56 protein-coding genes and 3 tRNA genes (1 of these 59 cut by a window edge) are annotated in these 56445 nt (G+C 59.0%); 14 read left to right on the top strand and 45 right to left on the bottom strand.

What is annotated here, in order from left to right; all coding sequences use genetic code 11:
* From GM655_RS11855 to GM655_RS11830, 6 genes are all read left to right on the top strand, one after another.
* On the top strand, positions 1 to 537 hold the final stretch of the coding sequence (locus GM655_RS11855) for an FAD-dependent oxidoreductase (protein WP_196308757.1). Its footprint begins 633 nt before the window's first position; 537 of the gene's 1170 nt are visible here — the last part of the coding sequence; the start codon falls outside the window, past its left edge; the stop codon is at positions 535 to 537.
* 144 nt (positions 538 to 681) lie between these two features.
* Positions 682 to 1326, top strand: coding sequence for a hypothetical protein (locus GM655_RS11850; RefSeq protein ID WP_155434905.1), 645 nt, complete (start codon positions 682 to 684; stop codon positions 1324 to 1326).
* Positions 1323 to 2021 carry an ABC transporter ATP-binding protein gene (locus tag GM655_RS11845; protein WP_371866790.1) on the top strand — a complete coding sequence of 233 codons (699 nt, stop codon included), beginning with the start codon at positions 1323 to 1325 and terminating at the stop codon, positions 2019 to 2021. Before GM655_RS11850 ends, GM655_RS11845 begins: the two co-directional genes overlap by 4 nt.
* A complete protein-coding gene (locus GM655_RS11840; protein ID WP_155434904.1) occupies positions 2011 to 3243 on the top strand; it encodes an ABC transporter permease in 1233 nt (410 codons plus the stop codon). Before GM655_RS11845 ends, GM655_RS11840 begins: the two co-directional genes overlap by 11 nt.
* On the top strand, positions 3236 to 3970 hold the full coding sequence (locus GM655_RS11835; RefSeq protein ID WP_155434903.1) for an outer membrane lipoprotein-sorting protein: 735 nt from the start codon (positions 3236 to 3238) through the stop codon (positions 3968 to 3970). Before GM655_RS11840 ends, GM655_RS11835 begins: the two co-directional genes overlap by 8 nt.
* A complete protein-coding gene (locus GM655_RS11830) occupies positions 3967 to 4992 on the top strand; it encodes a hypothetical protein (protein WP_155434902.1) in 1026 nt (341 codons plus the stop codon). The genes GM655_RS11835 and GM655_RS11830 overlap by 4 nt, the downstream gene beginning before the upstream one ends.
* Positions 4993 to 5007: 15 nt before the next feature.
* On the opposite strand, the gene GM655_RS11825 is transcribed toward GM655_RS11830, so the two are convergent.
* The 4 genes from GM655_RS11825 to GM655_RS11810 form a co-directional block, all read right to left on the bottom strand.
* Entirely contained in the window at positions 5008 to 5799 is a 792-nt protein-coding gene (locus GM655_RS11825) for a LytR/AlgR family response regulator transcription factor (RefSeq protein WP_155434901.1), read from the bottom strand.
* A gap of 3 nt (positions 5800 to 5802) precedes the next feature.
* Positions 5803 to 6873: a sensor histidine kinase gene (locus GM655_RS11820; RefSeq protein ID WP_155434900.1), complete on the bottom strand. Its 1071-nt coding sequence runs from the start codon at positions 6871 to 6873 to the stop codon at positions 5803 to 5805.
* A 175-nt stretch (positions 6874 to 7048) separates the two neighbouring features.
* On the bottom strand, positions 7049 to 7450 hold the full coding sequence (gene yiaA / locus GM655_RS11815; RefSeq protein WP_155434899.1) for an inner membrane protein YiaA: 402 nt from the start codon (positions 7448 to 7450) through the stop codon (positions 7049 to 7051).
* Between the two features lie 48 nt (positions 7451 to 7498).
* On the bottom strand, positions 7499 to 8806 hold the full coding sequence (locus GM655_RS11810) for a hypothetical protein (RefSeq protein ID WP_155434898.1): 1308 nt from the start codon (positions 8804 to 8806) through the stop codon (positions 7499 to 7501).
* A gap of 135 nt (positions 8807 to 8941) precedes the next feature.
* On the opposite strand from GM655_RS11810, the gene GM655_RS11805 reads away from it, so the two are divergent.
* From GM655_RS11805 to GM655_RS11795, 3 genes are all read left to right on the top strand, one after another.
* On the top strand, positions 8942 to 9766 hold the full coding sequence (locus GM655_RS11805) for a delta-class carbonic anhydrase (protein ID WP_155434897.1): 825 nt from the start codon (positions 8942 to 8944) through the stop codon (positions 9764 to 9766).
* Between the two features lie 90 nt (positions 9767 to 9856).
* Positions 9857 to 10699, top strand: coding sequence for a substrate-binding periplasmic protein (locus GM655_RS11800; RefSeq protein WP_155434896.1), 843 nt, complete (start codon positions 9857 to 9859; stop codon positions 10697 to 10699).
* 108 nt (positions 10700 to 10807) lie between these two features.
* Entirely contained in the window at positions 10808 to 11323 is a 516-nt protein-coding gene (locus GM655_RS11795) for a hypothetical protein (RefSeq protein ID WP_155434895.1), read from the top strand.
* A gap of 44 nt (positions 11324 to 11367) precedes the next feature.
* On the opposite strand, the gene GM655_RS11790 is transcribed toward GM655_RS11795, so the two are convergent.
* From GM655_RS11790 to GM655_RS11780, 3 genes are all read right to left on the bottom strand, one after another.
* Positions 11368 to 11443 (bottom strand) — tRNA-Asn (locus GM655_RS11790).
* Positions 11444 to 11508: 65 nt separating this feature from the next.
* Entirely contained in the window at positions 11509 to 13695 is a 2187-nt protein-coding gene (locus GM655_RS11785; RefSeq protein ID WP_155434894.1) for a TonB-dependent receptor, read from the bottom strand.
* A 371-nt stretch (positions 13696 to 14066) separates the two neighbouring features.
* Positions 14067 to 14759, bottom strand: a complete 693-nt coding sequence (locus GM655_RS11780; RefSeq protein ID WP_155434893.1) for a DUF3334 family protein — start codon at positions 14757 to 14759, stop codon at positions 14067 to 14069.
* Between the two features lie 249 nt (positions 14760 to 15008).
* On the opposite strand from GM655_RS11780, the gene GM655_RS11775 reads away from it, so the two are divergent.
* Positions 15009 to 15881 (top strand): TIGR02285 family protein, encoded by an 873-nt coding sequence (locus tag GM655_RS11775; protein ID WP_155434892.1) that lies wholly within the window; start codon positions 15009 to 15011, stop codon positions 15879 to 15881.
* A 12-nt stretch (positions 15882 to 15893) separates the two neighbouring features.
* Positions 15894 to 16814, top strand: coding sequence for a substrate-binding periplasmic protein (locus GM655_RS11770; RefSeq protein ID WP_155434891.1), 921 nt, complete (start codon positions 15894 to 15896; stop codon positions 16812 to 16814).
* On the opposite strand, the gene GM655_RS22970 is transcribed toward GM655_RS11770, so the two are convergent.
* The 4 genes from GM655_RS22970 to GM655_RS11750 form a co-directional block, all read right to left on the bottom strand.
* A complete protein-coding gene (locus tag GM655_RS22970) occupies positions 16797 to 17939 on the bottom strand; it encodes a DUF6447 family protein (RefSeq protein WP_229632536.1) in 1143 nt (380 codons plus the stop codon). The genes GM655_RS11770 and GM655_RS22970 overlap by 18 nt on opposite strands.
* A gap of 100 nt (positions 17940 to 18039) precedes the next feature.
* Positions 18040 to 18115 (bottom strand) — tRNA-Asn (locus GM655_RS11760).
* 138 nt (positions 18116 to 18253) lie between these two features.
* Positions 18254 to 18329 (bottom strand) — tRNA-Asn (locus tag GM655_RS11755).
* A 121-nt stretch (positions 18330 to 18450) separates the two neighbouring features.
* Positions 18451 to 19653, bottom strand: coding sequence for an amino acid aminotransferase (locus GM655_RS11750; protein WP_196308756.1), 1203 nt, complete (start codon positions 19651 to 19653; stop codon positions 18451 to 18453).
* Positions 19654 to 19766: 113 nt separating this feature from the next.
* Between GM655_RS11750 and uvrB the strand changes: the two genes are divergently transcribed.
* Complete coding sequence (gene uvrB / locus GM655_RS11745) at positions 19767 to 21851, top strand: excinuclease ABC subunit UvrB (protein ID WP_155434890.1); 2085 nt, start codon at positions 19767 to 19769, stop codon at positions 21849 to 21851.
* Positions 21852 to 21871: 20 nt separating this feature from the next.
* Here the strand turns inward: uvrB and GM655_RS11740 are convergent, their stop codons facing one another.
* From GM655_RS11740 to ndk, 24 genes are all read right to left on the bottom strand, one after another.
* Positions 21872 to 22813 carry an alpha/beta hydrolase gene (locus GM655_RS11740; RefSeq protein ID WP_229632535.1) on the bottom strand — a complete coding sequence of 314 codons (942 nt, stop codon included), beginning with the start codon at positions 22811 to 22813 and terminating at the stop codon, positions 21872 to 21874.
* A gap of 13 nt (positions 22814 to 22826) precedes the next feature.
* On the bottom strand, positions 22827 to 23462 hold the full coding sequence (locus tag GM655_RS11735; RefSeq protein ID WP_155434888.1) for an SdpI family protein: 636 nt from the start codon (positions 23460 to 23462) through the stop codon (positions 22827 to 22829).
* Positions 23459 to 23746: an autorepressor SdpR family transcription factor gene (locus GM655_RS11730; protein ID WP_155434887.1), complete on the bottom strand. Its 288-nt coding sequence runs from the start codon at positions 23744 to 23746 to the stop codon at positions 23459 to 23461. The genes GM655_RS11735 and GM655_RS11730 overlap by 4 nt, the downstream gene beginning before the upstream one ends.
* 76 nt (positions 23747 to 23822) lie before the next feature.
* Positions 23823 to 24419, bottom strand: a complete 597-nt coding sequence (locus tag GM655_RS11725) for a MarC family protein (RefSeq protein WP_155434886.1) — start codon at positions 24417 to 24419, stop codon at positions 23823 to 23825.
* A gap of 67 nt (positions 24420 to 24486) precedes the next feature.
* Complete coding sequence (locus GM655_RS11720) at positions 24487 to 25113, bottom strand: FxDxF family PEP-CTERM protein (RefSeq protein WP_308807410.1); 627 nt, start codon at positions 25111 to 25113, stop codon at positions 24487 to 24489.
* Positions 25114 to 25155: 42 nt separating this feature from the next.
* Entirely contained in the window at positions 25156 to 25818 is a 663-nt protein-coding gene (locus tag GM655_RS11715; RefSeq protein ID WP_155434885.1) for a choice-of-anchor E domain-containing protein, read from the bottom strand.
* Between the two features lie 287 nt (positions 25819 to 26105).
* Positions 26106 to 26765 carry a choice-of-anchor E domain-containing protein gene (locus tag GM655_RS22965; protein WP_229632534.1) on the bottom strand — a complete coding sequence of 220 codons (660 nt, stop codon included), beginning with the start codon at positions 26763 to 26765 and terminating at the stop codon, positions 26106 to 26108.
* A 33-nt stretch (positions 26766 to 26798) separates the two neighbouring features.
* Positions 26799 to 27464 (bottom strand): choice-of-anchor E domain-containing protein, encoded by a 666-nt coding sequence (locus tag GM655_RS22745; protein ID WP_196308755.1) that lies wholly within the window; start codon positions 27462 to 27464, stop codon positions 26799 to 26801.
* A gap of 231 nt (positions 27465 to 27695) precedes the next feature.
* Entirely contained in the window at positions 27696 to 28241 is a 546-nt protein-coding gene (locus GM655_RS11700) for a phosphoribosyltransferase (protein ID WP_155434884.1), read from the bottom strand.
* A 14-nt stretch (positions 28242 to 28255) separates the two neighbouring features.
* Entirely contained in the window at positions 28256 to 29566 is a 1311-nt protein-coding gene (locus GM655_RS11695; RefSeq protein ID WP_155434883.1) for an adenylosuccinate synthase, read from the bottom strand.
* A gap of 4 nt (positions 29567 to 29570) precedes the next feature.
* Complete coding sequence (locus GM655_RS11690; RefSeq protein WP_155434882.1) at positions 29571 to 30731, bottom strand: ATP phosphoribosyltransferase regulatory subunit; 1161 nt, start codon at positions 30729 to 30731, stop codon at positions 29571 to 29573.
* Between the two features lie 195 nt (positions 30732 to 30926).
* Positions 30927 to 31841 carry a protease modulator HflC gene (gene hflC, locus GM655_RS11685; RefSeq protein WP_155434881.1) on the bottom strand — a complete coding sequence of 305 codons (915 nt, stop codon included), beginning with the start codon at positions 31839 to 31841 and terminating at the stop codon, positions 30927 to 30929.
* Positions 31841 to 33136 carry an FtsH protease activity modulator HflK gene (gene hflK, locus GM655_RS11680; protein ID WP_155434880.1) on the bottom strand — a complete coding sequence of 432 codons (1296 nt, stop codon included), beginning with the start codon at positions 33134 to 33136 and terminating at the stop codon, positions 31841 to 31843. Before hflK ends, hflC begins: the two co-directional genes overlap by 1 nt.
* Positions 33136 to 34329 (bottom strand): GTPase HflX, encoded by a 1194-nt coding sequence (gene hflX / locus GM655_RS11675; protein WP_155434879.1) that lies wholly within the window; start codon positions 34327 to 34329, stop codon positions 33136 to 33138. The genes hflK and hflX overlap by 1 nt, the downstream gene beginning before the upstream one ends.
* A gap of 37 nt (positions 34330 to 34366) precedes the next feature.
* Positions 34367 to 34603, bottom strand: coding sequence for an RNA chaperone Hfq (gene hfq, locus GM655_RS11670; RefSeq protein ID WP_155434878.1), 237 nt, complete (start codon positions 34601 to 34603; stop codon positions 34367 to 34369).
* Positions 34604 to 34798: 195 nt separating this feature from the next.
* Positions 34799 to 36145, bottom strand: a complete 1347-nt coding sequence (gene der, locus GM655_RS11665; protein WP_155434877.1) for a ribosome biogenesis GTPase Der — start codon at positions 36143 to 36145, stop codon at positions 34799 to 34801.
* A gap of 3 nt (positions 36146 to 36148) precedes the next feature.
* On the bottom strand, positions 36149 to 37285 hold the full coding sequence (gene bamB, locus GM655_RS11660) for an outer membrane protein assembly factor BamB (RefSeq protein ID WP_155434876.1): 1137 nt from the start codon (positions 37283 to 37285) through the stop codon (positions 36149 to 36151).
* Between the two features lie 46 nt (positions 37286 to 37331).
* Positions 37332 to 37985, bottom strand: coding sequence for a YfgM family protein (locus GM655_RS11655; protein ID WP_155434875.1), 654 nt, complete (start codon positions 37983 to 37985; stop codon positions 37332 to 37334).
* A 55-nt stretch (positions 37986 to 38040) separates the two neighbouring features.
* Positions 38041 to 39393 (bottom strand): histidine--tRNA ligase, encoded by a 1353-nt coding sequence (hisS, locus tag GM655_RS11650; protein WP_155434874.1) that lies wholly within the window; start codon positions 39391 to 39393, stop codon positions 38041 to 38043.
* Between the two features lie 17 nt (positions 39394 to 39410).
* Positions 39411 to 40679, bottom strand: coding sequence for a flavodoxin-dependent (E)-4-hydroxy-3-methylbut-2-enyl-diphosphate synthase (gene ispG, locus GM655_RS11645; protein ID WP_155434873.1), 1269 nt, complete (start codon positions 40677 to 40679; stop codon positions 39411 to 39413).
* A 30-nt stretch (positions 40680 to 40709) separates the two neighbouring features.
* A complete protein-coding gene (locus GM655_RS11640) occupies positions 40710 to 41774 on the bottom strand; it encodes a helix-turn-helix domain-containing protein (RefSeq protein WP_155434872.1) in 1065 nt (354 codons plus the stop codon).
* Between the two features lie 13 nt (positions 41775 to 41787).
* Complete coding sequence (gene pilW / locus GM655_RS11635; RefSeq protein ID WP_155434871.1) at positions 41788 to 42609, bottom strand: type IV pilus biogenesis/stability protein PilW; 822 nt, start codon at positions 42607 to 42609, stop codon at positions 41788 to 41790.
* Positions 42609 to 43781 (bottom strand): dual-specificity RNA methyltransferase RlmN, encoded by a 1173-nt coding sequence (gene rlmN, locus GM655_RS11630; protein ID WP_503826589.1) that lies wholly within the window; start codon positions 43779 to 43781, stop codon positions 42609 to 42611. Before rlmN ends, pilW begins: the two co-directional genes overlap by 1 nt.
* 102 nt (positions 43782 to 43883) lie before the next feature.
* Positions 43884 to 44291 (bottom strand): nucleoside-diphosphate kinase, encoded by a 408-nt coding sequence (ndk, locus tag GM655_RS11625; protein ID WP_155434869.1) that lies wholly within the window; start codon positions 44289 to 44291, stop codon positions 43884 to 43886.
* A 251-nt stretch (positions 44292 to 44542) separates the two neighbouring features.
* On the opposite strand from ndk, the gene GM655_RS11620 reads away from it, so the two are divergent.
* Complete coding sequence (locus tag GM655_RS11620) at positions 44543 to 45223, top strand: Bax inhibitor-1/YccA family protein (RefSeq protein WP_155434868.1); 681 nt, start codon at positions 44543 to 44545, stop codon at positions 45221 to 45223.
* Between the two features lie 156 nt (positions 45224 to 45379).
* The gene (locus GM655_RS11615; protein ID WP_155434867.1) at positions 45380 to 45871 is read left to right on the top strand and encodes a hypothetical protein; all 492 of its coding nucleotides are present in this window, start codon (positions 45380 to 45382) and stop codon (positions 45869 to 45871) included.
* Between the two features lie 2085 nt (positions 45872 to 47956).
* Here GM655_RS11615 and GM655_RS11610 read toward each other — a convergent pair.
* From GM655_RS11610 to GM655_RS11565, 10 genes are all read right to left on the bottom strand, one after another.
* Positions 47957 to 50875: a DUF927 domain-containing protein gene (locus GM655_RS11610; RefSeq protein WP_196308754.1), complete on the bottom strand. Its 2919-nt coding sequence runs from the start codon at positions 50873 to 50875 to the stop codon at positions 47957 to 47959.
* Between the two features lie 195 nt (positions 50876 to 51070).
* A complete protein-coding gene (locus tag GM655_RS11605; RefSeq protein WP_155434865.1) occupies positions 51071 to 51397 on the bottom strand; it encodes a hypothetical protein in 327 nt (108 codons plus the stop codon).
* Entirely contained in the window at positions 51394 to 51633 is a 240-nt protein-coding gene (locus GM655_RS11600; protein ID WP_155434864.1) for a hypothetical protein, read from the bottom strand. Before GM655_RS11600 ends, GM655_RS11605 begins: the two co-directional genes overlap by 4 nt.
* A gap of 8 nt (positions 51634 to 51641) precedes the next feature.
* Complete coding sequence (locus GM655_RS11595; RefSeq protein WP_155434863.1) at positions 51642 to 52007, bottom strand: hypothetical protein; 366 nt, start codon at positions 52005 to 52007, stop codon at positions 51642 to 51644.
* Positions 52004 to 52729 carry a hypothetical protein gene (locus GM655_RS11590; RefSeq protein ID WP_155434862.1) on the bottom strand — a complete coding sequence of 242 codons (726 nt, stop codon included), beginning with the start codon at positions 52727 to 52729 and terminating at the stop codon, positions 52004 to 52006. Before GM655_RS11590 ends, GM655_RS11595 begins: the two co-directional genes overlap by 4 nt.
* A 464-nt stretch (positions 52730 to 53193) precedes the next feature.
* Positions 53194 to 53601: a hypothetical protein gene (locus tag GM655_RS11585; RefSeq protein ID WP_155434861.1), complete on the bottom strand. Its 408-nt coding sequence runs from the start codon at positions 53599 to 53601 to the stop codon at positions 53194 to 53196.
* Complete coding sequence (locus tag GM655_RS11580) at positions 53602 to 53802, bottom strand: helix-turn-helix transcriptional regulator (protein WP_155434860.1); 201 nt, start codon at positions 53800 to 53802, stop codon at positions 53602 to 53604.
* 114 nt (positions 53803 to 53916) lie between these two features.
* A complete protein-coding gene (locus GM655_RS11575) occupies positions 53917 to 54468 on the bottom strand; it encodes a hypothetical protein (RefSeq protein ID WP_155434859.1) in 552 nt (183 codons plus the stop codon).
* Between the two features lie 772 nt (positions 54469 to 55240).
* Positions 55241 to 55384, bottom strand: a complete 144-nt coding sequence (locus GM655_RS11570; RefSeq protein WP_155434858.1) for a hypothetical protein — start codon at positions 55382 to 55384, stop codon at positions 55241 to 55243.
* Positions 55385 to 55749: 365 nt separating this feature from the next.
* Positions 55750 to 56070, bottom strand: coding sequence for a hypothetical protein (locus GM655_RS11565; RefSeq protein WP_155434857.1), 321 nt, complete (start codon positions 56068 to 56070; stop codon positions 55750 to 55752).
* Positions 56071 to 56445 lie beyond the last annotated feature (375 nt).

Below are 56445 nucleotides of genomic sequence, written 5' to 3'. Positions count from 1 at the left end.
CACGCCATCTTCGAGCGCCAGCTCGCGCTGATCATCGATCCCATGCAGTTCGACGCCCCCGGGCTTATGCCGTCGCCGGAGAATTATCTGTACTGGGCGCTGATAGGCCAGCGCCACCGCTTCGGCCTAACCCCGGGCGCCGCGCTGCCGCAGGACGGCGCAACACTCAGCCTATGCTGCAGCGCCATCGCGGCAGACTGGGCGCCCGAGCTGCGCGCACTGTTTGCGGCCACACCAGTGCAATCGCAAGCCCTGATGACGGTGCGCCAGACGGCGCGCATCGCCAGCTGGCCGACAGGACGCATCACGGCACTGGGCGACGCCGTGCACGCCATGAGTCCTGCCAGCGGCCTCGGTTGCAATACGGCGCTGCGCGATGCCCAGCTGCTGTGCCAGCAGCTGCAACAGGTGCTGGCCGGGCAGTGCTCGCTGGAGACAGCCATACAGCACTATGAAAGCGCGATGCGGGTCCACGCGGGCGCCGCGCTGCAGTCCTCGCTGGAAGGCAGCGTGGCGCTCTACGCCACGCCCGCCTAGTTCTAGCCGCCCCGCCCGTGCGCACTTTTGGCGCCATGGCGGGGCGGTTTCGGCGCCGCAAAAGCCGTTTTCATCGCATGGGCCTAGAGCCTTGCCGTTGCCATCGATAGTCTGCAGCCTATCGATCACCCAACGGAGAAGCCCATGAAACACACTGCCATCGCCCTGTTTATCAGCCTGTTGTGCGCCAGCGCCGGTGCCGCGCCACAGGAACTCGCTACTGCCAGCTTCGTGCAGGCACGCCAGCATTTCCTCGCCGCCGTCGAAGGCAAGAGCAATGCCAGCGACAGCGCCATCGAAGCCTTCCACGTACTCGCCACCCGCCAGCCCGACCATCCCCTGCTGATGGCCTACGAAGGCGCGGCCTACACGCTCAAGGGGCGCGATGCCAGCATGCCCTGGGACAAAATGAAATACACGGAAAAAGGCGCCGACCTGCTGGAGAAAGCTCTGGCCCTGCTCACTCCCGCCCATGACGAAGCGCTCTTCAACGGCACGCCGGAAAGTCTGGAAGCACGGCTGGTCGCTGCCAATACCCTGACGGCGCTGCCCGAATTCATGAACCGCCGCAATCAGGGCAAGCGTGCGCTGGAAGCAGCGCTGGCCTCGCCCGCACTGGCTCAGGCCAGCGACCAGTTCCGCGCCAATCTGTATGCTGCGGCAGCCCGTCTGGCCAACAAGGAACAGCGCAGCAAGGATGAAATCAGCTGGTTGCAGAAAGTGACGGCCCTGCCAGAAACCAGCCAGCACGCGCGCGCTGCGGCACGCCTGAAGGAGCTGGGCCTGTGAACCACACCACCGCATTGCTTACGCTGCGCGGCGTGCGCAAAAGCTATACGCTGGGCAGCGACACCATCCACGCCTTGCGCGGCATCGATCTGGACATCGCCCGTGGCGAAATCGCCGCCATCACCGGCCCTTCCGGCAGTGGCAAGAGCACGCTGCTCAATCTGTGCGGCCTGCTCGACAGCGCCGATGCAGGCGAAGTGCGCTACGACGGCGCCACCGTCGCTGCCGGCAACGAGCAGGAACGCACGGCACTGCGCCGCCAGACCATAGGCTTTGTGTTCCAGAGCTTTAATCTGGTGCCCGTGATGAGCGCGCACGACAACGTCGACTTCCCGCTCTACCTGCTCGGCATAGCGGCCAGCGAACGACAGCGCCGCGTGGCTGCGGCGCTGGAAGCTGTCGGCCTGGCCGCGTTCGGCCAGCACCGCCCCGACCAGCTGTCCGGCGGCCAGCGCCAGCGCGTGGCCATCGCCCGTGCCATCGTCAAGCATCCGCGCCTGGTCATCGCCGATGAGCCGAGCGCCAATCTGGATGCCGTCACGGCAGCCCAGATCGTCGCCCTGATGCAGCGGCTGGCGCACGAACATGGCACCACCTTTCTCATCGCCACCCACGACGAGAGGCTGCTGCCCCACTGCGACCGCGCTCTGAATCTCGATGACGGCGTACTGGCAGGAGGCTCTTATGCGCATTGAATTTCCCTGGCTGGCGATGGCGCTGAAAAACGCCCTGCGCAACCGCCGCCGCTCGCTCGTCACGCTGGCCATCGCCGCCACCGGCACGGCAGCCGCCCTGCTCGGTGGCGGCTTTGCCCTGTACACCTACCAGTCGCTGGCCGAAGCTTCGGCGCGCGATACTGGCCATGTGGTGGTCGCAGCACCGCACTACTTCGACGGCGCCGAAAACACGCCGCTGGAATTCGGTCTGGAACACAGCGCTGCGCTGGCGCAGCGCCTGCTGGCGCGCCCGGAAGTCAAGCGGGTACTGCCACGCCTGCAATTCTCCGGCCTGATCGGCAATGGCGAACGCAGCGAGATCTTCATCGGCACCGGCGTCGATCCGCAGCAGGAGTTCCTCGTCAAAGGCCCGTTCATGCATACCGTAGCGGGCGACATGCTGGATGCCCAGCCGGCCGATAAAGGCCCCGGCATCGTGCTGGGCAAGACGCTGGCCCGCACGCTGAACGCCCGTCCCGGCAGCGGCCTCACGCTGATGTCGTCCACGGTGACGGGCAGCCTGAGCGCGGTCGATGTCACCGTTACCGGCATCGTCTCCACCGGCATCGCCGACATCGACAAGCGGCTGGCCATGGTGGACATAGGCACCGCCCAGACCCTGCTAGCTACCGACAAGGTCAGTTCGCTGCACGTCTATCTGAACGAAATGGACGATACCGGCACCGTTGCGGCGCAACTGCGGCAGGACGCCAGCGGCAAGCTGGAAGTGCGCGACTGGCTGCAGATGGCGCAGTTCTACCAGAGCGTGAAAGACCTGTACAACCGCATCTTCGGCTTCCTCGGCCTCATCGTGCTGGTGATCGTGCTGTTCGCCGTCGGGAACACGCTGGCCATGGCCGTGATGGAGCGCACGCGCGAAATCGGCACCCTGCGTGCCATGGGCGCGACGCCCGCCGAAGTCACCCGCGTCTTTACGCTGGAAGGCATGGCGCTGGGTGCCGGTGGCGCCATCAGCGGCATGCTGCTGGCCGCACTGATCGCCTATCTGCTGCTGGCTCTCAAAGTACAGATGCCGCCACCACCGGGCCGCAGCCAGGGGTATCCGCTGGTGATCGAACTGTCGTCGCAGCTATTCATCGTCGCTGGTGTCGCCGTCACGCTGCTGTCGGCACTGGCATCCCTGCTGGTCAGCCGCAAAGCGGCACAGCAACCCGTTGTGGAGGCTTTAGCCCATGTTTAAATCAACTGCTTTGGCAGCCGCGCTGCTGTCCCTGTCCGCACTGGCGCAGGCCAGCGATGTGGCCACGATCCTGAAAAAGGCCGACGCCTTCCGCCAGACCGACAGCTCGGCCCAGATCGAAACGCTGGTACAGACTTACAAGAACGGGGAACCGGACAAGGAGAAGCGCTATGAAGTGCTGATCCGTCCCGGTGGTAAAAGTCTGATTCTGTTCCGCTCCCCCGGCGAGGTGGGACAGAAGGTGCTGATGTCGGGCGACGATTTCTGGATGCTGCTGCCGGGTAGCGCCCGTCCCATGCGCATTACGCCCCTGCAGAAACTGCTGGGCGATGCGTCCACCGGCGATATCGCCACCATGACGTGGTCAGGCGATTACGACGGCAACATCAAAAGCGAAAGCAGTTGCGATGGCCAGGCCTGTCTGGAACTGGAACTGACGGCTACGCGCAAGACCTTGAGCTACCAGCGCGTAGTGCTGCACGTGGCCAAGCAGGATTACCGTCCGCTGCATGCCGACCTGTATGCCGCCTCAGGGCGCAAGCTTAAACAGGCGCGCTACTTCATCGAACAGCGTGACGGCCGCCCTACCGTTACCCGCATCAGCCTGCGCGACGAAGTGCAGACAGCGCGTGAAACCGTGGTGACTACCCTGAGCAGCAAGCCGCGCCAGTTTGGCGATGAGCTGTTCAATGCCATGTACCTGAGCCGCAACGACGTCAAATTATGAAGCGCCCCTTACTCGCACTGGCCTGCCTGTCCCTGAGCGCCACACAGGCGCTGGCCAGCAACGAATTCTCGGCCAGCGTGCTGGCCCAGAGCGAAGCCCGTCAGGCCAGCCATGGCAATCCGCTCGGTCTGGGTGACAGCCAGCACCACTTCCAGCAGGCCGATCTGCGCTGGCAGGTCGATGGGCCGTGGCAGCAGGCGCTGCGCGGCAATGTCAGTGCGCGCCATGATCATGATGACAGTACGCTGCTGCAGGTAAATGAGCTGACGCTGGAAAGCCCGCTGGCAGGCGGCTTTCTGACGGCCGGCAAAAAGATCATGAGCTGGGATGTGGGCTATGCCTTCCGCCCGCTCGACGTGGTGCAGCAGGAAGACCGGCGCGCGCTCAATCCCGCCACGCTGCAAGGCATCCCCATGCTGGCGCAGGAAGCGTTTGATGAGGACCACGCGCTGACCATGGTACTGAGTAATCCGGGCCGGGGCAAAGCCGCCCAGCCGCGTGACGATGAAGCACTGGCAATGCGGCTATACCGCCATCGTGGTGAACGCGACGAGTATGCCGTGCTGCGCGTATCGCAGCGTAACGGGCTGGAAGCAGGCGCTTCGTTTTCGCATGTGCTCAATGAAGGCACGGAGCTGCATGCTTCGCTGCTGTGGCAGCAAAAGCATGAAGAATGGCGCCAGCAGCGCTGGCTGGCGGCCGGACGGGGCGGCAAAGCGCTGGCCGGTTTCACATGGACTACTGAAAACCAGTTCTCGCTGATCGGCGAAGCATGGCTGGATCGCAGCGTGGCGTCGCCACAGCAGCGCAATGTGTTCCTGCGCGCGGCGCAGAACTGGGATAACTTCGACCTCGCAGCCGATGTGCTATGGCAGCCTGCCAGCCAGAGCAAGGTGGGTACCATCGCCGCCTCATGGAAGCAGGGGCCATGGCTATTTTCCGCCAGCCTGCGCCAGTACTATGGCATGGCCGGCATACTCACCCGCCGGCTCGCCATCGCCAGTATCCAGCGCAGTTTCTAGTTCAAGCGTGCGCGCTTACATCTGGCGGAACAGGTGCGCATACAGAGGACTGACGCGCACTTTTTCGTTACGGTGCTTGAGGTTGAGCGAGATTTTTCCGGCCTCGTCACGCACGGCACTGAGCACGCAGGAGGCATTGACGATGGTGCCGCGATGAACCTGCCAGAACTGCTTGTCGTCCAGTTGCGGCAGCAGTTCGCGCAAGCTGGTGCGGATCAGTGCTTCGCTATCGGCCGTCACCACATTGACGTATTTATCCATCGCTTCCATGTACACCACCTCGGCCACCGGTATCATGCGCACAGTATTGCCGACTGCCGCGCGGATGATGCTCAAGCGCTCTACCGGCGCTGCTGCCGCAGGTGCCAGCGCGCGCAACTGGGCGATCAGCGCATCCATGCCGCCCTGCCCGCCCTGCACCGTTTGCTGCTGCAGCCTATCCTTGAGCCGCTGCACGGTGCGCGCCAGCCGCTCGGCACTGACGGGCTTCAGCACATAATCGGCTGCCGAGCGGTCAAAGGCCTGCACCGCATATTCGTCATATGCCGTGACGAATACAATCTGCGGAAACGGCTGCGGACCAGTCCACAGCTCGGCCAGTTCCTCTGCCGCTTCCAGTCCCGTTTTGCCCGGCATTTTGATGTCCAGGAAAAGCACCTCGGGGCGTAGCGCCAGGCTCTGTTCCAGCGCGCTCACCCCGTTGGGGCAAGTGGCAACTATCTGTAGCTCGGGCCACAGCGATTGCAGCGTGTGGGCCAGCGTAGCAGCCAGTATCGGTTCGTCTTCGGCGATCAGTGCAGTAGTCATGGTTCAGAGAGGTAGAGTGAGACGGGCAATGGCACCGCCATGGCTGGCGGCGTCCAGCGTGACGCTGGCAGCTTCGCCATACAGGGCTTTGATGCGTTCGCGCGTGTTGTGCAAACCCAGCCCCGTGCCGGGCTTGCCAGCACCGGCATGGGGGCCACGGCCGGTATCGCTGACGCTCAGCGCCAGCATGCCATCCTGCCGTGCCGCGCTGATGGTGATGGTACCGCCCTCGATATTCGGTTCTATGCCGTGGGCGATAGCATTCTCCACCAGCGGCTGCAGCAACATGGGCGGCACGCGCACGCTGCGTAGATCGGCCGGCAGTTCGAAAGCATAGCGCAGCCGTTCACCCATGCGCACTGCCATCAGGCCCAGATAAGCCTCCAGCAGCGCGAATTCCTCGGCCAGCGTGGTGCTCTCCGTGCGTGAAGAACTGAGGGTGGCACGCAGAAACTGGATCAGCTGGTCCAGCATCTGCTGCGCCCGCGCCGGATCGATAGCGATCAGCCCTTGCAGATTGGCCAGCGTGTTGAACAGCATATGCGGTTCGATCTGGGCGCGCAGCAGCTGCAGTTCCGCCTGCAGCGCCTGACGCTGGATCGATTCGGCTCTGACCTTTTCCAGCGCGGCCGCCATTTCGGCACGGCGGGCGCGGTCGCGATTGTTGAACAGCGTGCTGGCGACCACGGTGGCCACCAGCGTAATCAGCAACATGCCATTCAGCCGGCCACTACCGAAAGCCGACAGCGAAACGGGATCCGTCCCCACCAGCCAGTTGGAAATGTGCGAACCGACCAGCGTGCCGAACGGTACGCCCGTTATCACGACAGGGAAAAACACCAGCCAGTTCATCTTCTCCGGCCGCTTGCGGCACAGCAGCAGACGCAGGCCATCAATGTAGAAGAACGAACATAGACCTATGCAGTTGGTGGCCACCAGCGTCAGCCAGAAGTAGCGCCCATGGCTGAAGAAAAAAGTCAGCACGATAGCAAGGATCAGATTGAAACCCAGCATGTACAGGGTATCGGCGCCAAAGCGGCGCCACGGGAACGGCGTTTGGATCTGAGATGGCATGCAACACTTTCCAGTTGGGCTTGCCATATTGTCACCGAGCGACTGCCCTGCTGGCAACCGTCAAGCGACCAAACCGCTTTTAAATGGCGTGAAACCGCCATCCCGTGCCGCCAAACGAGGTCAAGGACGCGGCCGCCCCACCAACAGGCGCGCCGCCTGGCTCAGCCACGGCGCATCAGGACGAACTCTGGGCCAGCGTATCGCGCACATTCTTCTGGACGGCGACCGCTGCAAACAGGCTCAATACAAAGGACATCGCATAAAAGCCTTTTTCGCTCGATGCAAGGCTGGCATGCCAGAGGCCTATGGTCAGCAGCAGAATGGCCGAGCCCAGCGAGAGCCAGCACAGACCAAAATAGATGCCCGTGACGGGTGTACCCTCGAGCCGGTCGCGCACGGTTTTCTGCAGTGAGACGGCGGCAAACAGGCCATACATCAGCAAGGTCAGGTAATAGCCTTTTTCGTTGAGGGCCATGGTGGCATTCCACAGCCCTATCAAATAGGTCAGCATGCCGGCGAACAAAGCTGCCCATGAAGCGCCTACAAATGCGGACGATGGACCATTTCTCTGACTCATATATCCTCCTTGATGTTGGTGGGCCTGACGAATTATTCGGAAGCCAGCTCAATCTCGCGCCGTTCCACAGTGCTGGCAATAGAATGCGAGCACCCGGCTTCTCAATCCGCAATGGCGGCAGATTCCAAGCTGTTCGCTACCACACACCTCACAACATGCTTGCTCGCTGGAGGCGAGTTTTTCACCGCAGCCCAGACACTGGACCTTGCGCAAGCGCAGCACGCGCTGCCGGGCCGGTTTAAAGTAAGTCCGTTGCGCTATGAAGATGAGCAATAAACCGCCACCTAGTCCGGCAAGGATCACGCCATAATTCAGCAGGAACATCAGATTCGTTTGTTCGAGTTGAATCAGGATGGTTTCCATCAGATAGTTCGGCAGCAGCTCGTAAACAAACTGCAGCACACGTACAAAGATGGGAATCATACAAACCAGCATGAAATGCGAGGAGACCAATATTTTGTTGTCGTCCTGACGCCGGATTGCCCGCACATTCCAGAATGCGGCCAGCAGCAGCAAGGGCAGCATAAATCCAATCTGGATCGCCACCACCCGGAACGGGTAGGTAAACACCTCGTGTTCAAACTTCCGCTGCGCCTGCTGTAGCTCACCCGCTGCCAGCAGAGCTTTAACTTTTTCGAGATAGGCAAGCAAAACAGGATGCGACTCCAGCGCTGCTTTCGTGCTGGCTTGCTGCGCCTGCAAGGCGCCCAGTTCATATTCAAACCGGGCTATATGGTTCTTGGTATCGCTGGCACTCGCGGGCAATATGGAATCCGTTCTACTCTGACGGGCGACCTTTTCCAGTAAAGCTGCCTGATAGCTTTTCTTCAGATCCGCAATTTTCTCTTCTGTTGCCCGGATTGCGGCTGACCTGCCCTGAAAATCCCCATACAGCGCTATGAGTTCCTCATTATTGATCGTCGCCAGAAAAAGGCTGTACAAAGTCTGACAGGTTTTCAGCGGTGAAGGATGCAGGCCAAAGTCACGCGCAAGCCGCGCTCTCTCCTCAGAATGCGGCACCAAGTATGTCCCTATACTTTTAAGGCGAGCACTGGCGTCTAGTTGCACAAACTCCAAGGATACCTCGGCGCATTCGCGCGTAATCTGGTTGCGGGGCCGCTCGATTAATCTGGCCGAATGAGTCAGGCCATCCATCATCTCCACCAGAACAAAAATATCCAGTGCGAATAACACAATGAGCGCGAAACGCGACAGCGGTTGCGCACTATTGCGGCGCGACAGACGGCTCCATAAGCGAGGGAAAAAACCACGGATAGCATTCATCACAATAGGCGCTCCTGTTGACGACAGAACAGCAGCGATTGTCATCAAAGTATGCCTGCGGCGTATTGCCATCAGTCAAACTCCGATTGCCAGCCTTGCTTTGCAAGTTCGGGCTGAGTTTCTGTCCCGCACTAAATCCACCAATCGACGAGGCTAAGCAAAGGGACTAGAATCAGAATCCCCATATCACCTACCGGAGAGCGCTCGATGAAAACGCCATACGCTTTGACCATATTAGCCCTTGCATTGAGCACGCAAGTTTATGCGCAGGATGCCCATCATGGCGGCAGCGACGCAGTGGCCGCCCAGAACGCGGCGCTGTCCAGGAACACGGAAGGCAAAGGCTACGGCCCGCAGGCACCACGCGACCTGAGCGCGCGAGCGGGCAGCAATCTGCGTGTGTTCACGACGGCACCGGCTGCATCAAAAATGAATCTCTGTAATATCCACTTCCACAAGAATGCCGAGCACAAAGGTGGCGAATTCACCACAGCAGCAGACAGCGGCTTTAAATATGCGGGCAAACTGACGCCTGCCGAGGCCGCGCCGCTTAGCGCCGAAGTCTGCCCCAATGAACACGGCGGCCTGCAGGCCGGTGACACTATCGAACTGCACTACGTTCACAGCACGGCACAAGTAACTCCCGGCCCTACGCTGAACTCCTGCCTCAGCGAAGCGGACAGCAATCCCCAGTTGCGCGTGGAAGCGCAGGTCATGGTACTGGTCAACGATGCCAAGGCGGCCGATTTTGCCGAACTGACCAAGCTCGGCGAAGTGGGCGGCTACCAGCAGGCGCTGCACATCCCTAAACACATGGGCAAGCCTATCCAGTACGCCGGCTCGACCACGGGCCCTAGCTACAATGAAAAAGGTTCGCCCCTGCAGGTTTCGTGGAGCGTGCGGCCCAAGGTGCTGAAAGTGAATGCCGAATCCGTGGGCGCATGGTGCAAGGCCAATGTATTCAAGGAAGACCACGGCCACGGTGTGCGCAACCTTGTCACCGACGCAAAACTGCTGGCACCGATGAACTAGGAGTATTGCGCGGGCACTTGCGGCTCCCCCTCAGCCTGAACTATCTGGTTATAATACAGGCAACATATCGGACAGATGGGGGGGATGCCTATGTGGTTTGCCGCCGTTACGCTTGCAGCCGCTGCCATCACGGCGACTGCTGCGGAGTCTGCGACGCCGGTCAAGATGGGACTGCAAAGTGTGGTCGCGCCATTCGTCCTGCCCGACAATACTTCCGGCCTGCTGGTCGATGTGGTGCGCGCCGCCTTCGCTACGCAACAGGTGAAGGTCGAATTCCGCTACCTGCCGAACGCCCGCTTTGACGACCAGATGCGCCAGGGTCTGCTGGACATTACTCCCACCACCGGTACCGACGCTGCACAGGTAGGCTATCTGAGTCACTGGCCCGTAACGCATTTTCATAACATGGCGATCACGCTACGTAGCAAGATCCCTACCCTGTCCCGCCTTGAAGATCTGAAGAGGTACCGCGTCACCGCCTTTCGCGGCGCCCGCAATGTGCTGGGAGCGGCCTATGCGGCCGTGGTCGGTGTCAATCCCGATTACCGCGAGGTGGTGACCATGCCTTCCGGCGCCCTGCTACTGGGCCGCACCGACATCATCATTTCCCAGCCCGATATTTTTCAGTACTACCTGCGCCAGCAACTGCCGCACCAGCGCACAGGAGATGATGTGCTGGCCTATCACGACGTGCTGGGGCCGGGACGCTTCTACTGGATGCGCTTTCGTACCGAGGCACAGCGCGACGCGTTCGAGCGTGGCATCGCGCAACTGTATGCAACCGGCGAAATCGACCGCATCCAGCAGCGCTATGCGCGCGACTACGGCCTGACGCGGGACTTTTTCGTGGCACTCGATTGCCAGTTCCGGCCCGAGCAAGCGCCGCAAAAATGCAAGAAGATCAGAGAGTGGACCAGACCAGCGCAGGAATGAGAAGTCCTTGCCTATCCCCGCCTCAGGTCGAGCATACGCTTTGTGCTCACTCAAGACGTCAGGCAACCGCCACGCAACAATCAATGGCTCATCCACCGGAGCCAGAACATGGAACCCACAGCAAACGAATTACCGCCCCAACCAGCGTATCATGATCCCGAGCTTCGTCTGACCAAGTTGGAGAAAGCAGTGACAGCTTTGCAATGCGACCATGACTTATTAGGGCTGAGAGTAAGCAGCGGTTTTGAGGCTGCACAGGCACAGCTTGCGCTGACGGAAGAAAAACTGCGGCGGGAATTTCACGATGGTCTGCACAATCTGGAGAAAGTGCTCAGCAAAAAGATCGAAGATGAGGCACAACGTCTGGAAAACCGTATCGTCAACGAAGTACAGATCTTGACCGCCAGACTGGATCATCAGGATACTAGGCTAGATCGACAAGATTCCAGGCTGGATCGAATGGAGGCAAGGCTGGATCGAATGGAGGCAAGGCTGGATCGAATGGAGGCGAGAATGGATCAACTGGATGCCAAGATTGACCAGCTTGCCAAATGGATGATCGCCACCCAGCTGACCACGATAGCGCTCATCGTCGGCATCGCCGCCCAGCTATTCCTGCGCTGAAAAGCAAAAAACCCAGCCGGTAAGGGCTGGGTTTTTCAGTATTCTGGCTCCCCGACCTGGACTCGAACCAGGGACCTGCGGATTAACAGTCCGTCGCTCTACCGACTGAGCTATCAGGGAAAAGAGGCCGCATTATATACGGCCAATTTCTAGCTGTCTAGGCTAGAGGAAAATTTTCTGAAAAATCAGAAGCTACCCTTGAACTGCACACCGAACTGACGTGGCTCGTTGACGAAGCCAGTCAGGTTGTTGAAGTCGATGGCGCCGATGATGCGCTCGGTGTTGGTGATGTTGCGGGCATAACCAGCCACTTCATACTTGCCGCCGGCCCAGTTGTAACCCACGCGCAGGCCACCTTCCACCATAGGCTTGCCGGTGAACTCCTTGGCTTCGTACAGGAAGAAGTTGATCTTGCTGCGGTACGACCAGTCGGTCAGCACGAACAGGTTGCCGTTTTCCAGCGCCCAGTTGTAGCGTGCGGTAGCGTTCAGGATGTACTTCGGTGCCTGTGGCAGCGGGTTGCCGTCGATAACCACGCGACCTGCTGCGTTCAGCGGATCGGTAACGGTGCACGAACCGCACTTGGCCACGGACAGCGATGCGTCCTTGATTTCGGTGAAGTTGTACGAACCGCCTGCCGTTACTTTGAAGTCCGGCGTCACGAAAGCTTCGAAGTCGGCTTCCAGACCGCGACCGGTGGTTTTGGCAGCATTGATCAGCTTGGTGACGTTGGAGTTACCACCCACTACGGTCAGCTGCTGGTTCTTCACATCGTAGTTGTACACGCTCAGCGAGGCACGGGCACGGCGGTTGAACAGGTCAGCTTTCACACCGGCTTCGTAGGAAGTGATGGTTTCCGCATCGGCCACGGTGATCGGCACGGAAGCGCTGGCAGCAGCGATACTTGGTGCACGGAAACCGGTGGCAACACGGGCGTAGGTGCTGATGTCTTTGCTCAGCTTGTAGGTGGCGCTCAGATCCCAGTTGGTCTTGTGCTTGCTTTCATCGACCGACTTAGGACCGATCTGGGTGACGTTGATGGCTTCCACAGTGCGGAAGTCCTTCTTGTCCTGGGTGTAACGCAGGCCACCGCGCAGCACCACGCTATCCGACAGATCGTAGGTCACCGAACCGAACAGCGCCGAAGCGGTGTTGTTCTGGTGGCTCTGCAAGTGTGAGGTTTGCGCCTGGGTGTTGCTGTCGTAGTTGTTGCTATAACCTTCGCCGCTTTCCTTGAAGAAGTACACGCCGCTCTGCCAGTTCAGCGGGCCAGCGTTCTTCGATTCGACGCGGAATTCCTGGCTGTACTGGTGCAGCCAGCTCAGGCCTCCACCGGTCTGTACCTGGAACGGGATGAAGCCCGGACCGGTCGGCGTGCCGCCGTCGATGTCGCCGCGGCTGTAGTACTCGTCCACGCCTTCGTAGCCGGTGATGGAGAACAGTTTGACCGAACCCAGATCCCAGGTCAGGCGGGCATTGGCGCCGTTGGTACGCAGGTTCTGGCCGTTCAGGCCATTGGTGTTGAGCTTGGTGAAATCGTAGCCATCAGCGAAGTCGTTGGTGCCCTTCTTGATGATGTTGGCACGGAACAGACGGGCCGAACCAGTGGTGCTGCGGGCGTGCACGTTGAACAGCGCGCTGAAGGTGGTGCTAGGCGTGTACAGGAACTGTACGCGCTCGGCGTGTTCGTTGTAGCCTTCCAGCACGTCGTCCTGCTTGGTATAGGTGTTGTCAACGAAGTTGTCGCGGTGCTGGCGCAGAGTCGACACGCGCATGGCCCACTCGTTCGACAGCGGCACGTTGGCAGCGCCTTCCAGATTCACCGTGTTGTGGGTGGCCCACGATACGTTGTAATAGCCTTCGACTTTCTTGGTGTTCGGCTTTTCCGATTCGAACTTGACCACACCGGCCGGGGTGTTACGGCCGAACAGCGTGCCTTGCGGGCCGCGCAGTACTTCCACGCCAGCCACGTCAAAGATAGGGTAGCCTTTCAGAATACCGTTTTCCTGCACCACGTCGTCATACACCAACGATACTGGCTGCGAAGCGAAGGTGGAGAAGTCGGTGTTGCCGTAGCCGCGAATGTAGAAACGCGGGAAGGTACGGCCGTTGGACGATTCCACGTTCAGCGATGGCACTTTACCGGCCAGCAGACGGATATCCTGACCACCGGATACCAGCACGTCGAGTTTTTCATCTTTCAGCAGGGTGACGGAAACCGGCACATCCTTGATGTTTTCGGCGCGGCGCTGCGCCGTCACGGTCACGGTTTCCAGTTGCGGTTCGCTGGCATTCTGGGCCAGGGCGGAACCGATAGGCATAACGGCGCTCAGCGCCAGCAGGCGCTTGTGCATCTTCGACAGTTTGATCATTCAATTTCCCGATGAGTGGTAATGCAAAGAGTTAAAAACAGTGTCTCCTGTTCTCTCTTTATTTGACTCTGTCCAGTCATCTGACGTGACCGTGGCAGCACAAGCGGAGGCTGAACCGTACAACGTTGGCTAGAATGCACCGGCTTGCGGAAGGGCAGTATTTTCTTTCATTGATACCGTGTATTGCAAGCGCAATATGACCGGCATGTCATTTACTGATAGAAATTTGGTGACCCCAGCGGGGGCGCTGAATAATCGCGGGCCGACCCGCCTTACGCCGCGCAGAAATAGCGCCGGCGCACCCGATATAAAAAAAGCAGCTGTGACATAAATGCCACAGCTGCTTCCCTGTTTCCAGTATTTGCGTGCAGTTACATGCCTAAAGAGCGCAGTAGCTCCTCGTTCGCGGCCTCTTCATCGGACTGGCCAGGCGCACTGCTGGCCGCATGATTGTCGCGTTCCTGCTCCATCAGCGCATCCGGATCGGCCACTTCGCTGGAATCGAAATCGTGCAGGCGGATGAACTCGGTGCGGTCTATGGCCAGCTCCAGATAGAAGATATTGCTCTTCTCCGTGTAGAAGGTGACGCGGCGCATTTCCGGCCGGTCCAGTGGCGTATCCACACTCAGCATCACCTGCTTGTTCAGCACCAGCATTTTCGGCTGGTTCTGGGTGATGTTAGTTTGCAGCTCGCGCCGCACCTTGCCAGTAAAGTCGCCGACGATCTGGTTCATCAGCTCACCCATGATGTTGGACACCTCGTCCGAGGTATGCGACACCGCCAGTTCCGATTTAGGCATGCCCATGTGCAGCATATAGCGCTCATAGATCTCCATGGCCGTATCCGCAGCAAAGTTCAGCACGACCAGCCCGGTAAATCCGCCATCAAACAGCACAAAGCAACCGATATCGGGTTTCAGACCGATCTTGGTAATCCGTTGCACCATGCCCGAGTAATTCACTTTGCTCTGGGTAGCGACGTTCAAGACACGGATCACCGAATTACACAGACTCATCAGCAAGTCTTCGGTGCCGTACACAACATCCTTGTTTTCCCGACTCATGTTCTACCTCTATTTATTTTCTACAAAATCTCGCTGGCAGCAGTGCCTGCTGGCCAGAAATAGGTTTCAGAATACCCACGCGCAAGATTTCCGTCTACCTGAATCGCGCAAAACCGTGCGTTTATGGTGCGAAAGCGGGGCAACAGGGGCATGAAGGCAACGTCCGCAGCCCATTTTAAAAAATTTTCATTGCGCCATTGTGATTTCCAGCAGGACAATTAAAGCTACCGTCTGCAAACCCGCGACACCATGCGACAGCTCTGCTACGTTCTGCTCCTATTCTCGCCCGTCATGGCCATGGCGCAGAACGTCATGACCTGGCTGATGACCGACCTGCCGCCGGCCTCTATCCGTGTCGCCGGTCTACCCAGCGACGGCATCACCGACCAGCAGATCGCCTATATCCGTGCGCACTGGCCGGAAGTCGAGCATCGCGTGGCCTATGCCAACCTGAAGCGCAGCTGGGCCTTGCTGGAAGCGGGGCAGCAAGCCTGCTACAGTTTTACCCTGATCACGCCGCAACGGCTGGAGCGGGCCTACATTGTTCCGACCAGCGTGCTGCCACCGCCGCAACTGATCTTTCGCCGCGACGCCCTACCCAGCCTGCCGCTGAATGCCCAACACGAAGTTGACCTTGAACGCTTGCTGGCACAGCGCCAGCTGCGCGGCCTGTTAAGCGAAAAGCGCAGTTTCGGCCTGACCATAGATCACGCGCTGCAACAACGCTCCGCCCAGGCGCTGCTTGAAGTCACTCCGGTAGGCAGTTTGGGGGAGAATATCTTTGCGCGCCTGCTGGTCAACCGCACGGACTACACCATCGATTACGATTTCGTGTACGCCTATTATCTGAAGCGCGACCCCATGCTGCGCGAGTTGCTGACCCTGCCCATTGCGGGCAATGCCGCGCCCATACGGGTGGGATTTGCCTGCCCCAGAACGGCCTGGGGCAAGGCCACCGCTCTGAAGATAAGCAGCATCCTGGCCACGCGCGAAGGTGTACAGATGCTGCGCCAGAGCACGGAACGCTGGCTCAGCCCCGAAAGCCGGCAGCGCTATAGTGATGCGCTGGAAGCGTTCTACCATGCGCGCGAAAACCCTGCTCTCGGCCTGACGCCGCCCTGATCCGCCTACCGCATGCGCAACTACCTGCACAAACTATCCCTGCTCATCCTTTGCAGCACCCTGCTCGGCGTGCATGTGCGTGCGCAGGCGGAAGACATCTACATTCCGCGCTCCAACGACCGCGAACCTTGGGCGCCTTATATAGTGGAACTGCTGCAGGCTGCGCTGGCCAAGTCTCCCGCCACCACGCCGGACCGTCTGCACTGGCTGGAAACCCATATGACGCAGGACCGGGCATTTACCCAGTTGCGCAACAATCAGAAGCTCGATGTCTACTGGAGCATGACGTCACAGACGCGCGAACAGGGCGTGATCGTGATCCGCATTCCGCTGCTTAAAGGCTTGCTCGGGCAACGCCTGCTGGCCATCCGGCCCGAAACGGCCAGCCGTTTTGCGCAGGTACGTACGCTCGATGATCTGCGCCGCGACTTCCGCCTGGGACAGGGCCATGACTGGCCCGACACCACCATCCAGCAGGCGGCCGGGCTGAAAACCGTGACTTCCTCGTCTTACGATACGCTCTACCCTATGCTGCAGGCGCGCCGCTTCGATGCCATCCCGCTGGGCATCAATGAAATCGATGATGAGCTACGCAAGCACAGCGATGTCGATTTGATAGTCGAAAAAAATCTGGCACTGGTATATCCGGCACCTGTGTTTTTCTTTGTTGCGCCGAATAAGGCGGCGTTGGCAGCACGCATAGAAAGCGGTCTGAACCGCATGCTGGCCGATGGCAGTTTCGACGCCATGTTCGACAAGCGCTGGAGCAAAACTCTGCTCTCCAAGAACATGAAGAATCGTCTGATCTTCCAGCTCGCCAATCCCCTGCTCTCGCCCGAAACGGCAGAAATGATACGGCGCCATCCCGAATACTTCCTGTTCCCACCCAAGGTGGACGGCAACCCGACTCCAGCTTCAGGACTGCGGCAATAGTTCTTTCAACGCCTGCAGATAAGCGTTACGGGCCGTCTGGGTAATGGCTAGATCGCGCTGCAACTCCTGCAGGCGCTGGTCACTCATCTGCAGCATCTGCAACTGCTGGCGCGCCGGCTCGGAAAGTGCCGCCAGTGCATACTGCTTCCCGTCAATTGTAAGTAAATTGTTTTGTTCCATCGCCTTGTCCTTTTGAAAATTTAAACCCGTATTTGCCGTCGCAGCAACCAAGCGCATGTTGAGCCGCCCCACAGTTTGCAATATATGATTCAAGCGATGTGCAGAACTTTGATGCACGGTATGCCGAAGTTTTTTGCATTTCTGCAATGCCGCCAACCGACCACTGAATGCATCCGAGGCCAATCCACTCGTTCCGGCCAAGGCGGCCTTAGCCTGCCCAAATATCACACCCGGCAACTCCCCGTTACGCAATACATCTTCGCTGGATGTGAACGCCTCGACATTTGCCAAAGAAACCATATAGCTGCTCGCTTCCGCCAGCATTAAAGCACCATCGCCTCTTCGATAAATTAGCGGACAATAGGGTGCTATTTCTGGCAATAAATAGTTGGGAAACACCTCAACTTTCCAGTACCGCTCTGCAATACGAATGAAATGTTGAAAGTCACGAATAGGCGTGAAGTTAGCATCCTGAAAAGGCAGAATTTCGACCTTGGGCTTGGTGGGCGTGACCGTATCATTGGAAACATCAACATATAGACTGCCCAACTGAAAAGCGTTCTGAAAGAATTCTCCGCGCAGATCCCCCCATACCTGCCGAAGCACACCACCAGCACGACGAAACGCCAGATAGGCATGATGCCCATGGCGGGCCTTGTCGCTAGTCAGTATTACGGGATCTACCGCCTTCAGCATTTGTTGTGCTTCCAGGCTAATTTCCAGACACTGCCCTAAGGGATAGGGTTTGCCCAGCTTATATGGGTACAAAGGGATCAGCTTCAGATCGATCTGGGCACGTACCGCTAGAAAGAAGGCCTCGAGCTCGAGCAACCATGGTTGCAAGTATGCTGCCGTTAATTCAGCCTGACGCTGGGCGTCAATAATGCGCGGCTCATTGGGTAACACATGATGTCTTACCGCGCGCGAGTTGGAATGCTTGTACATGATAATGGCGCTAGCGTTTAAAAGCGGACAAGCAGAAAAAAACCCCATATGGTCTAGCAGCGCATGACATCGCAACTAGCATATGGGGTTTCTTGTATTCTGGCTCCCCGACCTGGACTCGAACCAGGGACCTGCGGATTAACAGTCCGTCGCTCTACCGACTGAGCTATCAGGGAATTGAGGCCAGAATTATAGCTGGCCTTTCCGGTTTTGCCAAATTTTTTTGCCTGCGCAGTTATATCGCCAACGCACCACACCAGACCCCAGAAACAAAAAGCCCCAAGCGCATGACACACTTGGGGCTTTCAATATTCTGGCTCCCCGACCTGGACTCGAACCAGGGACCTGCGGATTAACAGTCCGTCGCTCTACCGACTGAGCTATCAGGGAATTGAGGCAACATTTTATACTGTTTAGATCATTTCGACAAGGTTGCTATCGAAGTAATCTTTAACACTACAATCTGCTGCTCATCGGCTGCATCATGCGACGCAACCGAAGAAGCAAGATCTTAAAGCACTTTTGCGATGGCGTCAATCACGATATCGATGTTGCGCGAGTTCAGCGCAGCAACACAGATACGGCCCGTGTCCACGGCATAGATCGACGAAGCGCGCAGTTGCTCGACTTGTGCCTTGCTCAGGCCCGAGTACGAGAACATGCCCACCTGATCGCGCACGAAAGCGAAATCATGGGCCGGTGCTTTGGCTTTCAGTTTGGCCACAAACGCTTCGCGCATTTCCTTGATACGGACGCGCATGCCTGCCAGTTCGTCTTCCCACATCTGACGCAGTTCCGGCGTGGTCAGCACGGTCGCCACTACTTTGCCGCCGTGCACAGGCGGGTTGGAGTAGTTGGTACGTACCACGCGTTTCAGTTGCGACATCAGACGCGCAGCTTCTTCGCTGCTGGCAGCGACCACGCTCAGCGCGCCCACGCGCTCGCCGTACAGCGAGAACGATTTGGAGAAGGAGTTCGAGACCAGCAGCGGGCCGCCAGCGGCAGCGAAGCGGCGTACCACAGCGCCGTCTTCAGCGATGCCCGCACCAAAGCCCTGATAGGCCATGTCGAGGAACGGTACCAGACCGCCAGCGGTGACGGCAGCGATGACTTCATCCCACTGGGCCGAGCTCAGATCGGCGCCGGTCGGGTTGTGGCAGCAAGCGTGCAGCAGCACGATGGAACCGCGCGGCATGGCTTTCAGTGCAGCCAGCATGCCGGCGAAGTTCACGCCATGGGTAGCTGCATCGTAGTAAGCGTAGTTATTCACGGTGAAACCGGCGCTCTCGAACAGGGCGCGGTGGTTTTCCCAGCTAGGATCGCTGATGTAGACCTGCGCATCCGGCGCGAAGCGCTTGAGGAAGTCGGCACCGATTTTCAGTGCACCCGTGCCACCGATAGCCTGCACGGTGACAGCACGTTTTTCCTGCACCACGGCGCTATCGGCACCGAATACCAGTTCCTGCACGGCCTTGTCGTAAGCTGCCAGACCTTCGATCGGCAGGTAGGTACGCGGCGCTGGTGCAGCGATCAGAATTTCCTCGGCTTTCTGCACACACGACAGCAGCGGCACTTTGCCGTTGTCGTCATAATAGACACCCACACCCAGATTGATTTTGGCTGGATTTTGGTCGGCGTTAAATGCTTCGGTGATACCCAGAATTGGGTCGCGTGGGGCCATGTCGATGGCGCTGAACAAGCTAGGATTCGTCATGATAAGATTCGATTCGATTGGAAGCGGTTCACTGCGGTTGAAGGTAGACAGCGCGCCCCAAAAACTGCTTCAGGCCGCTGGCAGGCCATTATTTTAACAAAGGTCGGTACACGATGGCTGATTTACCCGCAGAAAACGCGACAGATAACTCCACAAAGGCAACGGTTGTCACCTTCCCGGACTCGCCGTTCCGCCTGCATCAACCCTTCCCGCCCGCGGGCGACCAGCCCACGGCCATCGACCAGCTGTGCGAAGGCATTAACGATGGCCTGTTCTATCAGACCCTGCTGGGCGTAACGGGTTCCGGCAAAACCTACACCATGGCCAATGTGATCGCCCGTATGGGACGGCCAGCCATCGTGTTTGCACCCAACAAGACGCTGGCGGCCCAGCTGTATTCGGAGTTCCGCGAATTCTTCCCCGAAAATGCGGTCGAGTATTTCGTTTCCTACTACGATTACTACCAGCCGGAAGCCTATGTGCCGCAGCGCGACCTGTTCATCGAGAAGGATTCCTCGATTAACGAACACATCGAGCAGATGCGGCTATCCTGCACCAAGTCGCTGATGGAACGGCGCGATGTGGTGATCGTGGCCACGGTTTCGGCCATCTACGGTATCGGTAACCCCACCGAATACCACCAGATGATCCTGACGCTGCGCGCCAAGGACCGCGTCTCGCAGCGCGATATCATCGCCCGCCTGATCCAGATGCAATACACCCGCAACGAAGTCGATTTCGGCCGCGGCACTTTCCGCGTACGGGGCGACACGCTGGACATCTTCCCGGCCGAAAATGCGGAACTGGCCGTGCGGCTGGACCTGTTCGACGACGAACTGGAATCGATCCAGCTGTTCGACCCGCTGACGGGGCGCGTCAAGCAAAAGATTCCGCGCTTTACCGTGTATCCGGGTTCGCACTACGTGACGCCGCGCTCCACCGTGCTGCGCGCGATCGAAACCATCAAGGATGAGCTGCGCGAACGGCTGGACTTCTTCCGCCGCGAGAACAAGCTGATCGAAGAACAGCGACTGGAACAGCGCACCCGCTTCGATCTGGAAATGATGGCCGAGATCGGCTTCACCAAGGGCATCGAAAACTATTCGCGCCACCTGAGCGGCGCCCTGCCGGGCGAACCGCCACCCACGCTGGTCGATTACCTGCCCAAGGATGCGCTGATGTTCCTCGACGAATCGCACGTGCTGGTGGGCCAGCTCAGCGCCATGTACAACGGCGACCGCTCGCGCAAGACCAATCTGGTGGACTATGGTTTCCGCCTGCCGTCGGCACTCGACAACCGCCCGCTCAAGTTCGAGGAATTCGAGCAGAAGATGCGTCAGACCATCTTCGTTTCCGCCACCCCGGCCGACTACGAAAAAACCCACGCCGATCAGGTCGTGGAACAGGTGGTGCGCCCGACCGGTCTGGTCGATCCGCAAGTGATCGTGCGCCCTGCCCTGTCACAGGTGGATGATCTGATGTCGGAGATCACCCTGCGGGTGGAGCGCAACGAACGCGTGCTGGTCACTACGCTGACCAAGCGCATGTCGGAACAGCTGACCGAATATCTGGGCGACCACGGCATCAAGGTACGCTATCTGCACAGCGATATCGAAACGGTGGAACGGGTGGAACTGCTGCGCGACCTGCGCATCGGCACCTTCGACGTGCTGGTGGGGATCAACCTGCTGCGCGAAGGGCTGGACTTGCCGGAAGTATCGCTGGTAGCCATCCTCGACGCCGACAAGGAAGGCTTCCTGCGTTCCGAGCGTTCGCTGATCCAGACCATAGGCCGCGCCGCCCGCAACCTCAACGGCGTAGCCTTGCTGTACGCGGACCGCATGACGGATTCGATGGAACGCGCCATCGGCGAAACGGAACGGCGCCGCGCCAAGCAGATCGCCTTCAACGAAGCCAACGGCATCGTGCCGCGCGGCGTACACAAAGTCATCAAGGACATGATAGACGGCGTGTACAGCCCTGAGCAGGTCACGGAAGAACTGCAAGTGGCGCAGCAGACGGCCAAGTACGAGGCCATGAGCGAGAAGCAGATCAGCAAGGAAATCAAGCGGCTGGAAAAAGCCATGCTCGATCACGCCAAGAATCTGGAATTCGAAAAAGCCGCGCAGGTGCGCGACCAGCTGCATGTGCTCAAGCAGCAGCTGTTCGGCGCACCAGGCGCCGATACGCTGGGCTAGGCCAGCGCATCACGCCTGCCCTAGCGCGCCAACTGGTCGATAAAGCTGTTCACGCTGTCGAGCAACTGGGGCGCCACCGGCAGGTCCGGGCTGCCATAGGATTTACGCTGCAGCTCGGCATCCGTGCCGACCATCTTCAGCAGATGGTTCATGCCGTCGATGATTTGCAAACGGGCGCGCGGCGCAGCTGCCGCCAGCGCCTGCGCCTCGCTGACGGGCACCTGCACATCGGACGTGCCTTGCACGATCAGCACGGGCATGCTCAAGCCTGCCACCGCCTTGCGCGGATCGTGCTGCAGCCACGAGATCAGATACGGCTGCACCGAGGCGTGGTACAAGGCCTGCAACGGCGCCGGCACATCGGCCACGGGCTGCCCCTGTTTCAAGGCCGCCAGTATGCGCTCGTTTTCTGCCAGCAGCGGCGGCGGCAACTGCTTGGCCAGTTGTTCGCGCAACAGTTCATCGGCCGGATGACCGGCGCCGGCCAGCAGTACGCAGCCATCGGCCTTGGCGATGGCACAGGCTTCCGCCACGATCTGCGCCCCTTCGCTGTGACCGATCAGGATCACGCGCGAAAAGCGTGCATCGGTACGCAAGCGGGCCGCCCATGCGGCCGCATCGGCAATATAGTCATCGAAGCGCAGTTCCTGTTCGCGCCAGCGCGGATTGGCACTGGCGGCGATGCCGCGCTTGTCATAGCGCACTGAAGCGATCCCGTGGCGTGCCAGCCCTTCCGCCAGCAGTTTCAGCGAATCATTGGGTCCCGGCAGCAAATGGTTATTGCCATCGCGGTCAGTCGGCCCCGAGCCCGCATGCAGCAGCACTACCGGCAGCTTGCCCTGCACGCCGTCCGGCGTGAGTTCAGTGCCATATACGGCAGCACCACCCACGTCCAGCGTCACCGGCACCGAGGCCGCAAAGGCGGAAGACGATAACAGCAGCAAGGACAGCAATAGCTTCATGGTGCACTCCATATCATTGAGGAAGACGTTTGTAATACAGCAGCGAATACAGCACGGCCAGCGGCACCCAGGCCAGCAAAGCCAGCAGCAACAGCCAGTGCGGCGCGCCTGCCGCCAGCAGCAGCAAGCCCAGTACGCCGCTACCCACCATCAGGCGCCCGGCCAGCCGGTGGGTGGCATACCACACGCGCTCGCTGGCCAGCGTCCAAGGCGTGCGTATGCCCATGTAGAAATTGCGTCTGACTTTGCCCATAGGGTTGCCGGTCAGGATGAGCGCAACACAGCCCAGTGCCGGTGCGATGCGGCCGATTTCCAGCGGCAACCCCAGCGCAGCACCGAGCACCAGTGCCTCGACGCAGGCCATCAACGCCACCGGCAGCGTCATCAGATAGCCATAGGTAGCACCTGATGCCTGCACTTCAAACTGGCGCGGCGACAACCACGGCAACGCCATGCCCAGCAGCAGCAAGCCGCCCATGGCGCCCGGCCCCAGCAGCCAGATCTGCCAGCGCGGCCCGTAGCCGTCCACCTGTCCGGCAGCATTCCAGTGCATGGGCAGCGTTGCCGGCAGGCGCGGATACAAGTAGGCGGTGACGACACACATGACAACGATCATCAGCAAACACAGCAGAACAGCACGTGGCTTCATGGTTTCCTCTCGGTAGGCAGATCACCGGCCAGATCCAGCATCCAGGCCAGCACATCCTGCAAGACGGTGGTATTCAGGCCGTACCAGATGGTCTGCCCCTCGCGCCGGCGCGTAATCAGATCCGCATCGGCCAGCACGGCGAAATGGTGCGACATGGTGGGCTTGCTCATGTCGAAGTGACAGGCCAGATCGCCAGCCGTCATCTCACCCTGGCGCAGCAGACGCAGAATTTCGCGGCGCGCAGGGTCGGCGATGGCTTTAAAGGCACTGTTGGCGGCATTCATTAGAAATTCATCTAATTAGATAGTTATCTAAATATAAGAGCAAAAAAGGCAGGCGTCAAGCACCTGCCCTGCCCCATCAAAGGGTTTTAACGAATTCACGTATGCCGCCCAGCAGCATTTCTATCGACATGGCCGTCAGGATCAGGCCCATCAAGCGCTCGAACGCCGTCATCACCTGCGGCCCCAGCACCTTCTGCAGCTTTTCAGCACTGAGGAACACCGCGAGCCAGACTAGCCCGACGGCTGCCAGCGCTGCCACGTGCACCAGCACCTCGCCCGTGCTCTCGCGCGAAAACAGCAGCACCGTGGCCAGCGCCGACGGGCCGGCCAGCGCCGGTATCGCCAGCGGCACGATGAAAGGCTCGCCCCCTTCGGTACGGCCTAGCACCCCATCGGGATGAGGGAAAATCATGCGGATAGAAATCAGCAGCAGGATCACGCTCCCGCCTATGCGCAAAGAAACCTCAGACAACTGCAAGGCTGTCAGGAAGTGACGGCCGAAGAACATGAAGACCAGCAGCAGCACAAAGGCTATGGCGCATTCGCGGATCACGATGCGGGGACGGCGCGCCACCGGCACCGGATTGAGCACGCTGGCGAACAGCGGCACATTGCCGAAGGGGTCAGTTACCAGCAACAGCAGGATAAAGGTCTGGAAAAAATTCTGGGTCATGAGTGGGCTCGTATCAACAAAAAACGGGAGCCGCAGCTCCCGTTTCTAGTGTACCACCAGATTCAGCTTATGCCGACTTGCGGCGGCGGGCGATGGCACCGACCAGACCCAGGCCAGCCAGCAGCATGGCGTAGGTTTCTGGCTCAGGAACAGGCGCGGTCTCATAGGTGTAGGTTACCTTGGCGTAGGCATCGATCGTGCCCTCCGAGTAGTACGACGCATTGGCCGGACCGGAAAAGAATGGCGAAACCTTGCCAGTCACGCTGAGTGCCAGCGAACCATTGAGGAACATCTGCAGTTCAGCTGGCGCGGTGAACGTACGGGTGTACGCCTGGGTAGCCAGTGGCAGGTTGGTGTCCAGCTCGTCCTGGGCATCGATGGTAAAGACATTGTTCGATACGGCACTGATGTCGCCGTATGCCGTGTGCAGAACGCCGGTCAGATTTGCCGTAAAGTCAGCCGACTTATTACCGAGATTTGCCAGCTCGACGTAGCCAGACAGGCGGTCGTGCAGTTCGAACTGCACGGAAGTCAGCTTGCCCAGATGGGTATCGAAGCCGTCCAGCGTCAACGTGCTGGGCACATTACTCTGCACATCGAATACGGTAGCTTCGGAAACGCTGGTGCCAGCCGTAGCGTTCAGCGCACAAGTCATTGCAGCAGCGGCTGCGAACAGTTTGGTCATTGGGGTCATTTGTCTAGTTCCGCAAAAATTAGGAGATCAATCCGCAATCACTTAGGCGGAACGTTTGTTGCGTTTGGCAACCAGGCCCAGCATAGCCAGACCGGCCAGCAGCATGCCATAGGTTTCTGGTTCCGGTACCGGTGCCGCATCGAAGGTATAGGTTACATGACCATAACCATTTGCGAAGTTGCTATACACCGCTTTTACTTTATCTTCAGTCAGGGTGGTAGAGGCCGAAACCGACAACTCGGAAGTCAGAGTACCAGCCGTTTTGAACAGCAACAGATCAGCACCGCTGAAGGACGTGGAGGCGTGCAGCGTGTATTTTTCCGATTCGCTAGCCGTGCCTGCTACACCATTGATTTTCGGGCCCACCCACAGCGCCGTATTGAGCAGGGTTGCCGAAGTGCTTAACGTAGCGCCGGGCGCAACCAGTTTCAGGCTGGCAGGTACCGAAACATTCAGCGTACGATCGCTAGTGTTTTTGTTGGCCAGCGCGACCGAGGCATCGATATCCGAATAGATGTCGAGCGATACTGCGGTCAAAATGCCTTTGGCGGGATCAAAACCCTGGAAAGTCATCAGCACATCCACCAGATTCACTTTGGTAGAGTCAATTTTGCTCAGTTCATAGACCTCAGTTTTTGCGTGGGCGGCGCCGGCCATCAGCGAGGCGGCAACCAATACTGCGCTGGTGATTTTGTTGAGTTTCATGGATTTCCCTGTTGAGTAGACGTCAAGTCAATTCATTGCCAATCAAACACCTTACTTGCATTTGCAATAAATTTTTTGCTTAAACGAATCTTAACACGAAATACGGATTTGTCATTTCTTTTTTGCACTTTAAAGAGAAAATTTGCAACTAAAATTTCTCTTGTGTAATTTTTCGTGTGCGCGACTTGTATTTTGATATTAATTCAAGCACACCCACACGTTTTCGCCTCCAAAAAAAATACGGGAGCCGCAGCTCCCGTATTTTGCCGATCTAATGATGCATTAAATCAGGCTGCTTTTTTCGCTTTACGCTTTGCACTAGCAGCACCAACCAGACCAAGGCCAGCCAGCAGCATGGCATAGGTTTCCGGTTCAGGCACTGGCGCTGTGGTATAGGTGTAGGTCACTTGGGCATAGCCATCCACTGTTACATCCGTACCATACTTGGCATTTCCGCCAGCTGCCAACGACTGATCGGAAATGGCGCTCAGCGCTGCAGAGTACGAGCCGGTACCAATAAACGCTAACAAGTCCGCAGGCTGGCTAAAGCTCAGAACTTTGCTGATAAGCTGCGTCGGCAGAGCATCGTTCACACTGCCCCCTGCCGCCAACAGATATCCAGGCGTAACCCAGTTTTCTGCCACTACGGTTTTACCGCCTACAGTGGCCGTCATATCCGCGCCCGTCTTCACACTGAACCAGCCCGAGCCCAGATCATTATTGGTCAGCTTAATCGAACCATTCAAGGTGCTGAACAGCTCGAAGGTCACCGACGTCAGCTTACCCAAATGGCTGTCGAACTGGGCGAAGTTTAGCGAGCCCGGATTATTTTCAACATCATAAATCGTCACTGATTGTGGCAGCGTCTGCTGCAGCGTCGCCGCCTGTGCGCCCATACTTACCATCAGCGCTGCCGCAGCGATCAAAGTCTTGGTCATTTTGCTCATCTTCTGTCCCTAAATTAATCGTGATGGTCCGAATCAGACCTGAGCCGCACGGGCTTTACGCTTGCCTGCATAGGCGAGTACACCGAGACCCAGCAACATCATGCCGTAGGTTTCAGGTTCAGGCACTGATGCCGGAATATAGGTGTAAGTGATTTTGCCGCCCAGGCTGTGGACCAGGGTGCTGTAGTCAGCGGTAATGCCCGTTGGGCTATTGGCACCGCTAGTGGCAGTAATTTGCAGCTGGCTCTCTAGCGCTCCAGCACCAATGAACTTGGCAAAATCACTATCTGCCACATTGACATTCACAATCAGGGTTTCGCTATGTTTGCCAACCAGAACATCGGTAGATTTTGCTGCAGAAACAACCGAACCAGACAGCAGATTGCGCGCATCCGAACCCAGTACTTCACCTGGCAGCGACAGTTGCATAGCCGAGTTCAACTGCATATTGACGTTCTTGGCCACGCTTTTACTGTTACTCAGCAGGAGCTGCCCCGTCACCTCTGCACTGTAACTGATGTTGATGGCAGTCAACGTGCCCAAATGGTAGTCGAACTGCTGCAAATTGAACGTTTCAGTGAAGTTGGTCTTGGTATCGTTAAAACCCGCAAGGTTAATGGTTTGCACCGCGGCCATGGCTGGCAATGCGAACGTCGTTGCGGCGAGGCAAACTGCAGTAGCTAAGGTTTTCAGTTTCATACGTTTTCCATAAAAGAAGCGCCATACCGCGGCATAAAAGGCTAGCTGCAAAAAGTTGCCGCGCCACCAAACTTGCTTACTTGAATGGATCATAACATGAAATATTCAATTTGCATTACTTTTGCGACATTTTATATACATTTATCACAACAAAAGTTACCTTATTGAAATTGACAATAAAAAAACGACCCGCAGGTCGTTTTTTTATTGATGCAGAGGAAACAAAGAGGCTTATTCGGCGCTCTCGCCCTTTTTAATCCACGCAGCCAGCTGGTGCGGACGCAGGCCGTCATAGTCTTCGAACGGCTGATGGATCCACGGATTGTGTGGCAGCTCTTCCATCTGGTAGTCCGGCTTGAACACCGAGCAACCCTTGGTCCAGATCACGGCCGAACGCACTTCGGTCACGCCCGGGAAGTTTTCCTGCAGATGCTTCATGACTTTCACCAGCGTCACGCCGGAATCGGCCAGATCGTCCACCAGCAGAATGCGGCCGCTCAGCGGACCCTTGGTCATCGTCATGTATTTGGCGATGTCCAGATCACCGCGCACGGTGCCCGCTTCTTCACGGTAGGAACTGGTCGACAGGATGGCCAGCGGCACATCGAAGATACGCGAGAACACATCGCCCGGACGCACGCCGCCGCGCGCCAGACACAGCACCTGGTCAAACTTCCAGCCCGATTCATGGACTTTCAGTGCCAGACGCTCGATCAGACGGTGGTATTCATCCCAGCTGACCCAGAGGTGTTTTTCATTCGATTGTGGGTTGTTCATAAGGTCTTCCTTGATTACTCGAACGGATGACGCAGTACGATCGTTTCTTCACGATCCGGACCGGTCGATACCATGTCGACCGGCACGCCGACCAACTCTTCGATACGTTTGATGTAGGCACGGGCGGTGGCTGGCAGCGCTTCGAGGGTTTTCGCGCCCACGGTGCTTTCCTTCCAGCCCGGCATTTCTTCGTACACTGGCACGCAACGCGCTGCCTCTTCCGCGCCGGACGGGAAGATATCCACGGCCACGCCGTCGATGGTGTAGCCGGTGCACAGCTTCAGGGTTTCCAGACCATCCAGTACGTCCAGCTTGGTCAGGCACATGCCCGTCACGCCGTTGATCTGTACCGAGCGGCGCAGCAGCGCAGCGTCGAACCAGCCGCAGCGGCGGGCACGGCCCGTCACGGTGCCGAACTCGTGGCCCACTTGCGCCAGATGGTGGCCCACGCCAGCATCGGTAGGCAGTTCCGAAGGGAACGGACCGGAACCCACGCGGGTGGTGTAAGCCTTGGTGATACCCATGATGTAGTGCAGCATGTTCGGGCCCACGCCAGCACCGGCAGCGGCATTACCGGCCACGCAGTTGGACGATGTGACGAACGGATAGGTGCCGTGGTCGACGTCCAGCAGCGAACCTTGCGCGCCTTCGAACAGCAGGTTGGAACCGGCTTTGTGGGCAGCGTACAGGGCGCTCGATACGTCGGTCACCATAGGGCGCAGACGCGGCACATAGGCCAGCGCGTCGTCCAGCGTTTTCTGGTACTCGACCTTCGGTGCTTTCAGATAGTTTTCCAGCACGAAGTTGTGGTAGTCCAGATTTTCCGCCAGCTTTTCAGCGAAGCGTTTTTCGTTGAGCAGGTCGGCTACGCGAATCGCGCGACGCGCTACTTTATCTTCATAGGCCGGGCCGATACCCTTGCCGGTAGTGCCGATCTTGGCAGCGCCACGGGCTGCTTCACGGGCCAGATCCAGTGCCGAATGGTACGGCAGAATCACAGGTGCCGCATCCGACACTTTCAGACGCGATGCCACTTCCACGCCGACTTTTTCCAGCTTGTCGATTTCGCGCAGCACATCCGGCACCGACACCACCACACCGTTACCGATGTAGCAGGCCACGCCCGGCCGCATGATGCCCGAAGGGATCAGTTGCAGCGCAGTCTTGACGCCGCCGATCACCAGCGTATGGCCGGCGTTGTGACCGCCCTGGAAGCGGACCACACCCTGTGCATGATCGGTCAACCAGTCGACGATCTTGCCTTTACCTTCATCGCCCCATTGGGTGCCGATGACGACGACGTTTTTTGCGTTTTTATTTGACATCACACTAACCTAAGTTTTTAAGAATCCAGTTACTACCATTATCGTCGAGCACCAGCGCGCGATCGCACTCGAACTCGTCCAGTTCGTTGCTGTGACCCGGCAAACTCTGGATCACCACTTCGCCGGACTTGCGCAGCTCGGCGATTTTTTCCTTCAACTCCGGCGCATTGCCCCATGGTGCACGGATCGAATGCTTACGTTCCGCCGTGGGCAACAGACGCGCCAGTTCGCGCAAATCGAGCGAGAAGCCGGTGGCGGGACGTGCCCGGCCAAACGCCTCGCCGACGTGATCATAACGGCCACCGCGCGCCACCGCATTCGGCAGGCCGGGCACGTACAGTGCAAACATCGCACCGCTTTCATATTGGTAACCGCGCAGGTCGGCCAGATCGATGGCCACTTCAGCCCGGCCCAGCGCCGACGCTGCCAGCGCGGCCAGCTCGGCCAGCGCCTTGCTGATACCGGGCAGATCCGGCAACACGTCACGCGCACGGCCCAGCACTTCCACACTGCCGTACAGGCTAGGCAGAGCCAGCAGCGCGTCGCGCACTACCGGCGTGTAGTCACGCGTGAGCGCCTGCAGGCCAGGCACATCCTTGGCGCGCAGCAGTTGCACGATCTGCGCCGCATCGCGCGTGGCCGCAGCATCACCCTCGGTGATGGCACGCAGCACACCGACGTGGCTGAGGTCCAGACGGGCGCTGGTGAAACCGGCCAGTGCCAGCGAAGCCAGTGCCAGTTCCTGAATTTCAGCATCCGCTTCCAGTCCCGCATGGCCATAGATTTCGGCACCGATCTGCAGCGGCTCACGGGTGGCGTGCAAGCCTGAAGGACGCGTATGCAGCACGCTGCCGGCATAGCACAGGCGGGTGACGGAGGCGCGGTTCAGCAGGTGGGCATCGATACGCGCTACCTGGGTGGTCATGTCGGCGCGCAGGCCCAGCATGCGGCCCGACAGCTGATCGACCAGCTTGAAGGTGCGCAGATCGGTATCTTCGCCCGCGCCCGTCAGCAGCGACTCGAGGTATTCGAGCATGGGTGGCATCACCAGCTCGTAACCGTACAGACGGAAGTTATCCAGCATCAGACGACGCAATTCTTCAATCTTGCGTGCTTCCGACGGCAATACGTCGGCGATATTCTCGGGCAAAAGCCAATTTGGCATGGGGAACTGGTACGGAATATTTAATTAAATAAAGAGCAATACGCAGCAATAGACTGCGCGACCGGCGACCGACAAGCGGTAGGCCGAACCTGATATTTTACGCGAAAATGGATTTTAAGACGAGAAAAGATGCGCAAAAGCACCTGAAAACGCCGCTACCGGACTGCCATCTGGCAGCCCGGCAGGGTTGTGGCTTTACTTCTTGCCGCCTGCAGCGGCGCCGGCCGGTGCAGCGCCCGTGCCTTTGAAGTATTTGAAGAAGTCCGAGCTGCTATCCATCACCATCACGTCGCCGTGATTCTTGAAGGTGGCGCGGTAGGCTTCCAGACTGCGGTAGAACTTGTAGAACTCGGGGTTCTTGCCGAAGGCTTCAGCGTAGATGGCCGATGCCTTGGCATCGCCCTCACCCTTGATCTGCTCGGCGTCACGATAGGCTTCGGCCAGAATCACCGAACGCTGACGCTCGGCATCGGCACGGATTTTCTCCGAATCGGCCGAACCGGTGGAACGCAGTTCATTGGCCACGCGCAGACGCTCGGCCTTCATACGGTCGTACACCGAGTTGTTAATCTGCTCGACATACTCGACCCGCTTCAGACGCACATCGATGATCTCGACGCCGATCTGGGCCGCTTCCGCCACCACCTTGGTGCGTATGCCTTCCATTACCTTGCCGCGCTGGCCGGAGATCACTTCGCCCACGGTGCGCTTGGTGATTTCTTCGTTCAGGGCAGCCTTGATAATCTGCGACATGCGGTCACGCGCGCGGTTCTCGTCGCCATTGAAGGTGACGTAGTACAGCTTGGGCTGGCCATCGGCACGGCCGATGCGCCATTTGACGAAGCTGTCGACCAGAATATTCATCTTCTCGGCCGTGATGAAACGCTCGGCATCAGGCGACTCGATGGTCATGATGCGGTTGTCGAGGAACAGCACGTTCTGGAATGGCGGCGGCAGCTTGAAGTGCAGGCCCGGCTCGCGGATCACTTCCTTGATCTGCCCCAGCGCGAACACGATCGCATACTTGCGCTGATCGACCACGAACACGGTGGACGACAGCAGCAGGAAAGCGACGAAAGCCGCCACGAGGAAACTGGCTATACGATTCATTAACGGCTCTCCCGGTCACGTAAGGCTTCGCGCGAACGCGGATCGCGCGGACGGTTCACTTCCACCGTCTGCATGGTCTCGCTGCTGCCGGCGCTGCTGATGGCAGCCGGCTTGGCGGCACTGGCGCTGGCGGCAGCATCGGTCGCCGCTGCCTGTGCAATCAGCTTGTCGAGTGGCAGGTAGAGCAGATTGCTGCCCGACTTGGCGTCCACCATCACCTTGCTGGTGCTCGAGTAAATCTGCTGCATGGTGTCCAGATACATGCGGTCGCGCGTCACGGCGGGCGCTTTCTGGTACTCGGCCAGCACCTGCTTGAAGCGGGCCGCATTACCGGTAGCGTTTTCCACCACCATAGAACGGTAGCCTTCGGCTTCCTGCAGCAGGCGCGAAGCCGTACCGTGAGCCTTAGGTATCACGTCGTTGGCATAGGCCTGACCTTCGTTCTTCTGGCGCTCGCGGTCCTGTCCTGCGCGCACGGCGTCGTCGAAGGCCACCTGCACCTGCTCGGGCGGCTGCACGGCCTGCAGCGTGACGTTCGAGATCAGCACGCCGGAAGCGTAGCGATCGAGAATTTGCTGCATCAGTTGCTGGGTTTCCAGCGCCACCTTGTCGCGGCCTTCGTACAGCACGAAGTCCATCTTGTTCTTGCCGACGATTTCGCGGATCGAGGTCTCGGCAACCTGACGCACGGTATCTTCTTCGTCGCGGTTATTCAGCAGCCATGCCACCGGGTCCTTCAGCTTGAACTGCACGGCGAACTGGATGTCGATGATGTTTTCATCGTCCGTCAGCATCAGCGACTCGCGCGCCTGCTTGTTCTTGATATTGCCGCGATAGCCGATTTCCACCACCCGCATCTGCGACACTCTGACCACTTCGTCGCTCTGGAACGGATACGGCCAGCGCCAGTTAAAACCGGCACCGGTGGTGTGGCTGATCTTGCCGAAGGTGTAGACCACGCCGGTCTGGCCTTCCTGCACGATGAAGGAACCGCTGGCCAGCCAGATCAGGGCCACCACCACGGCTACCGCACCGGCCGTGGCACGCAGTCCGCCCGCATCGGGACGGCTAGGCGGCACACCGCCATTGCCACCGTCTGGACGGTTCTTCTGGCCGAACATGCTGTTCAGGCGCTGATTGAAATCGCGCCACAGCTGTTCCATATCGGGCGGGCCTTCGCCCGGCTTTTTGCCTTCATTGGCTTGCGGCTTGCCGTCCTGCTGATCCGAACCCCAGCGCGGGTCGTTCAGATTGGCTTTCAGGCCGAGACGTTTGAATATCGAGGAGACACGCATCAGTGTGATCCAACTTGAGTGAGGGTGGGACTGCTTTCGGCTGCTTCGGCGTCATCGGCTAGTTCAGCGTCATCCGCCAGCTCTTCTTCATCTACCGCGTAGGTCTGGTTCAGGCGCGCGCCGGGCGCACTCATGGCCCATTCGACGATGGCACTACGCAGCAGATCCAGCCCAGCACCCGTGCGGGCACTGAGGAAAACGCGGGAAATCTTATCATACTCATCGCGCTCAACCGAGGGCTCCAGCTCGGCCGCATCGATCTTGTTCCACACCAGAATCTGCGGAATATGATCGGCACCGATTTCCTTGAGCACCAGATTGACCTGCTCGATCTGCTCCATGCGCACGGGCGACGATGCATCGACCACATGCAGCAGCAGATCAGCGTGGATAGTTTCTTCCAGCGTAGCGCGGAACGCGGCCACCAGCTGGTGCGGCAGTTCGCGCACGAAGCCCACCGTATCGGAAATCACCACATTGCCCACTTCCTGCCCCATGTAGACGCGGCGCGAAGTGGTATCCAGCGTCGCGAACAACTGGTCAGCCACATACACACCGGCCTTGGTGACGGCATTGAACAGCGTGGATTTGCCAGCATTGGTGTACCCCACCAGCGACACCGAGAAGGTCTGGCTGCGGCCGCGCGAACGGCGCTGGGTTTCATGCTGCTTGCGCAGCTTGCCCAGACGGGCACGCAAGGCTTTGACGCGTTCGCCAATCAGACGGCGGTCGGTTTCCAGCTGGGTTTCACCGGGGCCGCGCAGACCGATACCGCCCTTCTGCCGCTCCAGGTGAGTCCAGCCGCGGATCAGGCGCGTGGCCAGATGCTGAAGCTGAGCCAGTTCCACCTGCAGCTTACCTTCATGGGAAGCGGCACGCTGGGCAAAAATATCGAGAATCAGGCTGGTGCGGTCCAGCACGCGGATATTCAGGCGCTTTTCCAGATTGCGCTGCTGGGCGGGCGACAGCGCATGATTGAAAATGACGATTTCGATGCGGTGATCCTGCACCGCCATAGCGATTTCGTCGGCCTTGCCGCTGCCGACGAAATAGGCGGCATCAGGCGCCGCCCGCTTGGCCGTGATCGTCGTAATCGGTTCTGCACCGGCCGAACGGGCCAGTAACTGCAGTTCCTCGACGCTGGCGGCAAAGTCGCCCTGACCGAAATCGATACCAACTAAAGCTGCACGCATACGGTCAGGCTAGAAGATGTAGCGGTAAGGCAAACGCTTATTCCGCGTCCGCATCAACGCTGAGGTTGACGGCGCGGGCTGGCACCACGGTCGAAATGGCGTGCTTGTACACCATTTGCGTCACGGTATTGCGCAGCAGCACAACGTATTGGTCGAAGGATTCGATGTGACCTTGCAGCTTGATGCCGTTGACCAGATAGATCGAAACAGGCACATGCTCTTTACGCAAGGCATTGAGGAATGGGTCTTGTAACAGTTGCCCTTTGTTGCTCATAACAGCTCCATTTTTGTGTTGTTGTGTTCGGATTTGGAGGCGAAACGCTTAATTTCAAGTACGTGGCTCAACGAAAGTCAAATGATTTCCGCTGAAACACCGCTCGCCGAAGGAAGAATGGTGCTTCTAAGCCACTGTAACCTGTTTTGACTTTTTTTGCAGTTATGTACAGCAAAAAAAGTCCTTAAAAATGCCTTATTTCGCTGCCGTCTTGGCAAACGGGTTCTTACCGGTACGCAGTTCGATGCGCAGCGGCGTGCCTACCAGCGCGAAAGTATCGCGGAAATGCTTTTCCAGATAGCGCTTGTAAGGCTCGCCCACAGCGTCCAGTGCATTGCCGTGAATCACGATCACAGGCGGGTTCATACCGCCCTGGTGGGCATAACGCAGCTTAGGACGAATGCCACCCTTGCGGCGTGGTTCCTGCTTCTCGACGGCTTCGATCAGCGCGCGCGTCAGCTTAGGCGTGGACAGGTCCGACATCGCTGCTGCATAAGCCGCATCGACGGATTTCATCAGCGGGCCTATGCCCTGTGCGCGCAGCGCCGAAATGAAGTGGGTCTTGGCAAACGACAGGAAGTCCAGCTTGCGGTCGATATCGATCTTGATTTCGTCGCGTTCATCGCTGCGCAGACCGTCCCACTTGTTGACGGCCACCACCAGCGCACGGCCAGTCTCGAGCACGAAGCCGGCGATGTGGGCATCCTGCTCGGAGATGTCCTGCTGGGCATCCAGCAGCAGCACCACCACGTTGGCTTCGGAAATCGACTGCAGCGTTTTCACCACCGAGAACTTCTCGATCGCTTCGAACACCTTGCCGCGGCGGCGGATACCGGCCGTGTCGATCAGGGTGTACTGCTTGCCATCGCGCTCGAACGGAATCTCGATCGAATCGCGCGTCGTACCCGGCATGTCAAAGGCGATCACGCGCTCTTCGCCCACCAGCGTATTGATCAGGGTGGACTTGCCCACGTTAGGACGACCGACCAGCGCGATCTTGATACCGCGTTCGTCTTTTTCCAGTTCTTCCGGATCTTCCGGACGCTGGGCAAACGCCAGGTCCAGCGCTTCCTGCACCAGATCGGCCACGCCGTCGCCATGCGCCGACGAAATCGAGTACGGCTCGCCCAGACCCAGTTCGTAAAAGTCGGCCACCACGCTGGTATAGCGCATGCCTTCCGATTTATTCACCACCAGCATCACCGGACGACCGCTCTTGCGCAGGAAGTCGGTAATGGTTTTATCGTGCGGTGTCAGGCCCTGACGGCCGTCGACCAGAAACACGACCACGTCGGCTTCGGCCACGGCCTGCTTGGTCTGCAGCGCCATCTGATACATGATGCCTTCCTTGGCCACGGGTTCGAAACCACCCGTGTCGATAACGAGGAAGGGACGTTCGCCGACACGGCCCTCGCCATAGTGACGATCGCGCGTCAACCCAGGCAAGTCCGCCACCAGCGCATCGCGCGAGCGGGTCAGACGATTAAACAAGGTCGATTTCCCTACATTGGGTCGACCCACTAGTGCGATTACCGGCTTCATTTTTTACTCGACTGCGAGTGCAGTCACTGTCCCTGATTGGGTTTGGAAAATCAAATTCGCGCCAGCGATGACAGGGTCCGCTTGGATCGGGCTGCCATCGGTCGCGGCGCGACCTATAAATGCGCCATCTTCCCGCGAGAGCAGATGGACATAACCCTGGAAGTCACCCACTGCCACGGCACGGCCGTACGACACAGGGGTCGACAGGCGGCGATAGGACAGTTTGTCGTTCTTCCAGGCGTTGCTGCCGTTTTCACGGCTGTAGGCTGCAACTTCACCTTTGTCGTCGGAGACGAATACAAAGCGCTGATCGACCGTCACGCCCACATCGGACGATGCCGGCTTGCTCCAGTGCGGAGCACCGGTCAGCGCATCAAAACAGGCCACTCGGCCCTGATACGATACAGCACATACATCTTTTTCGAAGATCACCGGCGTGCCGGCGATGTCCGTCACGCGTTCCAGTTCAGTCGCGCCGCGTGGCTCGCCCACCACCACTTCGAAGCGCTGCAGGCCGGTGGCCAGCACCAGCACCAGCAGCTTGCCGCCCGGCTGGGCCACATACACGTTGGCGCCGTTGATCACCATGCCCGGCGCATTACGCAGCGTCAGTGCCGGCGTAGTACGGGCCACGCTCCAGCGCTTGGCGCCGCTCTTGGCATCGAAGGCCGTGATCTGGTTATCGACACTGCGTACTACCACCATGCCGCCGCCGACTACGGGCGAGGACAGCACTTCGCTGGTCGCCTGGGCTTTCCACAACTGCTTGCCGCTGGCGTCATAGGCAAGGATAGCACCCTTGACGCCGCCCACTGCCACTACCTCGCCATCGCTGCCTACACCGGCCGTCAGGTCGGTGCCGGTTTTGACGCGCCACTGCTCCTTGCCGCTGGCCGCGTTCAGGCGAGCCAGCACGCCGTCGCCATCGGCCACATACAGGCTGTCGCCCACCAGTGCCGGCGTAAACACGGCATTGCCGGCTTTACCGAGCGAGTATTTCCATACGGTGCGCGGCGTTACGCCGCCCTTCAGCTCCACCAGCGCTGCTGGCTGGATCTTGGTATCTTTCGACGAGAACAAGGAACAACCGGCCAACGTCGCCAGCAAGCTTGCAGTAATAACTTTTTCGGTAATACGCATATTTCAACCTTGATCGGAAAGCGCCGCAGTTGGCGGCGCCAGAATATTAAGCTGCGTCTTTAGCGGCTGGCACGGCGCCGCCGATAGCTTCGAATTTCAGCTGGATCAGCTGGCGGCCTGGCGATTTCTTATCGCTGGCATCCAGCGCAGCCTGATAGGCCGTGCGGGCCTCGGCCAGCTTGTTCTGCGCTACCAGAATGTCGCCCTTGCGGTCGGCCACGGCCGCTGTGAACTGGGCCGGCACTTCGCCGGCCAGTACCTTCAGCGCTTCGTCGTAAGCTTTTTCATCCAGCAGCACACCGGCCAGACGCACTTTGGCCACAGCCTTGAACTCGTCGCCACCATGCTCGATTGCCCATTGCAGCTGGGCCTTGGCCGATTTCACATCGTTGGCGTCGAAGCTGCTCTTGGCGGCCACCAGCGCACTCATAGGCGCATAGGTGGTGCTGCCGAATTTGCTCTCCATATCGCCGGCAGCGCGCAATACCTTGGCGTTGTCTTTGGCATCGACGGCCGAAGTCAGCTCGTCATACAGCGCAGCAGCCTGGGTGGCCTGATTACGCTGGTAGTAGTTCCAGCCGTTGTAACCGGAATATGCTGCCAGACCAGCGATCACCACCCACGAGGTCAGATTGCCGTACTTTTCCCACCATGCTTTAAGGGACGCAATTTGTTCTTGTTCTTCGAGATCGTATGCCATGTCAGTGTGTCTGCTAGTTGTAAGAGTTATTCAAAATGAAGCTGCGCTCGGTCGATTAGTGATTGCAGTTCTCGTCGTGTACGTGGTGGTGATGATCGCCGCTTTCAGTGATCTGGTCCACTACGAAATCTACCACCTCGTCGAACGGCACGGTGCTCTGCTGCTGTTCGCCTTCGCTAGCGCGCATGGCTTTGACTGCGGCCGTGTGGTTCTGCACCTCGTCTTCACCGATGATGACGGCAAATGCGGCGCCAGCGCCGTCGGCCTTCTTCATCTGCGACTTGAAGCTACCTGCACCGGCAGGCGTCGAGCCGTGCATGATCACGTCCAGACCGGCGTCGCGCAGGCGCTCGCCCAGCACGAAGGCTTGCAGCTGGGCCGCTTCGCCCTGATGCACGAGGTAGACGTCGCACTGGTTAGGCTGTTCCGGCTCGCCGGCAGCTTTGAGCAGTTCCAGCAGGCGTTCGATGCCCATGGCGAAACCGACGGCCGGCGTAGGTTTGCCGCCGAACGAAGCGATGAGCGGATCGTAACGGCCGCCCGCACACACGGTGCCCTGCGAACCCAGCGAGTCCGTCACCCATTCGAACACGGTACGGTTGTAGTAGTCCAGACCGCGCACCAGACGGGTGTTGATCACGTAAGGGATGTTGTTGTGGTCGAGGATCTTGCGCACGCCGTTGAAGTGGGCCAGCGATTCTTCGCCCAGATAGTCGAGCAGCTTGGGCGCCTGATTGACCATCTCCTGCATGGCAGGGTTCTTGGTATCGAGTATGCGCAGCGGGTTGGAATGCAGACGGCGCTTGGCTTCTGCATCCAGAATGTCTTCGTGCTTTTCCAGATAGGCGATCAGGTCGACGCGGTGGCGCGCACGCTCTTCCGCATCACCGATGGAGTTCAGTTCCAGACGGATGTTTTCCAGACCCAGATCGTCCCACAGGCGGCGGCACATCATGATCATTTCCGCGTCCACGTCCGGGCCGCTGAAGCCCACGGCTTCGCAGCCGAACTGGTAGAACTGGCGATAGCGGCCGCGCTGCGGACGCTCGTGGCGGAACATCGGGCCCGTGTACCACAGGCGTTTCGGGCCTTCGTACACCAGATTGTGTTCGATCACGGCACGCACCGCACCCGCAGTCCCTTCAGGGCGCAGCGTCAACTGGTCACCGTTCATGGAATCGGTGAAGGAATACATTTCCTTTTCCACGATGTCGGTCACGGCGCCGATGGCGCGCGCGAACAGCGCAGTGTTTTCCACGATAGGGGTACGGATCTGCTGGAAGCCGTAGCTCTGCACCACCGACTGAGCGGTGTTTTCGAACAACTGCCACAGATGCGAGTCGGTCGGCAGGATGTCGTTCATGCCTTTGATGGCAGTGATTTTTTCAGCTTTCTTCGTTTCGGACATATCAGTTCTTTTCAGCTTCAGGCAGCCTGCGGCTTGCCATAGTTATTCTTCACGTAGTTCAGGACGATTTCCTGGAACTCTTCCACGATGCGCTCACCGCGCAGCGTCGCCACCTTGGCACCATCGACAAACACCGGTGCAGCAGGCGATTCGCCCGTACCCGGCAGGCTGATGCCGATATTGGCGTGCTTGGATTCGCCGGGACCATTGACGATGCAGCCCATTACCGCCACGTTCATGGCTTCCACGCCCGGATAGATTTTTTTCCACTCCGGCATTTGCTCGCGCAGGAAGGTCTGGATGTTGTCCGCCAGTTCCTGGAAAGTGGTCGAGGTAGTACGGCCGCAACCCGGGCAGGCAATCACCATCGGAGTGAATTTGCGCAGGCCCATGGTTTGCAGGATCTCCTGCCCCACCACCACTTCACGGCTACGGTCACCGCCCGGTTCGGGGGTGAGCGAAATACGGATGGTATCGCCGATACCTTCCTGCAGCAGCACCGACAGCGCCGCCGTCGATGCCACGATACCTTTGCTGCCCATGCCCGCTTCCGTCAGGCCCAGATGCAGCGGATAGTCGCAGCGGCGCGCCAGCTCGCGGTACACGGCGATCAGGTCCTGCACGCCGGAGACCTTGCAGGACAGGATGATCTTGTCGCGACCCAGGCCCAGTTCTTCGGCACGCACGGCATTTTCGATGGCCGAAGTAATCAGCGCTTCGTACATCACTGCCTGCGCCGGCCATGGCTCGGCGCGCGCTGCGTTTTCATCCATGATGCGGGCCAGCAGAGCCTGATCCAGACTGCCCCAGTTGACGCCGATACGCACCGGCTTGTCGTAGCGCGCCGCCACCTCGATCATCTGGGCAAACTGGGTATCGCGCTTGGCGCCCTTACCCACATTGCCGGGATTGATGCGGTACTTCGACAGCGCCTTGGCGCACTCGGGATAATCGGTCAGCAGGGTGTGGCCGTTGTAGTGGAAATCGCCCACCAGCGGCACATCGATATCCATTTTGTCCAGCTGCTCGCGGATGTAGGGTATCGCTGCAGCCGATTCGGGACGGTCCACCGTCAGGCGCACCAGCTCGGAACCGGCACGCGCCAGCTCCTTAATCTGGATCGCCGTTTCCAGCGCATTGGCGGTATCGGTATTGGTCATCGACTGCACCACGACAGGCGCGTCGCCGCCCACCCAGATCTTGCGCTGGCCGTGCGCGATCAGCACGCTGCGGCTGGCGCGGCGCGGTGCAGGACCCGATGGAATGGCAGTAAGACTAGAAGACATAAATTTCAGCTTGGTTATACAGCGTATCGATTACTTGATGTTCACGCGCGAAATCGTGCCGCCCGCAACAGGTGGCAGCGCCAGTGCTGTTCCGCCCAGCGTAGCTTCCACACCGCCCGGTTTGCCAACGATCAGCAGTGCCGGTTCCTTGATGTCGAAGGTCTCGGTGCTGCCCGCTTTCACGGTACGCGAAATCAGCGACGCAGCACCGGGGCGGCGTATCTCGACCCACGAATCCTCATTCACTTTCAGCACCAGCTGGGTACCGGAAGGCGCAGGGGCTGCAGGAGCAGCAGTCTGCGGCTTGGCGGCTGCCGCAGCAGGCGTAGTGGCCACAGCTGCCGTCGTGGCAGCCGGCGCAGGCGCTGCGCCAGTGGCGGCCGGCGCGGCAGCCGGTACATTAGCGGACACATTCGCTGGTACTGCGGTAGCGCCAGGCGCAGTGGCCGCAGCAGGAGCCGCAGCATCGGCGACCGGTGCCGGTACGGATACCAGCGGCACATTGGTGCTCTGCACGGCGGCACCTTCTTCACCCGGCTTGACCAGCGTGGTTTCGATCGGCGTCACCGCCGCTTCCGCCGCCTTGGCGGCATCGGCCACGGCGCTCGCACCATCGGCATCCGAACGCTGGAACATCGTCAGCGGGATGATGCCGCTCTGGTAGGCATACACGCCGCCAGCGACCAGCGCTACGGCAACAGCAGCACCGGCCAGCCAGCCCACCGAACTGGTAGGCCGCGGCGTCATCGACGGGAAGCGCGATTCCGTGAACTTGGGCGCAGCTTCCTTGCGCGGCGGCGCCGCTTCGTAGCTGGTCGGCGAAATCACTTCGATCATCGCGACCAGAGGCGTTGCATCGATTTTCACGACCTTGGCATAGGCGCGCACAAAACCGCGCACCACGGCCATATTCGGCAGTGCCTCGTAATCACCGGCTTCCAGTGCGCGCACCTGACGCGTCGCCAGTTTCAGTTGATCCGCAATCTGCTCTACCGTCAGCCCCAGCGCTTCACGCTGTGCTGCCAGTTGCGCGCCGGGCGTAGCCGCGCCGGGTGCTGCCTGTTCCTGCGGCGTATCAACCCACTCTGAATTCATCGATTCCCCTGTATCACTCATCAAACGCCCCACGTTGATAAGCAGCATACTCGGCCGAGCCGGCATGGTGACGACGCAATTGGGTCGCCCACGCTGCTTCGGCACCGGCATCGCCGAGCTGGTGCTGCACTTTAATCGCTAGCCATAGCACATCGGCCGTCAGACTCTCCATCTTCGCCACCTTGTTGAGGCGCGTAATGAAGAAATTGGCGCGTACCACATCGCGCTTTTCAAAATACACCTTCGCCAGATTGGCGTTGGTTGCCGGCAGATCGGGCGTCAGCTGCAAGGCTTGCAGCAGATAACGCTCCGCGCTGGCGTAATCCTTCACTTTCAGTGCACACGAGCCGGCGTTATTGGCCGCGCTGGCAGGCGCGCGATAGGCGCGGTTGGCCAGTGCAGCATCGAACAGCGGCATGGCTTCCTTGACGCGCCCCATCTGGCACAGGAAAGAACCGTAGTTATTGGCCAGATCGGGATTGCCGGGCGCCAGCTTGCGGGCGCGCACAAAGTTATCTTCGGCTAGCGCCAGCTCGCCCAACTGCTGGTAGATCAGGCCGCGCATGCCGTAACCGTCGGCATACTGGGGATCGGCCGCCAGCGCCAGCTTGACTTCATCGAGCGCCACCAGATACTGGCCCTGCTCGTAGTAGCCCACGGCCAGCTGCATGCGGATATCGACCTTGCGCTGGATGGCCGTCTGATCGGATACCGTGCTCAGTTCCGCCTGACCGCTATGGCCGGGATTGGAACCGGACGAGGCGCAGGCAACCAGCAGCGCACCTGCACACAGGGCGACTAGACTGGACTGGCAACGCTGCGCCAGGGCGATCATCAGGAACGGATCTCCACGATCTTGCCGAAATTGGCACCAAACTTCTGCTGGTATTCGCTCATTTTTTCCATGCGCTCCTGCACGCGCGTGCGGTCCTGTACTTCGCCGGCCAGCTGGCCGCAGGCCGCATCGATATCGTCGCCACGGGTCTTGCGGATGGTGGTGACGATGCCGGCATCGAGCAGTATCTGCGCGAAGGCTTTGATACGGGGATTTTTCGAACGCAGCAGGCCCGATTCCGGGAAGGGGTTGAACGGAATCAGATTGAATTTGCAGTTCACGCCCGTCTGGCGATCCTGCACCAGCGCCACCAGTTCGCGCGCATGCTCGTCGCTGTCGTTGACGCCATCGAGCATGCAGTATTCGAAGGTGATGAAATCGCGCGGGGCGAATTCCAGATAGCGCTTGCAGGCCGCCATCAGTTCTTTCAGCGGGTACTTCTTGTTCAGCGGGATCAGGCCATCACGCAGCGCATCGTTGGACGCGTGCAGCGACACGGCCAGCGCTACCGGCACTTCCTGCGACAGCTTGTCTATCATCGGCACCACGCCCGAGGTGGACAGGGTTACGCGGCGGCGCGACAGGCCGTAGGCGTTATCGTCCAGCATCAGCTTGAGCGCCGTAGCCGTCGGCTCGAAATTCAGCAGCGGCTCGCCCATGCCCATCATCACCACGTTGGTGATCTGGCGTTCGCCTTTCGGGCCCGGTTCGATACCCTTGGTGCGGCGCAGTTCGAATTCGGCCATCCATAGCTGGCCGATGATTTCGCCCACCGTCAGATTGCGCGAAAAGCCCTGCTTGCCCGTCGAGCAGAAGCGGCAGTTCACGGCGCAGCCGGCCTGGGTGGAAATACACAGGGTGCCGCGGGTTTCTTCCGGAATGTACACAGTTTCCACGGCATTGCCGTTGCCCACGTCGACCAGCCATTTACGCGTACCGTCACTCGAAGTGTGGTCGCTGATGATGGCCGGCGCTTGCACGTAGGCGCGGGTCTTGAGTTTGTCGCGCAGCGATTTGGCCAGATCGGTCATGCTGTCGAAGTCCGAAGCTCCGAACTGGTGTATCCAGCGCTGCAATTGTTTGGCGCGGAACGGTTTCTCCCCCAACTCGGCGCAATAAGCGGTGAGCTGCGCGGGATCGAAGTCCAGCAAGTTGGTCAGAGGTGCGTTCACGGTGTTGCCCATTCTATCTAAAACAAATTCGACTACAAATAAAAAACCGCTTCTGCGCGCCGCGCCAGGCCCGGCGCGGCAGAAACGGTGGTACAGCCAGTATTAAGCGCCGAAGAAGTAGGCGATTTCTACTTTAGCAGCTTCAACAGCGTCCGAACCGTGAACAGCGTTCGCGTCGATCGAATCAGCGAAGTCAGCGCGGATGGTGCCCTTGTCGGCTTTCTTAGGATCGGTAGCGCCCATCAGTTCGCGGTTTTTCAGAACGGCGTTTTCGCCTTCCAGAACCTGGATCATGACTGGACCCGAAACCATGAAGTCCACCAGATCTTTGAAGAAGCCGCGCTCTTTGTGAGCAGCGTAGAAACCTTCGGCATCTGCACGCGACAGTTGCTTCATTTGAGCAGCAACGATCTTCAGACCATTGCTTTCAAAGCGGCTGTAGATTTGGCCGATGACGTTTTTTGCAACTGCGTCTGGTTTGATGATCGACAGGGTGCGTTCGATTGCCATTTGAAAAACTCCAATAAAAAGAAAGGTTTAAAACAAAATTGATAACTCAATCAACCTTTAATTTTACCATAGAACACCCCAACTACCGAGTATCAGGGTCAGATAAGCTTGCATTAGCGGCAATTTTACCCCTGAACCAGCTTGTTTAAGGCTAGTCTAAGGGGCGAAAGGCCCGAACTTTGCGCAATTTTGCACAGACATGCTATGCTTTTGGCAAGCAGTACTCGAATCACCAAGAGGGAGATAAGCTCATGAATAATATGCAAAATACTTACGATCTGTCGTCTAGTCGCCAGCTCACCCAGCACAAAGTGCTGCGCAATACCTACTGGCTGCTGGCCCTGTCCATGGTGCCGACCATTTTCGGCGCGGCGCTGGGCGTCTCGCTGCACCTGCCACTGGGCGGCGGCCTGATGGCCCTGCTGTTCCTCGGTATCGCCTTCGGCTTTATCTGGGGCATCGAGAAAAACAAGGATTCCGGTCTGGGCGTGGCCCTGCTGCTGGGCTTCACCTTCTTCATGGGCCTGTGGCTGACCCCGCTGCTGTCGCGCATTCTGGGCTTCTCCAACGGCGGCTTCCTGATCATGACGGCCTTCGGCGGTACGGCGTCCGTATTCGCTGTGCTCGCCAGCATCGCTACCGTGTCCAAGCGCGATTTCTCGGGCGTGGCTAGCTGGGCGTTTGCCGGTCTGATCGTGATCCTGCTGGCTTCGATTGCCAACATCTTCCTGGGCATTCCAGCGCTGGCCATCGTGATCTCGGTGGTTGCCATCGCCATCTTCTCGGCCTACATCCTGTACGACGTGCAGCAGATCGTGAACGGCGGCGAAACCAACTACATCCGCGCCACCCTGAGCATCTATCTGGACATCTACAACATCTTCACCAACCTGCTGTCGCTGCTGGGCATCTTCGGCGGTAGCCGCGACTAAACCAGTTCGCACTTAACCAAAAAGCCGGCCTCGCGCCGGCTTTTTTATTGCCCGTTCCCGTTAGCAGCCACACGATTGAGCCTGCACAAGCGCACGACTCTGCGCGCGAACAGAATGGGCCGTATCCCAGCCAGCCCATGATTGGCGAGCCCCATCATGAATAAAGCACCGCGCTTTATCAACACGCCACCATTCCCGGCAGTACCTAACCGCGAGCGGAATTCAATTGACTCTCGAGCGAAATCGGCCGAGGATAAAACCATGGAAACGTCGATACCCAAACCTGCCGCAGACCTTGAAGCGCTGACCAACGATCTAGCGCTGATCAAGGTAAATCACGACACGCGCAGTGACGTTGCCACGGCGAAAGCCGAGCTCATTATCGAAATTACCGATGCAGAAAACAGGCTCAGGATCGAGGGCAAGGAAACGGAAAACCGGCTCATATTGGAAATCAAAGATGCAGAATCAAGGCTGCTGGCTGCAATCAACGAAGCCAGGGTGGATTTCAAAACCGAGTGTGCCAAATTTAAATATGAATTGAAAACCGAGATACAGGAATCCAAAACCTCCATCATCATCTGGGTAGTCTCGGCAATATTCCTCGCCCAACTGATGCCGGCATTCCTGAAAAAATTCGGTCTCTAAGCAGCAAACTGGCACCAGAATGAAAAAGGCCATTGACGTGTCAATGGCCTTTTTCATGGATTCTGGCGGAGCGGTGGCAGTCAAACAAGCCCTCAAAACCCGCATTAATCATAGACTCATGCAATGGTGCATTCAAAACATGCCCCCAAACATGCCCCCAAAAAAATTTTCTTAGGCCATTTTCTCCAAGGGAGTAGGCCACTCGCAGTCATCGCAGGCCATGCGAACAGGCCATGAAAAAAAGGGGAACAAGCTGTGAATGCTTGGCAACAACAGCCCTCAATATCCGGTCCAGGCTGACCCCAAAGCCTATTCATGGCTACGGCTGAACATACCCCCCCTTACGGAAATTTTTTCTACTTTCTCGCCCGCTACGGTTTTGGCTTTTCTGTTCCGCAACAGCACACGGCTAAACAGATTCAAGCAGTCACGCATATTGCTATGTGGCACTGTTTTACACCCCCCTAGCATTTTCTAAAACTAGAGAGAAATCGGGGTCGTGGCACCCGCGTGTAAAGAACTCAAAAAAGGACCCGAGAAATTTCTAGATACCTCAACCCAAAGAGCGCGAGACATAAAACGTATAGATTGATGCATGACGTTATACCCCCCAGGCTTTTGCACGCAGCGAGATAAAACACAAAGGCAAAACCAGCGCAGGGAGCACATAGCCGGCATGCACAAATGTCCCACCAGGCGGCGACAGCGGGACCATTAGCACCGACCGGCCAGCTCAACCAGGTGACGACGTCCAGCACGGCGGGCGGCATGCATCTGGGCACTACCAGGCATCGCCAGGACCGAGAGCAGCAGCCCAACAGCTCAACCAGATAGTGACGCGCAGCTCGGCCAGCACCTTGCACCTAGACACCGCCAGGCAGCGCCAGGACCGAGAGCAGCAGCCCGACAGCTCAACCAGGTAGTGACGCGCAGCTCGGCCAGCACCTTGCGCCTAGACACCGCCAGGCAGCGCCAGGACCGAGAGCAGCAGCCCAACAGCTCAACCAGGTAGTGACGCGCAGCTCGGCCAGGGCGTGCGCTTGGACACCACCAGGAAGCACCAGGACCGAGAGCAGCGGCCCGACAGTTCAACCGGGTAAAGACCCGCAGCTCGGCCAGCACCTTGCGCCTAGACACCGCCAGGCAGCGCCAGGACCGAGAGCAGCAGCCCAACAGCTCAACCAGATAGTGACGCGCAGCTCGGCCAGCGGCGTGCGCTTGGACACCACCAGGAAGCACCAGGACCGAGAGCAGCGGCCCGACAGTTCAACCGGGTAAAGACCCGCAGCTCGGCCAGCACCTTGCGCCTAGACACCACCAGGCAGCGCCAGGACCGAGAGCAGCAGCCCGACAGCTCAACCAGGTAGTGACGCGCATCTCGGCTGGCTGCATGCACCTGAGCTAGACCAGTGATAATTTCTAAATCATCGCAGCATAAGGGGTCTAGAAACGCACTATAACGGTCACCAGGCTGGTTATTTTGTGCACTGGTACTACCCCACATGCGCCAAAGCCGGGGGGCATAAATCGGACACCCCCCCCTATCAAAAACAACCCGCGTGGGAAATTCGGGGAACCGCACGGTCTCCCCCGATTTCGCCCAGACTTTTTGGCACCCCCGGTATGGGCGGGCCGGATGTCATGGCCGCACACATGGGCAACGCCACTGTCGGTTTTTTAAAGCGAACGCAATTGCTCCACTGGGGACATGGCGCAGGCTCTTCGCGGATGCAGAGGATTTCTAAAGATTTACTCTTGGACAGTGGCTTACGTCACCACCTAAACGTTCGACCGATCAGAACAAGCACCGATCTTTTAGCACTCCGACCTCGGCTGCCCTGTTTTTTTTGCCGGGACACCGGGACAATTCCGAAAATCGCTAGTAAGTTGATGATTTAAATAAGAAAAATTGTCCCGGAAAGCGCAGAATTTGTAGCCGGGACAAGCCGGGACAACCGGGACAGATGCAAATGGTAGCGCGCCATTTCAAACGTGCTTCCTTCTGGAATTCTAAACGTGCGTCGATGAATTTCTGCGCGAAAGAAACTCCCCGCACCGCCCCACCACGGGGGCGGCCGTGAGGCTTCACACGTTCAGCCCGACGATTTCCGGCTTAAAGCGGTAGACCCTTGCCGGCCCCATGCCTGGCAAGCGCTCCTTGCGGGTAGCACTGCCGTCGCTGTCGGTCATCAATAGTCCCCGGTCGACCAAAAGGCGCGTTACCGTCTTGGGATTGAAACCCTTGCAGATTTCATCCCGGAATACCTCGCTGAACACGAAGTACTCCTGGCTCGACTGTTCTGCGTCGTCAGGGTGCATCTTGTCGCCATAAGCCTTGTGATGATCGGCATTGCTATTGATGGCTGCGCCATCTCGGCTAAGCATCCGTTTGAAGCCAGCGCGATTGATCGTGTTTGGCTTATGGTCGTCGTTCGCCCTATGCCACCAGGTAAAGCGGGCGTCACCATGAGACTGAAAGAAGCCGCAGACCTGGCGAAGGATCGACGTATGCTCGATGTTTCCAGCACCGCCGCGACCTTCCAGCCACGTGGCAAAGCAGGTGCGAGCAGCTCCAATCGCATCACCAGCCACCCAACCAGTAATGCCGGCAACGGTAGCAAGTTCGCCAGCCAACCCCACAAGAGCAAAGCGAGTAGCTACCCGTGCCACCTGGCCATGCGCATCAGCGGGGCAAAGCTCCTTGGCCAGCACGCTCACGTTCGCTTGCAGCACTTCACGCAAGGCCCCGACCTCGCGCACAAGATACTCAATGAACGCCATTCCAGCAGTTCCATAGTGTTGACTGGACTTCCCTACCAGGTAATCGGAGAAGGCCGCACCATTAGCGAAGCCGTGCAGTGTTTCAAACACGCCCAGGCCGCAGCCAGCATCAGCGGCAATATGCGCCATACGCACATCGTGTCCGGCCTTGCTGCCTTTACCTGCTTGTTCCATGTGACTTGCCAAGCTAACTTCGCCATCGGAAAGGAATAGAAGCCGCCAGCTCGCCAATTGACGCACCTTTACTGACTTATCAAGGCGACTCTTACCGGCCTCATTGCCCAGCATATACACGACATCACCCACCACCTTGGGATCAACTTGCGCAATTTCATCCAGCACCAACAGTGCATCGCTGTGCTGCGTAGCCGTCGCTTCCAATGCGTTATCCGTGCTACGCCAGGTGCGCATGTAATCCTTACCGCCGTAAACGGAACTCGCCACCTTGACCGCCGTACTCTTACCACTTGAGCTGTCGCCCCATATGTGGAAGCCTCCCGATGGCACGTGCGCCAGATACAGCAGTGGGGCTGCGAAGGCAGCAGAAACGCAGAACAGCAAGCGAGAATTACCACGGCAATACAACGCCACTTCCTGACGCCAAAGCTCTAACGTGCTGCGTTGCTTGAAATGCGACACGATGCCGCCGTCAGCCTGGAACATCACTTTTTCATCACCGCTGCCAATGGTTTTATCTGGCAAAACATACACATCGTCATGCCAACCGATTCGCTCCGTGCAGCGAACCCTCTCATCAATCTGCTGCGTTTGAATATAAGAGGACAAATGGTTCTTAGCGGCCACCCCCGTGCCAATACGCAACCCCATCGACAGCAACGTTGCGCGGTATTGCGTACCATCACCGGCAAGCATGCTGGAAGGCATAGCCCACCTCTTGGCAACGCCGTCGCCGTCAGTGAATTCCAGGAGATAGCCCCAACCGTTACCGGTCGCATCGCGTGACTTTGCCGTCACATGTAGCTCACTGCAAATCCACTGTGCCGGCAATGGGTCGCCTTGGTTGCTAAAGCCGTGATACCACACGCCACGTTCATCGACATTGAAGAAGGGCCGTCCAGCCTGATCGCCGCCGACATCGGTGCGCCGCGCCGGCTGACGTCGGCCGCTGCCACCTTTGCTTGTTTGTCGCGGCTTCGGTGTATCGCCTTGCGCCGTCTCCGCCTCGGCCTGACGGGGGGCGGCCGTCTGATTGATTGTTGCATTCGGCTGCGCGTCAGCTTGCTCGCATGCCGCCAGGATTTGCGCCTTCACCGCCGCAAGCCCTGCCAGGGCTGCCAGGTCATTGAAGTCAGAATGACCAATCGGCAGCCCTTCCGGCTTACACCAAACGCCGCCAGCCACCGCAGCGGCCACCTGTGCCGACATCACGCCGGGATTCTTGCCGGTGCGCGCAGCGGTTTCCTGGTCATCATCGGCGCAGAACAACAGCCTGGCCGCCGGAGACAAGTCACGCGCCACTTTCGCGACGTTACGCAGGTTACTCTCGTTAAAACACACCACCACCGGCCAGCCGGTCGCCTCATGCAGTGTGGCCGCCGTGGCATAGCCTTCCGCGAACAGCATCCATACCGCGTTGGCCCGCTCACCAATGATATGGAAGCATCCCGACACTCGACCACCGTCCGGGAACCGCTTGTTCCCATTGGGTTGGATGCGTTGCAGGTTCCATAGCTTGCCGGCGGCATCACGCAGTGGCACCAGCGCCACTTTGCCATTGAACCGCACGCCATAGGCCGCCACCCCCTTGCGCACCAGGTAGGGCGAGCTGCCCTCAATAGCAGCGGCTGCCCATTCCTTGGCGGCCTGTTCCGCTCCTGCCGCGTGTAGGCGCGCCGTTTCTTCCGCCACCGCTTGCTCGCGGGCCTCACGCTCGCGGCGTGCCTGTGCCTTCTGTTCAGGCGTCAACGGACTGGCGGACGCGTGATCCTTGGGATTGAACCCATGGCGTTTGGCCTCCGCAATTAGACTGCCGATGGTGACCTTGCCGCCGTGCTTAAAACTGGCCCAAGTGGACTTAACCGCTTTGGCATCGAAGCCCGCGCCACCTTCGCTCCAGTCATGGAACATCTGATAGCCGCCCTCCCCAAACTCCGACTTGAGCGCCATGCCCATGCGCCACCACACATCGCGGTCATCGGCCGGGATCATGGACAGCGCCGCCCTCGCGACGGCCTCACTCACCGGATAAGATTTATTATTCATGCACAATTCCATTTCTCGACCTGGGCGGGCCATGGTCGCACCGAAAGCAAAGCCAAGTTGCGCAACGCCTTCGTGTGCCGCAGCACAAAGTTTCTGAATTTGCCAGGCAACAGCCGCCTAGTAGCTGCACAGCCCCACAGTATTGCCGGCGCACGGCCGGGTGCGATTGCCGCGAGCGAGGCGATTGCTACGGCCTCATTGCGTCGCATCTTGCACCTCCGGGCCTGGTCGGCTATTCGGCGGTGTACCGCGTAGCGAAATCTCCAGGCTCACCACCGGCAGCATGCGCTCCACTTCGTCGGCCAAGGACGATGCCAACCACAAGACGCCGTCCTTGGTGGCGCGATCCTGGCCAAGAAAAGCGTCCAGGCCATCGGCGCTGATAAGACGCAACAGCGACGCCAATTGGCTGGCCCGCATATTGCAGTGATCTTCGGCGCTCGCGTGGACGATCAGGCGGACGCCGGCATGGTCGGTCTCGATGCAGCCCAGGGTTACAGCAGACACATGCGGCGCGCTCATTGCGCCACCTCGCTGGCGGTCGCGTGGCCACCTTGAATCACACGCAAGGACGGCCGCGCCGCCTTGCGGAAGCGCTCGTCCTGAATTTGCACTACCGCATCAATGGTATTGCGAACAGTCTCAGGGAGGCGACGCAAGGCGAGTACCAGGGAAAGCTCACTGGCGCTCAAATCAACAGCCTCCGCAGTGGCTTGGGTCAAATGAGGAGCAATAGTACGGATAGAGTTTTTCTTCATGGCGGACCTCAATTGAACAAGCCCGAACGGCGGGTCTGTACATCATGGAACAGGCGCAACTCCTGGTGAATGCGCCCAAGGTAGCCCGCACCAAACGCATCCACGCAGAGTTGCTTGCGTTCGCGCAGCCATAGGCCGTTTGCGGCCGTATCGGTCACGATGGCGTTTTCCAGGGATTGCAGGAAACCGTGAATGGAGATGGCTACGTGGTCATGCAGTCCAACCGCCGTCATGTCGTCAAAAAAGCATGCAGCCGCACAGGCACCAGCGTCTACGCAGAATTGAAACTCAGCGGATACGTTGAGCGCGACTGGCGGTAAATGGGCACCCGCCAGGTTTTTGAGCAACGCCGGCTGATTGATGAAAGCGCTCATGCTGCACCGCCTTTCTGGCCACCGCTCTCGTGCGTACTTTTTACCTTTCCGCGCTTCGCATACAACGCATTGGCATAAGCCAGACTCCCGCTGACGCTTTCCATGTATTGCCCCTCAACGGCCAAGTGACGGAGCAGCCCACCCAGGCAGAACAGCGTGTATGCCGGCACTTTCTCTTCTTCGTTAGCACCGGCCATTTCCACTAATTGGCCAATTGCCTCAATACCGCTCAGAATGGTCATACCCGCCGCCTTAGCGTGCACTTCGGCGGCAGAAGCCATCTGTACATGCTTCAGTTCGACAACGGGCGAGACGCCGAAGTCAGCGGGCAACTGTTGCAATAATTGTCCAAGCTCGTAAGGGGCGCGGTCGGGATTAGCAAAGTACGGATTTGGCGTGACAGCGTCCGGTTGCTCAGCCGTGGGAGCCGATACATCAGCGGCAATGGGCTTACTTACGCCATCGAAACCTTGTTCCCAAGCTCGCATCAACTCCACCAACAGCGGGCTATGTTCAAACGACAAGACGGCATCGGCGTAGCCAATCGCACGCCAGGCATCACGTGGGCGCATTGTCGGATCAAGCTCAGACCAACTTGCGGAATGCCGCCGGCCCATTGCTTGGGCCTCCTGGAGCGCATTAGCTTTTGCTGCTCCTGATTTGAGATTAGGGGTGCTGGCAGGGTCTGCCAGAGGTACGGACGTGCGGGAACGACTAGGCATGTGAGCCTCCTTGGGTATCGGTTACACCGCCCCTCGCTGTCAAACGGGGGGAGCGGCAAGTGGAAGGGTTGACAGACTGGCACCCAAAGAGACCAGCAGGCCCGAAGGCCTCCCAACCACCGCCGCTCATTGAAGGCGCACGAAGGCATGCACACACAAAAAAACCGCATGGCGCGGTCTGTGCGCTTTGAGTGTTCAGGCTGTCAAACCCGGTTCCTTTTTTTTCAGGAACAGTCGTAGGATAGTCCGAATGTCCAGTACTGGCAAGTGATACCTTCCGATGATCGGCGCGAGGCATTAGAAACCCTCCTTTTGAAGCAGGCAGAAACCACACCTCTTGTTGGGGCTATAGGCACGACGATTACAAGCCAACATGACTTTTTTGCGAAGAAGTTCGCTGGCCTTACGCTGTGCAGACGTCTGCACAGTTCGCGCAGCGATGTTTTTCCAACGTCCGGCCATAATCAGCCCCGCTCTATGCTCTGCGCACTCAGACCACGGGCGACAAGAAGCGCAGCGTGAATGTCCCGCAGGTGATCAGGAATTTCCTTTGCCACACTGCCCGATCTCGCAAACTGTAGTTGGTCCCAGAGTGATTTACAGTGGTCAAACCACATGTCTTTAGAATCAAAGCTTTTCCCGCTGGCAGGCACAAATACCTCGCCATTTTTCTGGAGTATTGCAAAGTCACCAGAGACTGCGCCATGCCATGTCAACGGAATTGGGACATCCGACCTACCGTCAAAGGCCAGCGCAATGATTTGCTCCTCACGTACCTGTAGAGGCTCACCTTTACATCCAGCCAATACACTCAAAATAGAAGTTCCAAGTAACGGCTGGATGTATGCTCTATTTTTTATCGCCCTAGACATTTACCCCTCCCTTTTTTGGAGGGAGGCAGCCCAATCGTCAACAGCCGATGCCTGCCATGCAACGGCACGTGCCCCCAACTTCAACGGCTGCGGGAAAGTGCCCGATTTAATACGACGATAAATTTCAGATTTTGACAGGCCCGTTTGGGCCGAGACCGAGGGCAGCCGGAGCAGCCGATTAGCAGTTTGATTAGATTGCATTGTGTCCTCATGGGAGTAATCGGGACGTTACGGGATGCAACGCCGACACAATGCACTTTGATTGGTGAAACGCAACTAACGATGGTTAGTTACGTAAAACGAAACCGACCGCCGTTAGTTGCGCTTGGATGTTTTTTCGTTGAGATACTCTGTGCGAATGTTTCTCGCGTATGTCGCAGAAACCTGAAACTTAATGCCTATTTGTCCAGCGATGTGCCTTTGGTTTATATTCACTCCGCTTTCTTCCTGCTTACGCAACCAAGCTTTTATCTTTGGGTTTTTCGACTGATCCTTCCTGGCTTCTACGGCTTTCTTGTTACGCTCACGAATCTTTCGGTCGATCTCCGCGAGCTGCAATTTAGCATCACGCAACCTTTTCTCTAGCTCTACCTTATCCAATGCACGCAGCTCTAGTAGCCTTTTCAGTACAGCCAGGTTAAACCGCTCCGAGGTAAGAAAACCTTCGGCAGCACTGTCATTTCCTTGATCGAGCAGTTCGTGCAAATGCGCAGCCGCATGCATCGCTGCATCAGACTTAGTTTCGTATTTGACGTCAGACCTCACCGCCAAATTGCGGCTATCGGCCGTCTCCGTCGATTCTTGATCCGCAGTCGCACGAATGGCTGCGCGCCGGTCCTCATAGGACGGCGGTTCATTTAAATTCATTGCGCCCCTTCAAGCGGCCCCTTCCGAAATGACCAAGCCAGCCGGTGAAGGTATCCGGTTTTCGAGTGGCCGCTCTAGGCTTGGTTACAAGATTCTAGCAGCAGAACAGATTCATTAGTGGGCCGTTCAGGAGCAAAAAGTAACAAAACCTGAGACGCTTTCGTGGACGATGAATAGCGGCCGTAATAAGACAAAATACAAAAGCTGCTGAATAGCTCCACCGCAAAGTAACGCAGCGAAAAAAGGCACCAGCCACCTGCCCCCCCACCAGCCGGCAGCGCACCGAGCAGCGGAATAATGCCCACCGCCAGCACCACCAGGCCATTGCACACTGAGCAACGGCACAACGGCCGTCAGCTGGGCCGGCGCAAGCGCATCGAGCAGCGACACCACGGCCTGGCCTTCGCCACCAGGCCACAGCGTACCGAGCGGCGGTACAACGGCTCCGGCCAGCTCCACCACGCGACAGCGCGCCGAGCGGCGGCATCGCAGCCCCGGCAAACTCCACCAGGCGGCAGCACACCGAGCAGCGGCATCACGGCCCTGGCCAGCTCCGCCGGGCAGCAGCGCGCCGAGCAGTGGCAGCACGGCCCAGGCCGCCACCAGGCGACAGCACACCGAGCAACGGCACAACGGCCGCCAGCTGGGCCGGCGCAAGCGCACCGAGCAGCGACACCACGGCCTGGCCTTCGCCACCAGGCCACAGCCTACCGAGCGGCGGAACAACGCCCCCGGCCATAATCACCAGGCAGCAGCACACCGAGCAGCGACATCACAGCCCCGGCCAGCTCCACCAGGCGGCAGCTCCCCGAGCAGCAGCATCACGGCCCAGGCCGCCACTAGGCAACAGCACACCGAGCAACGGCACAACGGCCGCTAGCTGGGCCGGCGCAAGCGCACCGAGCAGCGACGCCACGGCCTGGCTTTCGCCACCAGGCCACAGCGTACCGAGCGACGGAACAACGCAGCGGCATCACGGCCCTGACCAGCTCCGCCGGGCAGCAGCGCGCCGAGCAGCGAAATCACGGCCACGCAAACCCCCATCAGGTAGCAACGCATCGAGCAGCGGCACAACGGCCCCGGCCAGCTCTACCAGGCGGCAACACACCGAGCAGCGGCATCACAGCCCCGGCCAGCTCCACCAGGCGGCAACACACCGAGCAGCGGCATCACAGCCCCGGCCAGCTCCACCAGGCGGCAACACACCGAGCAGCGGCATCACAGCCCCGGCCAGCTCCACCAGGCGGCAGCACACCGAGCAGCGACACCACGGCCTGGCCATCACCACCAGGCCACAGCGTACCTAGCGGCGGAACAACGCAGCGGCATCACGGCCCTGGCCAGCTCCGCCGGGCTGCAGCGCGCCGAGCAGCGGCAGCACGGCCACGGACACCTCCACCAGGTAGCAACCCATCGAGCAGTGGCAGCACGGCCCAGGCCGCCACCAGGCGACAGCACACCGAGCAACGGCACAACGGCCGCCAGCTTGGCCGGTGCAAGCGCATCGAGCAGCGACACCACGGCCTGGCCTTCGCCACCAGGCCACAGCGTACCGAGCGGCGGTACAACGGCCCCGGCCAGCTCCACCAGGCGGCAGCACACCGAGCAGCGGCATCACAGCCCCGGCCAGCTCTACCAGGCGGCAACACACCGAGCAGCGGCATCGCAGCCCCGGCCAGCTCCACCAGGCGGCAACACACCGAGCAGCGGCATCACAGCCCCGGCCAGCTCTACCAGGCGGCAACACACCGAGCAGCGGCATCGCAGCCCCGGCCAGCTCCACCAGGCGGCAACACACCGAGCAGCGGCATCGCAGCCCCGGCCAGCTCCACCAGGCGGCAGCACACCGAGCAGCGGCATCACAGCCCCGGCCAGCTCCACCAGGCGGCAACACACCGAGCAGCGGCATCACAGCCCCGGCCAGCTCCACCAGGCGGCAACACACCGAGCAGCGGCATCACAGCCCCGGCCAGCGCC

Source organism: Pseudoduganella danionis (assembly GCF_009720775.1).
Lineage (GTDB): Bacteria > Pseudomonadota > Gammaproteobacteria > Burkholderiales > Burkholderiaceae_D > Rugamonas > Rugamonas danionis.
The sequence above is the reverse complement of the archived record's forward strand: the minus strand, read 5'-3'. Positions and strand labels throughout refer to the sequence as shown.

What these genes read in the sequence shown, in the direction of transcription:
- GM655_RS11850 (WP_155434905.1), top strand. Translation starts at nt 682, where the DNA reads ATGAAACACACTGCCATCGCCCTGTTTATCAGCCTGTTGTGCGCCAGC.
- GM655_RS11840 (WP_155434904.1), top strand. Translation starts at nt 2,011, where the DNA reads ATGCGCATTGAATTTCCCTGGCTGGCGATGGCGCTGAAAAACGCCCTG.
- GM655_RS11620 (WP_155434868.1), top strand. Translation starts at nt 44,543, where the DNA reads ATGAATAATATGCAAAATACTTACGATCTGTCGTCTAGTCGCCAGCTC.
- GM655_RS11835 (WP_155434903.1), top strand. Translation starts at nt 3,236, where the DNA reads ATGTTTAAATCAACTGCTTTGGCAGCCGCGCTGCTGTCCCTGTCCGCA.
- GM655_RS11610 (WP_196308754.1), bottom strand. Translation starts at nt 50,875, where the DNA reads ATGAATAATAAATCTTATCCGGTGAGTGAGGCCGTCGCGAGGGCGGCG.
- yiaA (WP_155434899.1), bottom strand. Translation starts at nt 7,450, where the DNA reads ATGAGTCAGAGAAATGGTCCATCGTCCGCATTTGTAGGCGCTTCATGG.
- GM655_RS11770 (WP_155434891.1), top strand. Translation starts at nt 15,894, where the DNA reads ATGCGCAACTACCTGCACAAACTATCCCTGCTCATCCTTTGCAGCACC.
- GM655_RS11820 (WP_155434900.1), bottom strand. Translation starts at nt 6,873, where the DNA reads ATGCCATCTCAGATCCAAACGCCGTTCCCGTGGCGCCGCTTTGGCGCC.
- pilW (WP_155434871.1), bottom strand. Translation starts at nt 42,609, where the DNA reads ATGATCGCCCTGGCGCAGCGTTGCCAGTCCAGTCTAGTCGCCCTGTGT.
- GM655_RS11730 (WP_155434887.1), bottom strand. Translation starts at nt 23,746, where the DNA reads ATGAATGCCGCCAACAGTGCCTTTAAAGCCATCGCCGACCCTGCGCGC.
- GM655_RS11750 (WP_196308756.1), bottom strand. Translation starts at nt 19,653, where the DNA reads ATGACGAATCCTAGCTTGTTCAGCGCCATCGACATGGCCCCACGCGAC.
- bamB (WP_155434876.1), bottom strand. Translation starts at nt 37,285, where the DNA reads ATGCGTATTACCGAAAAAGTTATTACTGCAAGCTTGCTGGCGACGTTG.
- GM655_RS11830 (WP_155434902.1), top strand. Translation starts at nt 3,967, where the DNA reads ATGAAGCGCCCCTTACTCGCACTGGCCTGCCTGTCCCTGAGCGCCACA.
- GM655_RS22745 (WP_196308755.1), bottom strand. Translation starts at nt 27,464, where the DNA reads ATGAAACTGAAAACCTTAGCTACTGCAGTTTGCCTCGCCGCAACGACG.
- GM655_RS11695 (WP_155434883.1), bottom strand. Translation starts at nt 29,566, where the DNA reads ATGTCAAATAAAAACGCAAAAAACGTCGTCGTCATCGGCACCCAATGG.
- GM655_RS11825 (WP_155434901.1), bottom strand. Translation starts at nt 5,799, where the DNA reads ATGACTACTGCACTGATCGCCGAAGACGAACCGATACTGGCTGCTACG.
- GM655_RS22965 (WP_229632534.1), bottom strand. Translation starts at nt 26,765, where the DNA reads ATGAGCAAAATGACCAAGACTTTGATCGCTGCGGCAGCGCTGATGGTA.
- GM655_RS11575 (WP_155434859.1), bottom strand. Translation starts at nt 54,468, where the DNA reads ATGAATTTAAATGAACCGCCGTCCTATGAGGACCGGCGCGCAGCCATT.
- GM655_RS11700 (WP_155434884.1), bottom strand. Translation starts at nt 28,241, where the DNA reads ATGAACAACCCACAATCGAATGAAAAACACCTCTGGGTCAGCTGGGAT.
- GM655_RS22970 (WP_229632536.1), bottom strand. Translation starts at nt 17,939, where the DNA reads ATGTACAAGCATTCCAACTCGCGCGCGGTAAGACATCATGTGTTACCC.
- hflK (WP_155434880.1), bottom strand. Translation starts at nt 33,136, where the DNA reads ATGCGTGTCTCCTCGATATTCAAACGTCTCGGCCTGAAAGCCAATCTG.
- hflX (WP_155434879.1), bottom strand. Translation starts at nt 34,329, where the DNA reads ATGCGTGCAGCTTTAGTTGGTATCGATTTCGGTCAGGGCGACTTTGCC.
- GM655_RS11800 (WP_155434896.1), top strand. Translation starts at nt 9,857, where the DNA reads ATGTGGTTTGCCGCCGTTACGCTTGCAGCCGCTGCCATCACGGCGACT.
- ndk (WP_155434869.1), bottom strand. Translation starts at nt 44,291, where the DNA reads ATGGCAATCGAACGCACCCTGTCGATCATCAAACCAGACGCAGTTGCA.
- GM655_RS11810 (WP_155434898.1), bottom strand. Translation starts at nt 8,806, where the DNA reads ATGGCAATACGCCGCAGGCATACTTTGATGACAATCGCTGCTGTTCTG.
- GM655_RS11795 (WP_155434895.1), top strand. Translation starts at nt 10,808, where the DNA reads ATGGAACCCACAGCAAACGAATTACCGCCCCAACCAGCGTATCATGAT.
- GM655_RS11580 (WP_155434860.1), bottom strand. Translation starts at nt 53,802, where the DNA reads ATGCAATCTAATCAAACTGCTAATCGGCTGCTCCGGCTGCCCTCGGTC.
- GM655_RS11780 (WP_155434893.1), bottom strand. Translation starts at nt 14,759, where the DNA reads ATGAGTCGGGAAAACAAGGATGTTGTGTACGGCACCGAAGACTTGCTG.
- hfq (WP_155434878.1), bottom strand. Translation starts at nt 34,603, where the DNA reads ATGAGCAACAAAGGGCAACTGTTACAAGACCCATTCCTCAATGCCTTG.
- der (WP_155434877.1), bottom strand. Translation starts at nt 36,145, where the DNA reads ATGAAGCCGGTAATCGCACTAGTGGGTCGACCCAATGTAGGGAAATCG.
- uvrB (WP_155434890.1), top strand. Translation starts at nt 19,767, where the DNA reads ATGGCTGATTTACCCGCAGAAAACGCGACAGATAACTCCACAAAGGCA.
- GM655_RS11590 (WP_155434862.1), bottom strand. Translation starts at nt 52,729, where the DNA reads ATGCCTAGTCGTTCCCGCACGTCCGTACCTCTGGCAGACCCTGCCAGC.
- GM655_RS11585 (WP_155434861.1), bottom strand. Translation starts at nt 53,601, where the DNA reads ATGTCTAGGGCGATAAAAAATAGAGCATACATCCAGCCGTTACTTGGA.
- GM655_RS11775 (WP_155434892.1), top strand. Translation starts at nt 15,009, where the DNA reads ATGCGACAGCTCTGCTACGTTCTGCTCCTATTCTCGCCCGTCATGGCC.
- GM655_RS11805 (WP_155434897.1), top strand. Translation starts at nt 8,942, where the DNA reads ATGAAAACGCCATACGCTTTGACCATATTAGCCCTTGCATTGAGCACG.
- ispG (WP_155434873.1), bottom strand. Translation starts at nt 40,679, where the DNA reads ATGTCTTCTAGTCTTACTGCCATTCCATCGGGTCCTGCACCGCGCCGC.
- hflC (WP_155434881.1), bottom strand. Translation starts at nt 31,841, where the DNA reads ATGAATCGTATAGCCAGTTTCCTCGTGGCGGCTTTCGTCGCTTTCCTG.
- GM655_RS11615 (WP_155434867.1), top strand. Translation starts at nt 45,380, where the DNA reads ATGAATAAAGCACCGCGCTTTATCAACACGCCACCATTCCCGGCAGTA.
- GM655_RS11715 (WP_155434885.1), bottom strand. Translation starts at nt 25,818, where the DNA reads ATGAAACTCAACAAAATCACCAGCGCAGTATTGGTTGCCGCCTCGCTG.
- GM655_RS11690 (WP_155434882.1), bottom strand. Translation starts at nt 30,731, where the DNA reads ATGCCAAATTGGCTTTTGCCCGAGAATATCGCCGACGTATTGCCGTCG.
- GM655_RS11720 (WP_308807410.1), bottom strand. Translation starts at nt 25,113, where the DNA reads ATGACCCCAATGACCAAACTGTTCGCAGCCGCTGCTGCAATGACTTGT.
- GM655_RS11595 (WP_155434863.1), bottom strand. Translation starts at nt 52,007, where the DNA reads ATGAGCGCTTTCATCAATCAGCCGGCGTTGCTCAAAAACCTGGCGGGT.
- GM655_RS11725 (WP_155434886.1), bottom strand. Translation starts at nt 24,419, where the DNA reads ATGACCCAGAATTTTTTCCAGACCTTTATCCTGCTGTTGCTGGTAACT.
- GM655_RS11605 (WP_155434865.1), bottom strand. Translation starts at nt 51,397, where the DNA reads ATGAGCGCGCCGCATGTGTCTGCTGTAACCCTGGGCTGCATCGAGACC.
- GM655_RS11785 (WP_155434894.1), bottom strand. Translation starts at nt 13,695, where the DNA reads ATGATCAAACTGTCGAAGATGCACAAGCGCCTGCTGGCGCTGAGCGCC.
- hisS (WP_155434874.1), bottom strand. Translation starts at nt 39,393, where the DNA reads ATGTCCGAAACGAAGAAAGCTGAAAAAATCACTGCCATCAAAGGCATG.
- GM655_RS11735 (WP_155434888.1), bottom strand. Translation starts at nt 23,462, where the DNA reads ATGAAGCCACGTGCTGTTCTGCTGTGTTTGCTGATGATCGTTGTCATG.
- GM655_RS11600 (WP_155434864.1), bottom strand. Translation starts at nt 51,633, where the DNA reads ATGAAGAAAAACTCTATCCGTACTATTGCTCCTCATTTGACCCAAGCC.
- GM655_RS11655 (WP_155434875.1), bottom strand. Translation starts at nt 37,985, where the DNA reads ATGGCATACGATCTCGAAGAACAAGAACAAATTGCGTCCCTTAAAGCA.
- GM655_RS11740 (WP_229632535.1), bottom strand. Translation starts at nt 22,813, where the DNA reads ATGAAGCTATTGCTGTCCTTGCTGCTGTTATCGTCTTCCGCCTTTGCG.
- GM655_RS11640 (WP_155434872.1), bottom strand. Translation starts at nt 41,774, where the DNA reads ATGAATTCAGAGTGGGTTGATACGCCGCAGGAACAGGCAGCACCCGGC.